The sequence below is a fragment of the Microbacterium sp. CFH 31415 genome (assembly GCF_022538185.1).
Lineage (GTDB): Bacteria > Actinomycetota > Actinomycetes > Actinomycetales > Microbacteriaceae > Microbacterium.
The window spans coordinates 1-55,933 of the sequence record NZ_JAKYXC010000007.1; the positions used below are offsets into that span (position 1 = coordinate 1).

Genomic DNA, 55,933 nt, shown 5'->3' on the forward strand with positions numbered 1-55,933 from the left:
CGCCCGCGCCACGCCCGGCGCCGCTCGCACCACGCCCGGCGCCGCTCGCCCGCTCCACGCCCAGCGCCGCTCGCACCACGCCCGGCGCCGCTCGCCTGCCGGCCCGGAGCGGCGTTCCGCGCGCCGTGTCCCCGCTTCCGCGACCCTCGGCTAGCACTTCGACGAGGCCTGCGCCAGGTCATTGGCTGCACCCCTGTCGCGAGGCATCCTGCCGTCGATGAGATGACTCTCATCCGCCAATACCTTTCATGTGTCAGGTTTTTGGCGTACAGTCGGGGACCGCGACGCCCCCGCGTCGCGAACACAGCCGAGGCAGGGCCGCCACGGAGGCGGCGACGACCGATGGAGGCGTCAGACCGATGACCAGAACATTCACACGCAGAACCTCCCGATGGGCTGCGGCCGGAGCGCTGACACTCGTCGGTGCGCTCGTGCTCGCCGGCTGCGGGCGCAGCGACGCGCCCACGGGCGGCGGCGGCGACGGCGGAGGCGGCGACGCCATCGACGACTCGCCCGCCAGCGGCACGGTCGAGGTATGGGCGATGGGCAACGAGGGCGAAGTCCTCGACGAGCTCGCCGCCCAGTTCGAGGAGGAGAACCCCGACGTCTCGATCGAGGTGACCGCCGTGCCATGGGAGAGCGCCCACGACCGCATCGCCACGGCGATCGCCGGCGGCCAGACGCCGGATGTGACGATGCTCGGCACGACGTGGGTCGGCGAGTTCGCCGCGACCGGCGCGTTCGAGCCCACCCCCGACGGCCTCGTCGACGAGTCGTCGTTCTTCGAGGGCTCGTGGGAGACGGCCGTCGTCGACGGAGTCGCCTACGGCGTGCCGTGGTACGTCGACACCCGCGTTCTCTACTACCGCACCGACCTCGCGGAGCAGGCCGGCCTCGAGCCGCCCGCGACGTGGGAGGAGTACACCGCATTCACGAAGGGCCTTCAGGGGGCCGGCGCCGAGTGGGGCGTCTCGCTCCCGCCGGGAGGCTTCGACTCGTGGCAGTACGTCACCCCGCTCGCGTGGCAGCAGGGCGGCGACATCCTCAACGAGGACGGCACCGAGTTCACCTTCGACACCCCGGAGTGGGAGGAGGCGTTCTCCTTCTACACCAGCTTCTTCGAAGACGGCATCGCCGAGCCCCGGCGCCTGGAGGGCGGCGAGATCGAGCAGGCCTTCATCACGGGTGAGGTCGGCGCGTTCTACAGCGGTCCGTTCCACGTCGGACTGCTTCTGGACCAGGGCGGCGAGGAATTCGCCGACAAGTTCGGAGTCGCGATGGTGCCGGGTGCCGACAGCCGCACCAGCTTCACCGGCGGCGGCAACCTCGCCGTGTTCGACGACGCCGAGAACCGAGACGCCTCGTGGAAGTTCGTGCGCTGGCTGAGCCAGCCCGAGACGCAGCTCGCCTGGTACGAGATCTCGACCGACCTGCCGAGCGTGCAGGAGGCCTGGGATGACCCCACCTTCAGCGACGACCCGTACCTGAGCGTGTTCGGCGAGCAGCTGCAGGACTCGAAGGCGCCGCCCGCGATCCCCACGTGGGCGCAGGTGTCCGCCGTGATCGACCAGGAGCTGGAGAAGGCCACGCGCGGCGACACGACGCCGGCAGACGCGATCGCCACGATCCAGCAGCAGGCCGCGTCGATCGGCACGGGTCAGTAAGCGACCTTCCACATGACCGCCATCGCTCCCGCGGCCCCGCCGCGTCGCCCCGCACCCCGTGTGAAGGCGACGCGGCGGGAGCGCCGCATGACACGCAACGCCTGGCTCTTCGCCGCGCCGTTCGTGATCCTGTGGGTGATCTTCATGGCCGGCCCGATCATCGGGTCACTGCTCATGAGCTTCACCGACATGACGACCCGCGACCTGCAGACGCCGTTCCAGGTGAACGTCGTCGGGTTCGACAACTACCTCCGGCTGTTCCAGGACCCCCGCTTCCTGCGATCACTCCTGAACACCTTCACCTTCGTGATCGTTGCAGTGCCGCTGACGATCGCGCTCGCCCTGGCGGTCGCGCTGGCACTGGACAAGGGCATCCGTCGCTTCCGCACGGTGTACCGCGTCGGGTACTACGCTCCGGTCGTGACGAGCATCGTCGCGATCGCGCTCGTGTGGAGGTTCATCCTGCAGCCGGACGGCCTGCTCAACGGGTTCCTCGCGATCTTCGGCATCCAGGGTCCGGACTGGCTGCAGTCCACGACCTGGGCGCTGCCGTCCCTCATCGTCATGGCGGTCTGGCGCAACATCGGGACCATCATGGTGATCTTCCTCGCCGCACTCCAGGGCGTGCCCCGCGAGCACCACGAGGCCGCGATGGTGGACGGCGCCAACGCCTGGCAGCGCTTCTGGAACATCACCGTGCCGGCGATGCGCCCCGCGATCCTGTTCGCCGCGGTCATCACGGGCATCGGGTTCCTGCAGTTCTTCGAGGAGCCGTACGTCATGACCCAGGGCGGACCGCTCGACGCCACCCTGTCGACGGCGATGTACACCTACGACCAGTTCGGCTTCGGCAACTACGCCTACGCATCGGCGGCGAGCTACGTGCTGTTCCTCGCGATCGTCGTGCTGTCGCTGATCCAGTTCCGGTTCCTCGGAAGGAGGGACTGACATGACCGTCACTCCCCCGCGCACCGCAGACGCACCCGGCGAACCGCCGCGGCGCCTCGGGCCCGTCCTCGCTTCGGCGTCGGTCACCGACACCGACGTGATCGAGCGGGAGCCGCATCCCGCCGGTCGCCGAGGTCGCGGCGAGCGCCCCCGCTGGTGGCTCTACATCGTGCTCACGGTGGGCCTGGTCGTCATGATCATGCCTTTCGTGTGGATGATCCTCGGTGCGTTCAAGACCGACGCGGAGATCCGCCGCAACCCGACGGGCTTCCTGCCGGAGCAGCCGACGATCGAGAACTTCGAGACGCTGTTCGGCCGACTGGACTTCACCACCTTCTTCATCAACAGCATCGTGGTCGCGGTCTTCGTGACGCTCGGCAACATCGTGTTCTGCTCGATGATCGGGTACGCACTGGCGAAGCTGCAGTTCCGCGGCAAGAAGCTGCTCTTCGTGATCGTGATCGGCACGCTCATGGTGCCCGGCGTCGTGACGTTCGTGCCGCTGTTCGTGCTGACCGCCAACCTGGGCCTCGTCAACTCTTATCCGGGTCTCATCCTGCCGTTCCTCATCTCGCCCCTGGGCGTCTTCCTGATGCGGCAGTTCATGCTGAGCCTGCCCGACGAGCTGATCGAAGCGGCCCGCATCGACGGCGCGAGCGAGTGGCGCATCTTCCTGCGCGTCATCATGCCGCTGTGCGGTCCGGCGGTCGCGACGCTCACGATCCTCACGTTCCTCGCGAGCTGGAACAACTTCCTGTGGCCTCTCGTGGTCGCCACGACCGAGGACATGTACACCCTTCCGGTGGCGCTCGCCCTGTACTCGGTGGGCCAGAACGCGGCACGGTACGGCCTCATGATGGCCGGCGCCGTGGTCGTGGTGCTGCCAATGCTGCTGCTGTTCCTCTTCCTGCAGCGCTACTTCGTGCAGGGCATCGCGCTCACCGGCATCAAGTGACATGAGCGGATGCCGCGGCATCCGCTCCTCCGACAGAAAGGACCATCGAACGATGGACTTCCCCGAAGGCTTCCTGTGGGGTGCGTCGACGGCGGCGCACCAGATCGAGGGCGGCAACGTCAACTCGGACTGGTGGCAGCGCGAGTGGGGGCACCTGCCCGGTGCTCCCGTCGAGACGCCGTCCGGCGATGCCGCCGACAGCTATCACCGCTACGGCGAGGACATGGCGCTCCTGGCCGACGCGGGACTGGACACCTACCGCTTCAGCATCGAGTGGGCGCGCATCGAACCGGAGGACGGCTTCGTCTCGCGCGCGGCGATCGACCACTACCGCCGGATGGTGTCGACGGCCCGCGAACTCGGGCTGCAGCCGATGATCACCCTGCACCACTTCACGAATCCGGTGTGGTTCGCCCGTGCGGGAGGATGGCACTCGGATGCTGCGGCCGACCGGTTCGCCCGATACGTCGAGGCCGCCCTTCCGGTTCTCGAGGGGGTCGACCTCGTGTGCACGATCAACGAGCCGAACATGGTGTCGGTACTCGCCGACCCCGAGGTCGGGTTCCCGTCGGTCGGGCTGCCTCCGGGGGTCCCGGCGGTCACCGACCGGCTGGTCGACGCGCACAAGCGCGCGGTCGAGCTCGTGCGCGGCGCAGGCGGGCGCGCCGGGTGGTCGGTGGCGACCCAGGCGTATCAGCCGGTCGACGGCGGCGAGACCGTCGCGGCCGAGTACGGCGCCTCGCGCGAGGACGTGTTCCTCGACGCCGCGACCGGCGACGACTGGGTGGGAGTGCAGGCGTACACGCGCACGAGGATCGGCCCCGACGGCCCGCTGCCCATTCCGGACGACGCCGAGCGCACGCTGACCGGGTGGGAGTACTACCCGCCCGCGGTGGGCGACGGCATCCGCAACGCGTGGGCCCGGGCCGGTGTGCCGGTCTACATCACCGAGAACGGCATGGCGACGGCCGACGACGCCCGGCGCATCGACTACACGCGCGGGGCGCTCGAGGCGGTCCACGCGTGCATCGCCGAGGGCGTGGACGTGCGGGGGTACCTGCACTGGAGCCTGCTGGACAACTACGAGTGGGGCAGCTACCGGCCGACCTTCGGACTCATCGCGTGGGACCGTGAGACGTTCGAACGCCGCCCGAAGCCCAGCCTTTCCTGGCTCGGCGACGTGGCCCGCGCGAACGCCCTCTGACGCAGGGCGCGAGGCAGTAGGGAGTCGACTCTACGCGTCGTCGCGGGGCAGCAGGTACCCGCGCACGAACTCGGCGAACAGCGCGTTCATGTCGACGGTGTCGTCGAGCAGCCACTGCTGCTGGATCCCGTCCATCACCGCGCTGATGAGACGTGCGGCGAGCGCGGGGTCGATGTCGGTCCGCACCTCGCCGTCGGCTTGTGCGGCGACGAGGATCGGCGTCGCGCTCGCGGCGCCGTCGCGGTACCGCCGCGCGAACTCCGCATGCGCGGGGTGCTCCGAATCGGTCGCCTCGGCCGACACCGTGGCGTACAGCGACGTGAGGCCGCGCGACTCCTGGTTGTAGGCGACGACCTTGGTCGCCTGCTCGATCAGCGTGTGCTCGGCAGGGTCGCCTGCGGCCGCGCGGATCGCCTCGTCGCGCTGGCGGAGCACCTCGGTGAAGAGCTCCTCCTTGTTGGCGAAGTGGTGCATCAGTCCCGTGGGGGTGAGCCCGACGCGCTTCGCGATCTCGCGCAGCGACCCGCTGTGGTAGCCGCTGCGGCCGAAGACGATGAGCGCCTCATCGACGATCGCCTGGCGGCGCGCCTGGCCCTTGGCGTAGCTGCCGCGCCGCGCGCGCGCACCGCGAGCCGGGGCACCCGACGTGGGTGCCGCGGCTGCGGTCTCGGCGGCTTCGCTGCTCACTCGCGCGCTTTCTCCTCGGAGCTGAACACCTGCGCCCTCATGGCCGGCCGCAGGAGCTTCTCCATCTCCTTGTCGACGAAGTACCGCTTCAGCGTATCGCCGGTCAGCTCATTGCCGATGGCCGCCATGATCATCGACTGGTCCAGCGAGAGGTAGCGCTCGGCGACGGTGCCGCTGCCGACCGCCACCGAGTCGTAGAACCCACCGGGTCCGTACGCGCCGAGATCGTCCTCGAGGTGGGCGAGGTTCTCGAGCACGCCGCGGCGGTCGTACGGAAGGGCGAGGAAGCTCGCGTGCGGCGTCACGACCCCGTCGCCGAACTCGGGATCCGGGTTCGTGCCCTCGGTGCATCCGGGCCGGTCGATGTCGACATCCGTGTTCTCGACGTCCGACGTGTACCCGTCGGAGCGCATACCCGCGAGGTCGACGCCGTACTCGGCGTAGCCGCCGAACGGGTTGCTCGCCGGTGAGAAGCCCCAGGCTCCGTAGCCGGCGTCCTCGAGCCCGTGGTGCTTCTGCACCGCGACGGTGATCGGATGGTTCAGCCGCCACGACCGCGGCCCCCACGTCGTCTCAGGCACCAGGAGGTCGGGCATGAGTGCCTCGAACATGCTGCCGCCCCAGCTCGGCACGAAGCTCATGCCGGCATAGGTGTAGACACCTTCCCAGACCTTGAAGCCCTGGTACGTGCGGTAGGTGCCGGTCGGCAGCTGCTCCTGCCATGCCCAGTCGCAGCCGGGCGGCATGGTGCGGTGGGTGCCGTAGAGCGCGGTCGCCGGGATCTCGCCGTTGGCGATGCCCAGGTACGTCGCGATCCGACTCTCGCTCACGGTCGTGTCGTAGTGGTGACAGGTGTAGAACGCCGTCTCACCCGATCCGTTGTACATCGGCGCCTCGACGCTGCAGTCCGGCGGCGGCGCCTCCCAGAACCCGCCGCGGTTCGTTCCCGCCGGCAGACCGGGTGCGCCCTCCGGGTTGAAGAACGCCGAGAACTCCATCGAGTCGTACAGCGCGTCCGCCTGCTCGGCGAGGCTCGGCTCCGCCTCGCGGACGATGCGGAGGGATGCTGCGAGCCAGCCGTTGTCGACCGTGCTGAGGAACGGGTGCACCGTGTCGCCGGAGTCCGGCCAGGTCGTCAGCTTCGCCCCCGTGGCCGGGTCGTACCAGTTGTAGTACATGCCGCTCGCATCGTTGCGCTCGAGACCCTCGAGGGTGTCGAGCGTCGTCGCCATGCGATCGCGGGCTTCGCCCTTCGAGATGATGCCCAGATCGCGCGCCGTGACCGCCGACCAGAGGTAGCCGCCGATGTTCGTGGGGGACGTGTACGCGCCCGCGGTGGCAAGGTCGCCGGTGATGTTGTCGGACGGCAGGCCCGTCGCTTCATCGGTCATCGCGTCCAGCGACGCCCAGGTGTCTTCGGCGTAGCGCTGGAGGGCCTCGTTGCCGGGCTTGCCGTGACCCGGACCGGCGGTCGCCGCCGACGGTGGCGCCAGCGCCACTCCTGCCGCTATCAGTCCCGCCACGGTCGCCGTGCTCAGCCATCGTCTCATCGCGCTCTCCTCGTCGAAAGCGGCTCCGCGGGCGGAGCCGTCGGTCCGGAAAACCTAACACCTGCCAGGTATTGGCGGAACCCCGGCATCCGCTCTCTCACGCGTCTCTCACACACTCACGCTCACCTGTCACGACACGCCCCTCGCCCCAGCACTTCGTGACAGGCGAGCAGGAGGGCCGGCAAGCCGGAGGCATCCGGCCGGCGAGCCGGAGGCACCCGGCCGGCGAGCCGGAGACGGCTGGCGGCCACGGGACGGCTGGCGACGAGCGGGCGGCTCAGCCGTCAGCGCGGGGCGTGCGCGGCGAGGAACTCGTACACGTCGGTCGTGTCGACGCCGGGGAAGGCACCGGTCGGCAGGGTCGCGAGCAGCGTGCGCGGCGTGCGGACGTTCGGCCAGGAGTTCTCGCGCCAGGCGGCCTCGAGGTCGGCCGGCGCGCGCCGGCAGCACGCTTCCACGGAGTGCGTCGAGACGCCGCGGTGCGGGGTGTCGCGCCCGAGGAACCACTTGGTGTCGTCGAAGCGAACGCCCACGCTCACCGAATGCGCGCCCTCGCTCGACTGCTCGACGCGGGCCGTGCACCAGTAGGTGCCGTTGCCCGTGTCGGTGTACTGGTAGTAGGGGTTGAAGTGGTCGTCGACGTCGAAGACCGCGCGCGAGGTCCACTTGCGGCAGCACATCTGGCCCTCGATCGAGCCGAGGCGATCGGTCGGGAAGTTGACGTCGTCGTTCTCGTACGCCTTCGTGATGGTGCCCGACTCGTGCACCTTGAGGAAGTGGACCGGGATGCCCAGGTGCACGGTCGCCAGGTTGGTGAACCGGTGCGCGGCCGTCTCGTACGAGACCGAGTACGCGTCGCGGAGGTCTTCGATCGAGATCGCACGGTCTTTCTTGGCCTCCTGCAGGAATGGCACGGCGTGCTGCTCGGGGATGAGCAGGGCACCGGTGAGGTAGTTGGTCTCGACGCGCTGGCGCAGGAACTCCGCGTACGACGTGGGCTCCCGGTGCCCGAGGATGCGGCTCGACAGCGCCTGCAGCACCGCCGTGCGCGGGTCGCCCTTGGCCGTGACCCGGCTCGACAGATAGAGGCGCCCGTTCTTGAGGTCGGCGACGCTGCGGGTGGTCTGGGGCAGGTCGGGCACGTAGTGAAGCGTGAATCCGAGATGCGCGGCGATGTCGGATGCGGTGCGCTGCGTGAGCGGGCCACCTGGGTGGTCGACCGCGTCGAGAACCGCACGCGCGTGCACCTCGAGCTCGGCGAAGTAGTTGTTCTGCGTGCGCATGAGGCGGCGCAGCGCGACGTTGGCGCGACGCGCCTCTTCAGGCGTGGCCGCCCGCTCGTCGCGCAGCCGCTCGATCTCGGACTGCAGCGCCAGCATCGTCTTCAGCGCCTCATCGGGGATGGTCTTGCCGATGCGGAACGGCGGGATGCCGAGCGCCTGGAACGTCTGCCCGCGCATCGCCCGCTCGAGCGAGATCTCGAGGGTCGCACGCTCGTCGAGCGGCTCGGACTCGAGGATCGAGTCGAGGGAGGAGCCCAGCGCCCGGGCGATCGCCTGCAGCAGCGTGAGCTTCGGTTCGCGCCGGCCGTTCTCGATCATCGACAGCTGGCTGGGTGCCCGATCGACCGCCGCCGCGAGCTCCTCCAGCGTCATGCCGCGCTCTGCGCGCAGCTGCCGGATGCGACGGCCGATGGTCAGGGAGTCCACGTCGTCATGGTCGGAGACTTCTGCGACCGAATCGTAGGTGAAGGACGTCGTCATGGTGCGATTCTGTCACGAGAGCAGAAATAAGCGAAAACTTCACAAGTGAATTGGTCAGGCGAAGGGGTGATCTTCACCGCAGAGTGGACACACGACCACCACCGGTTGATCCAGAACGCGGATCTCGGGATGCCGGAACCGACGCACACGTCGGGTCGGAGCATCCCCCAGAGGCACTTGACATTCGTTCACAGGAAGACAGGGATATGACACCTGCAACCGCCACCCCGATGCGCACGCGCACCGGCCCCATCCCCACGCAGATCCACGAGCCGGCGATCGAGGTCGCCGCACGCCTCGCCCCTCGTTACGACGAGATCCTCACCCCGGAGGCGCTCGCCTTCCTCACCGAGCTGCACCACCGGTTCGGCGCCCGCCGTCACGACCGCCTGGCCGACCGCATGCGGCGGCGCTTCCAGGTCGGCAACGGGCACGACCCGCAGTTCCGCGACGACACGCGCCACATCCGGGAGGACGCGGAGTGGCGCGTCGCCGGTGCGGGCCCGGGCCTCGAGGACCGCCGTGTCGAGATCACCGGTCCGACCGACCCGAAGATGACCATCAACGCGCTGAACTCCGGCGCGAAGGTGTGGCTGGCCGACCAGGAGGACGCCACCAGCCCCACCTGGAAGAACGTCATCGAGGGCCAGCTGTCGCTGCGCGACGCGATCCGCGGCGAGCTCTCGTTCACGAGCCCCGAGGGCAAGCGGTACGAGGTGACGGCGACCGAGACACCCACGATCGTGATGCGACCCCGCGGCTGGCACCTCACCGAGCACCACATCCGCTTCACCGACCGCACCGGCCGCACGATGGCCGCCTCCGGCTCGCTCGTCGACTTCGGCCTGTACTTCTTCCACAACGCCCAGCAGCTCATCGCGAACGGGCGCGGACCGTACTTCTACATCGCCAAGCTCGAGTCGAGCGAAGAGGCGAAGCTGTGGGACGACGTCTTCTCGTTCAGCGAGCGGTACGCGGGCATCCCCCACGGCACGATCCGCGCGACCGTGCTCATCGAGACGCTGCCTGCGGCGTTCGAGATGGAGGAGATCCTCTTCGAACTGCGCGACCACTGCGCCGGCCTCAACGCCGGCCGCTGGGACTACATCTTCTCCATCATCAAGAACTACCGCGGCCGCGGGGCTCGCTTCGTGCTCCCCGACCGCAGCGAGGTCACGATGACCGTACCGTTCATGCGGGCGTACACCGAGCTGCTCGTGCAGACGTGTCACAAGCGCGGCGCCTTCGCGATCGGCGGCATGAGCGCCTTCATCCCGAACCGGCGGGACCCCGAGGTGACCCAGCGCGCGTTCGAGAAGGTCGCCGCCGACAAGAAGCGCGAGGCCGGCGACGGCTTCGACGGCACGTGGGTGGCCCACCCCGACCTGATCCCCGTCGCCCGCGCCGAGTTCGACGCAGTGCTCGGCGACCGGCCGAACCAGCTGGACCGCCAGCGACCCGAGGTCGACGTGAAGGCGGCCGACCTGATCGACGTGCACATCGGCCGTCCGATCACGGCAGCAGGCGTCCACGGCAACGTGTCGGTGGCGATCCGCTACATCGAGGCGTGGCTGCGGGGCCTCGGCGCCGTGGCGATCGACAACCTCATGGAGGATGCCGCGACCGCCGAGATCTCGCGCTCGCAGGTGTGGCAGTGGATCCACCAGGACCGCTCCACCGAGGACGGCACGCCCATCACGCGCGACTACGTCGAGCGGCTGATCGCGCAGGTGCTCGGCGAGGTCGAGCGGCGCGACGGCGATCGATTCGACGACGCGGCCGAGGTGTTCCGCGAGGTCGCCCTCGGCACCGAGTTCCCGGCCTTTCTCACCCTGCCCGCCTACGCGCGCTTCCTCGTCGAAACCGACTGACGCATCTTCCCGAAGGACAACGACATGACCACCTACACCGATGACATCGAGGCCGTCGAGGCCCTGAAGAAGCAGTACGGATCTCCCTGGGATGCCGTCAACCCCGAGTACGTCGCCCGGATGCGCGCGCAGAACCGGTTCAGGACCGGACTCGAGATCGCGCAGTACACGGCCGACATCATGCGTCGCGACATGGCGGAGTACGACGGCGACTCGTCGCTGTACACCCAGTCGCTCGGCGTCTGGCACGGCTTCATCGGGCAGCAGAAGCTGATCTCGATCAAGAAGCACCTCAAGAGCACGAACAAGCGGTACCTGTACCTCTCGGGCTGGATGGTCGCGGCGCTCCGCTCGGAGTTCGGCCCGCTGCCCGACCAGTCGATGCACGAGAAGACGGCGGTCCCGGCCCTCATCGAGGAGCTGTACACGTTCCTCCGCCAGGCCGACGCCCGCGAGCTCGACCTGCTCTTCACGCAGCTCGACGACGCGCGCCGCGCGGGCGACGAGACCGCCGTCGAGTTCATCCAGTCGCAGATCGACAACCACGAGACCCACGTGGTGCCGATCATCGCCGACATCGACGCCGGCTTCGGCAACCCCGAGGCGACGTATCTCCTGGCGAAGAAGATGATCGAAGCGGGCGCCTGCGCGATCCAGATCGAGAACCAGGTCTCCGACGAGAAGCAGTGCGGTCACCAGGACGGCAAGGTCACGGTGCCGCACGAGGACTTCCTCGCGAAGATCAACGCGGTGCGCTACGCCTTCCTCGAGCTCGGCATCGACAACGGCGTCATCGTCGCCCGGACCGACTCGCTCGGCGCCGGACTGACGCAGAAGCTGGCCGTCTCGAGCGAGCCGGGCGACCTGGGCGACCAGTACAACGCGTTCCTCGACGTCGAGACGATCTCCGAGTCCGAGCTCAGCGACGGCGACGTCGTCATCCGTCGTGAGGGCCGGCTGCTGCGCCCGAAGCGTCTCGCCAGCAACCTGTACCAGTTCCGTCCCGGCACCGGCGAGGATCGGGTCGTGCTCGACTGCGTCACGTCGCTGCAGAACGGCGCCGACCTGCTGTGGATCGAGACCGAGAAGCCGCACGTCGAGCAGATCGCCGGCATGGTCGACCGCATCCGCGAGGCCGTCCCGAACGCGAAGCTGGTCTACAACAACAGCCCGTCGTTCAACTGGACGCTCAACTTCCGCCAGCAGGCCTACGACCAGCTCGCGGCCGAGGGTGCGGATGTCTCGGCCTACGACCGCAGCAGCCTGATGAGCGTGGAGTACGACGACACCGAGCTGGCGCAGCTGGCCGACGAGAAGATCCGCACGTTCCAGGCCGACGGCTCGGCGCGCGCCGGCATCTTCCACCACCTGATCACCCTGCCGACGTACCACACGGCGGCACTGTCGACCGACACCCTCGCCAAGGGCTACTTCGGCGACGAGGGGATGCTCGCCTACGTGAAGGGCGTCCAGCGCCGCGAGATCCGCGAGGGCATCGCGACGGTGAAGCACCAGAACATGGCCGGCAGCGACATCGGCGACAACCACAAGGAGTATTTCGCCGGCGACGCGGCCCTGAAGGCCGGCGGCAAGGACAACACGATGAACCAGTTCGGCTGATCTCGAAGACGACGGATGCGCGGGCCGCAGGGTCCGCGCATCCGTCGTCTTCGGCATCCCGCGTCAGGGCAGCAGGCCGCGCTCCATGGCAAGGGTGACCGCCCTGGTGCGGTCGGCGACGCCGAGCTTGTCGAAGACCTTGAGCAGGTGCGTCTTGACCGTCGACTCGCCGATGCCGAGCGTCACCGCGATCTGCTTGTTGCTGTGTCCGGCGGCGACCAGCCGCAGCACGTCGAGCTCGCGTCCCGTGAGCGCGATCGCGTCGGGTCCGGGCCGACGCATCCGCTCGACGAGGCGCACGGCGACCTGCGGCGAGAGCGCCGACTGACCGGCGGCGACCGAGCGGATGCCCGCCACGATCTCCGCCTGCGGCGCCGCCTTGAGCAGGTAGCCCGAGGCTCCCGCCTCGATCGCGGCGAGGATCTGGTCGTCCGACTCGTAGGTCGTGAGGATCAGCACCCGCGGCGGCGGGGTGCCCGCCTCTCCCCCGGCGATCCGCGCGGTCGCCGAGACGCCGTCGACGCGGGGCATGCGCAGATCCATGAGCACGACGTCGGGCGAGGTCGCACGCGCCAGTGTGACCGCTTCGTCGCCGTCGGATGCCTCCGCCACGACCTCGAAGCCGGGTTCGTCCGACAGCAGCCCGGCGAGGCCCGCGCGCACGACGGGATGGTCGTCGGCGATCAGCAGCCGGATCATGGCGTGACCTCCGTGCGCGTCTCGTCCGCCGGCGCACCGCCGCCGACCGCTCGCGCGCCCGCACCCGCGCCCGCGCCCAGCGGAAGCCGCACCCGCACGGTCGTGCCGGCGCCCGGCGCCGAGTCGACCTCGAACGTGCCGCCGGCGAGCGCGACGCGGTCTCCCATGCCGTCGATGCCGAACCCGGTGCCGCTGGCTGCGGGGTCGAACCCGCGCCCATCGTCGGTGATCTCCAGCGTCGCGGCCCCATCGGCCACGCGCACCGCCACCGTGGCGAGCGTCGCCTGCGCGTGCCGGGCGACGTTGGACAGCCCCTCCTGCGCGCAGCGCAGCAGCACGACCTGACGGTCGCGGTCCAGCGCCTCGGCGGTCGCATCGACGGAAACGTCGATGGCGGCTCCCGACTGGGCGCGGAAGCGCTCGGCCAACCGCTCGATCGCCGCGCCGAGCGCCGCCTCGTCGGGCACGGCCGCCGTGCGCGCGACGAGGGCGCGGGCTTCGTCCAGCGCGTCGCGCGCGACCTGCTCGACGGTCGCGAGGGTCGCGGTCGCGGCGTCCGCTGCCCCCTCCCGCGACTGCCGCCCGGCACGCTCCGCGAGGATCACGAGGCCGGCGAGACTCTGGGCCAGGGTGTCATGGATGTCGCGCGCCAGGCGCTCCCGCTCCTCGGAGGCGCCGCGCTCATGGCTCAGCGCGCGCACCTCGGCCTGCGCCGCCGTCAGTTCGTCGAGCAGACGCGCCCGTTCCTCCCCGTATTCTGCGATGCCCGAGATCCAGAGCCCGAACGCGGTGGCGAACGCGAACGAGAACCCGGCGGTCGTCACCCCGGCCACGAACGCACCGATGCTGAAGCCCCCGCCGAAGGTGTAGCCGACCATCACCGCGAGGGCGATGACGGCCGATCCGATGACCCCACGACGGCGCGTGTCGCCGAGGACCCAGGCCAGCGGGTACGCGAGCACCTGCAGGGTGGCGAGGAACTCGGTCGACGCGGTCCCGATCGCCAGGATGACGGCGGTGGTCGTCAGGAACGTCGCGAACCGCAGAGTCGACGCGGTCCCGATCGCCGGTCGCGCGATCAGGAAGTACGCCAGAGCGAACGCCGCGATCGCGGCATAGGCGACCACGCGCTCGGCTGCGCCTCCTGGCCCGAGGCCGAACGCGATGGCCATCGCGATCGACGCCGATCCGGCGACGACCGCGATGTCCCACCAGCGCTTGTCGAGCATGGTCCCCCTGATCCTCCTCGTGAGGCTACGCGTTGCGGCGGATCCACCGGAAGGTGACGAGCGACATGATCAGCCCGACGACGAGCCAGATGCCGAGGGCGGCCGCCACGCCCACCAGGTTCCACTCGCCGCCCGGCTCGAGCGCAGCGTACTCCTCGGGGAGGAACACGGCGCGCATCCCCTGCGCCATCCACTTGAGCGGGAAGAGCGAGGCGACGTTCTGCAGCCACTCCGGGAGCTGCCAGAACATCAGGTACACCCCCGAGATGAACTGCAGCACGAGCCCGATCGGGATCACGACCGCCGTCGCGCTCTTCGCGCTGCGGGGCAGCGCCGACAGGGCGATGCCGAGCAGCGCCGAGGTCGCGATGCCGAACACGAAGACCCACGCGAAGGTGAACCACTGCGACGGCTCGGTGGGCAGCGGCACGCCCAGGGCGAGCCCGGCCACGGCGAGCAGCAGCGCCGCCTGCAGCACGCCGGTGACCAGCACCTGCGCGATCTTGCCGAGGAAGTAGCTGACGGGCGAGAGCGGCGACCCGCCGAGTCGCTTGAGGGTGCCGTCCGCCCGCTCCAGCGCGATGTCGATCGCGAGGTTCTGGAAGCCCGACAGCAGGAGTCCGGCGGCCATCATGCCCGGCAGATAGAGCTGCGCCATCGGCAGCGCCGGCAGGCCGGGCGCCATCTGCACATCACCGTCCGCGCCGAACGCGACGCTGAACAGGCCCAGCATGAAGACCGGGAACAGGAAGGTGAAGAACAGCGTGTCGCCCGAGCGGAAGTACTGCGTCAGCTCGAAACGCGCCCGCCACAGCCCGGTCGGGACGATGCCGGGCACCCTGATCGCTGTCATGCTCATCGCACAGTCTCCTTCGCCAGCTCGGCCGCGGCGCCCGATGCGCGCGCGACCAGTTCCAGATAGATGTCTTCGAGGCTGGGCCGGACGATCTCGAGCCGCTCCGGCTCACCGCCCAGTCGAGCGCTCAGCTCGCCCACGAGAGCGAGGGGTGCTGTGGAGCGCTCCTCGCGCTGCACACCGTCCTCGTGCCAGCGCACGACAGGCACGCGGGCGTCCGGCCCGCCGAAGGTGTCGACCGGGCCGAGCGCCTGCAGCCGGCCGTCGGCGATGACCGCCACCCGGTCGGCGAGCTGCGCCGCCTCGTCGAGGTAGTGGGTCGTGAGGAGGATCGTCGTGCCGTCGGCCTTGAGCCCCCAGATCAGCTCCCAGAACTCGCGCCGCGCCTCGGGGTCGAAGCCGGTCGTGGGCTCGTCGAGAAAGAGCAGCTCGGGTCGCCCGATGATGCCCATTGCCACGTCGACCCGCCGCTGCTGCCCGCCCGACAGCTTCGAGGTGCGCATCTTCGCCTGCGCGGTCAGGCCCACGGCGGCGATCACCTCGTCCACATCGCGCGCGTCGGGGTAGAACCCGGCGAACTGCTTCAGCTGCTCGCGCACGGTGAGCAGGCCGCTCTGACCGCACGTCTGCAGCACGATGCCCAGGCGCGCCTTCCACTCGAGGCCGCCGTGCTCCGGGTCGACCCCGAGCACGCTCACCTCGCCGCCGCCGCGACGGCGGTAGCCCTCGAGGATCTCGACGGTCGTGGACTTGCCGGCGCCGTTGGGGCCGAGCAGGGCGAAGGTCTCGCCGCGCTCGATGTCGAAGCTCACGCCGTCGACGACGGCGCGGCCGTCGTACGTCTTCCGCAGGTTGCGCACCTGCACTGCTGGAGTTCTCATGCCTCCAGCCTCGCGCCGGCGAGCCGGCTCCCCCAGCCGTCATCCGCAGGAGGAGGCATCCCCCATTCGGTGGAGGCCGGCGTCGACCGGCAGACCGGCGTCCACGCACCGCAATACGGTCCACGGACTGTCGTGCGGCCCACCGATTCCGGACAGTGCGGAACGCCGGCTCGCACTACGCTCGTAGGCGTGACAGACCGCGCCCCGCTCTCCCGCAAGCTCTCCGCCATCGCCGAGTCCGCGACCCTCAAGGTCGACGCGAAGGCGAAAGCACTGCAGGCCGCCGGCCGGCCCGTGATCTCGTACGCCGCGGGCGAACCGGACTTCGCCACCCCGCAGTTCATCGTCGACGCCGCCGCCGCGGCGCTGCACGACCCCGCGAACTACCGCTACACGCCCGCCGTCGGCCTTCCCGTGCTGCGTGAGGCGATCGCGGCCAAGACGCTGCGCGACTCGGCTCTCGACGTCGACCCGTCGCAGATCATCGTCACCAACGGCGGCAAGCAGGCCGTGTATCAGGCCTTCCAGGCCGTGGTGAACCCGGGTGACGAGGTGCTGCTGCCCGCTCCCTACTGGACGACCTATCCCGAGGCGATCGCCCTCGCCGACGGCGTTCCCGTCGAGGTCTTCGCGCCCGCCGAGCAGGACTACAAGGTCACGGTCGACCAGCTCGAGGCTGCCCGTACCGACAGGACGACGGCGCTCGTCTTCGTGTCGCCCTCGAACCCGACCGGCTCGGTCTACACGCCCGAAGAGACCCGGGCGATCGGCGAGTGGGCCGTCGAGAACGGCATCTGGATCATCACCGACGAGATCTACCAGAACCTCGTTTACGAAGGCGTGCGCGCCGTCTCGATCGTCGAGGCGGTTCCGGATGCCGCGGCCCAGACGATCCTCGTGAACGGCGTGGCCAAGACCTACGCGATGACCGGCTGGCGTCTCGGCTGGATGGTCGGGCCGAAGGACGCCATCAAGGTCGCGGCGAACCTCCAGTCGCACCTGTGCAGCAACGTCAACAACATCGCGCAGCGCGCGGCGCTCGCGGCGCTGTCGGGGCCGCAGGACGAGGCGGAGCAGATGCGCCTCGCGTTCGACCGCCGCCGCCGCCTGATCGTCGCCGAGCTGTCGAAGATCGAGGGCGTCACCGTGCCGAACCCGCTCGGGGCGTTCTACGTCTACCCTGACGTGCGCGGACTGCTCGGCCGCGAGTGGCGGGGCAAGACCCCGACCACGACGCTCGAGCTCGCCGATCTCATCCTCGAAGAGGCCGAAGTGGCCGTCGTTCCGGGTGAGGCGTTCGGCCCGAGCGGCTACCTCCGGCTGTCGTACGCGCTCGGCGACGATGCCCTGCTCGAGGGCGTCCAGCGCCTGCAGCAGCTCTTCGCCTCGTAGGCCGAGTCACCGCACCCCGCTGCCCGGGAGGTCCTCAGACCTCGAACCGCCCGCCGCATCGGGGGGCGGCAGGCGATTCTGGGGGATTCTCTGGGGAGAGTCAGTCGACCTTCACGACGGCGAAGTCCGCGTCGAGCTCGACGTCGGCGTCCTCGCCGTTGCCGAGGTCGATCTCGACTTCGTAGACGTGGTCGGCGTCGTCGGCGTCGTCGCTGAATTCGACGCTGGTGACGGTTCCGGTGCCGACCTCGGCGAGTGCCGCGTCGGCCGCCTTCGTGCGGACCGCCTCGTCCGTGACCGGAAGGTCGTCGCCCGTCGACTCGCCCGACGCGTCGTCCGATGAGCCGTCGTCGGAGGAGCCGTCGCCGGAGGAGCCGTCGTCGGAGGAGCCGTCATCGGACATGACGGAGACGATGCCGAACTCGGCGTCGAGCATGACCTCGACGAAACCGCCGGCGTCGAGGAGGATGTCGATCTCGTAAGCGTGGGTCGGGTCGTCGTCGATGTCGGCGTCGACGACCGTTCCGGGGCCGGTCTCTTCGAGAGCGGCCGCGATGGCGGCGTCGAGATCGGCCGGGTCGCCCGATGTCACGCCGACGGATCCGCTGCCCGGGGTCGCGCCCCGGAGGGAGTCGGTGTCGGGGGTCGCGCTGGGCGTCGCCGCGCTGGTGGTGGCGAGTGTCGCCCGCGGCGCGGCGTTCGCGGCGAACGCCGCTGCGCCGCCGGCCAGCGAGGCGACGACCGCCGCGGACGTGATGATGATGGCGCTCTTTCGCATGGTGTCCTCCTGGGTAGGACTTCACCTTCGCGAATGGATGCTGAAGCCAGCCTGAAGCCGGCGAAGATCACACCGGCAGGCTCAGCGTGAACCGCGCGCCGCCGAGCGCGGCGTCGTCGAGCCGCACACTCCCGCCGTGCGCCCGCGCGATCTCCGCCACGATCGCCAGCCCGAGGCCGCTGCCGCCGGCATCCCGCGACCTCGCTTCGTCGAGCCGCACGAACCGCTCCCACACGCGCTCCCGCTCGGCGGGCGGTACGCCAGGGCCGTCGTCCTCGACCGAGACCGCAGCCATCCCGTCGGCCAGCTCGGTCGACAGCGTGATGCGGCCCGAGGCGTGCCGGACGGCGTTGTCGACGAGGTTGCGGACCGCCTGCGCGACGAGCCCGGCGTCGGCGCGCGCACGGACCGGACGGATGCCCGACCCGTCGACCTCGACGGCGGTGGTGGCGCGCACGCGCTGCGCCTCCGCGACGAGCACGTCGTCGAGGTCGACCTCGACCGCGTCGAGGACGAGCGCATTCTCGTCGGCCTTCGCGAGCACCAGCATCCCCTGCACCAGCCGCTCCAGCCGCGCGCCTTCGCCGAGCACCGTGTCGGCGAGCAGTCGCGGCGAGACGCGTTCGGGGTGGGCGAGCGCGACCTCGGCATACTGCCGCAGCACCGCGAGGGGCGACTTGAGCTCGTGCGAGGCATCCGAGATGAAACGCCGCTGACTGTGCTGAGCGGTCTCGAGCCGAGCGAGCATGCCGTTCATGGTCCGTGCGAGACGGCCGACCTCGTCGGTGGTGTGCGGGTCGTCGACCCGGCGCGAGAGGTCGCTGGCCGTCACGGCGTCCACCTGGCGGCGGAGGCGATCGACGGGCGCCAGCGCACGCCCCACCGCGATCCAGGTGGTGACTCCGACGACCAGCACGATGATCGGCACCGACACTGCCAGGAGCCCCGCCACCGACGCCAGCGTCGCATCGGACTCCGCGGTGCTGCGACCGGCGACGACGACCCAGTCGCCGCCATCGCGGTCGGCGGCGACGACGAACACGCCCGCGCCGGGGATGTCGATCGCACCCGCGAGCGCCCCGTTCCGATCGGCGAGCGGTCCGAGGTCCTCGACGACATCGCCGGCCGCCACGACGGCTCCGCTGTCGCGGTCCAGCACCTGCCAGAACCGGTCGTCGTCGACGTCGGGGAGGGAGCCGACCCCGGCGTCGTCGACCTGCTCGGCCCACGCCGTGGCATCCTGCACCGCGGCGACCTCGAGCTGACGAAGCAGCGAGGTGCGCAGCGTCAGCCAGAAGCCGACCGCGCCGGCGATGAGCGCGACGGCGACCACCGCGACGGCGACCGACGTGATCCGCGCCCGGATGCCGAGCCGGCGTCGCGGCTCAGCCATCGGCGTCGATCCTGTAGCCCGCCCCGCGGACGGTGCGGATGGATGCGCGGCCGAAAGGGCGGTCGACCTTGGCCCGCAGATGCCCGATGTAGACCTCGACGATGTTCGGGTCGCCGTCGAACGAGAAGTCCCACACCGCCTCGATGATCTGCGCCTTCGAGACGACCTCGCCGGCGCGGCGCATGAGGAACGACAGCACGGCGAACTCCCGGCTGGTCAGTTCGACGCGCGTGCCGCCGCGCGACACGTCGCGTGTTACGGGGTCGAGCGCGAGATCGCCGACGGTGAGGACGACGGGCCGGGGCGTCGATCCGCGGCGAGTGAGAGCGCGCAGCCGGGCCAGCAGCACCGCGAACGAGAAGGGCTTCGTCAGATAGTCGTCGGCGCCGGTGTCGAGGCCCTCGACCTGATCCCACACCCCGTCCTTGGCTGTGAGCATGATCACCGGCGTCCAGTTCTCCTCGTCACGCAGCGCACGGCACACGGAGTAGCCGCTCATGCCCGGCAGCATGACGTCGAGCAGGATCACCGCGTACTCGTTCTCGCGCGCGAGCCACAGGCCGTCCACGCCGTTGTGCGCGACGTCCACGGAGAAGCCCTCCGCCTCGAGACCACGACGCAGACCGTCGGCCAGACGCACTTCGTCGTCGACCACCAGCACGCGCATGGATCCATCGTGTCCCATCCGACCTGAATCGCGCCTGAAGCGCCGCCTGAGCCCGACGGGTTGCCACCCATGGTGCGTATGCGGCCGTCGAGCCCACCCGAACCGGCAACTAGCCCCCCGCGCTGCGCCGGCGGAGCACGTCGAGCGACTCGCCGCTGAGCCGCGCTAGAGCTCGACGCCGACGAGGACGGGCTCTGGCTGGAGCAGCAGCCCGAACTCGGCCTGGACCCGCCCCTGGATGTAGCGGGCGAGCTCGGCGAGCTCCGCCGCCCGCGCGCCTCCGCGATTGGTCAGGGCGAGGGCGTGCTTGCTCGACAGCGCCGCGCGCGAGCGCGGCAGCTTGAACCCCTTGCGCAGACCGCTGTGCTCGATGAGCCAGGCCGCGCTCACCTTGACGTCGGACTCCACGGTCTCCGTCGGCGGCACATACCCGTCGTACGTCGCGAGCGGGATGACGACAACGGCGTCGATGTCGGGCGCGACCGGCCAGCGCGGGCACTCCGGCGGAAGGGTGCGGGCGAACGAGGGAGACACGATCGCGTTCTGGAAGAACGACCCGGCGCTGTACGTGTCGGGGTCGTCGGCGTCGAGCACCATGCCCTTGCGCGCGCGCGTGGTGAGGACGTGATCGCGCACCCACGCGACCGACACCGCGTCGGCGGGCCCGAGTCCGAGGGCGGTGCGGAGCTGCTCACCGGGGATGGGCCGCTCGTCGTGGCCGACCTCCACCAGCTCGAGCGTCACCGACAGGATCACGGCGCGCCGCTCCGGCACGGAACCGTAGTGGTGCTTGAGCACCGACGTGCGGAAGCCGAGACCGAGATCCGACGCCGGCACGGTCGACACGTCGCCGGTGGCCTCGTCGATCAGGTCGACCTCGACGAGCGTCTGCACGATCTCCTGGCCGTACGCGCCGATGTTCTGAACCGGCGCCGCGCCGACCGAGCCGGGGATGCCCGACATCGCTTCGATGCCGGCAAGGCCCTCGGCCACCGCGTGTCCGACCAGGGCGTCCCAGTCGTGCCCGGCCTGCACGCGCAGCCGCGTGAAGCCCGGCCGGGGCGAGGGGAGTCGCTCGATGCCCCGCGTGAGGATGCGCACGACGGTGCCGTCGTAGGGCTCGTCGCCGACGAACAGGTTCGATCCGCCGCCCAGCACGAACCACGGCTTGCCGTCGGCCCACACGTCGCGGAGCACGGCGACGAGCTCGTCGGGCGTGGACGCCTCGAACATCCGCGCCGGCGCGCCGCCGGTGCGCAGCGTCGTCAGCTCGGAGAGCGGTACGGGAGTGACCTCGGTCATGCGGTGCGGACGCGCACCTGCGCCTTGCCCAGCACGGTCGTCCCGTCGAACGTCACCGTCAGGTCGATGCGCGCGGTGTCGTCGTCGACGGCACCGGCCTTCGCGACGATCGTGACCTCGGCACCGGCGTCACGGTCGACCACGACGGGGCGTGTGAAGCGGACGCCGTACTCGAGGATGCGACCGGCGTCGCCGAGCCACGGCACGATCGTCTCGACGGCGAGGCCCATCGTCAGCATGCCATGGGCCAGCACGCCGGGAAGCCCGACCGAGGCGGCGATGTCGTCGCGGTAGTGGATCGGGTTGAAATCACCGGATGCCCCGGCATAGCGCACGAGGGAATCCCGGGTCAGGTGGACGGTGCGCTCGGCGACGATGTCGCCCACGGCGACCTGCAGGGCGGCGCTCACTGGTCTCCCTCCCCCACGAGCAGGACCGAGGTCGCGGTGACGACGTGACCCCCCTCGGCGTCGGTGATCTCGGCGTCGCTCGTGACCATGGCGTTGCCGCCGAGCGCGCGGATGCCGGTGACCGTCAGGCGCGCCGTCAGCTCGTCGCCGGCGACGATGTGCCGCGAGTAGCGGAAGCGCTGCTCGGCGTGCAGCACGTTCTGCAGCACGATGCCCGAGTCGGGCTCGGCGAGCAGCTGCTGCAGCGTGAGATCCTGCACGACCATCGCGAAGGTCGGCGGCGCCACCACGTCGGGATACCCCAGCGCCTGCGCGGCCGCCGGGTCGGTGTGCTGCGGGTCGGTGGCGAAGACGGCGCGGGCGAACTCGCGCACCTTCTCGCGACCGACGAGGTAGGGGGCCGTCGGGGGGAATTCCCGGCCGACGATCTCGGGGTTCACTGGCACCAGGCCATCCTACCGAGCAGCCCCTCCGCACTCGCCGGGCTCTATGTCCGCCGGCCCCGGATGGCCCGCAGCGCCATCTGCACGGCGATCACGACCAGGAAGGCGGCGAAGAGGATGTTGCCCGTGAACGGGTCGAGCACCGTGGCGATCCACGCGCCGAGCGCGGTCGTCGTGCATGCGGCGACGCCGATGATCGTGGCGGCGACAAGATCGACGTAGCGGCGTCGCACGTTCCCGATCGTGCCCGAGACGGCCGTCGGGATCATCATGAGCAGCGACGTGCCCTTCGCCACGAGGTCGCTCGTGCCGAAGAGCATCATGAGCGCGGGCACGACGATGATGCCGCCGCCCACGCCGATCAGGCCCGCCGTGATGCCGGTCACGACGCCCAGCGCGACGAGCCCGGCGCCCGACGGCAGGGTCAGCGCGAGCTCCGCCTCGCGGGAGGGCACGACGAGGAAGAGGCTCACGATCACGAGCACGAGGAAACCGACGAACGCCCAGCGCAGGATGGTCTGCGACAGCCGCGGCAGCAGCCAGGTGCCGATCTGCGCGCCGACGACGGCACCGGCGGCGAGCAGAAGCGCCGGGATCCAGGCGACCGAATCGTGGATGGCGTAGGAGATCACGCCCACGGTGGCCGTGGGCACGATCGCGGCGAGCGACGTTCCAGCGGCGAGGCGCTGGTCGAAGCCGAGGGTGAGCACCAGCAGCGGGACGATGACCGTACCGCCGCCGACGCCGAACAGCCCCGACAGCAGGCCCGCGAGCAGCCCGATGCCGATGCACGTGAGGATGGAGCGCGCACTTCTCGGGCGCGCGGTGGAGCTCTCGGCCACGCTCAGTCGGCGAGATCGTCGAGGTCGTCGATGGCCCAGCCTCCGTCGACCGGCACGACCGTGTACTCGTACTGGGCCCGCTGGGCCTGCGGCTCGGCGAGGGGCTCGCCGGCCTCGTCGAGCAGGGCGTCGAACGTCTCCGTCGTCGAGATCAGGATCGCGTCGGCGCCGGTCGCGATGCCCGTCACCGTCAGCTCGTAGTCTTCAAGAGAGGCCGCGAATCCGGCCGCGCGCTCGGTGAACGCGGCGCAGTCCGCGAAGGACGTGGCCGCACGGAACTCCTCGGTGGTCGCCTCGGTGTAGGCGTCGCAATCCCCGGTCTGCCAGGCCTCGTCGTAGAGCTCGACCGCGGCGACGGCGGCCTCTTCGTCGGATCCCGACGGTGCGACGGACTGCTGCGAACTCGTGGTGAGGCTGAGGAAGATGAGCGGGATCACGACGGCCGCGGCGATGACGATCCCGAGCATCACGACGCCCAGCACGACCCACAGGATCCACAGGTTCGACTTGCGCGGCTCGGTCGCCGCGGTGAACGCGCCGCCGTTGGCCTCGGCCCCCGGATGCGCGCCGGGGTACGGGGTCTGCTGCGTGGCGGCTGCCGGGTACTCGGGCGAGGCTCCGACGGGCGGGATGCCGAAGCCCAGCGCCGTCGCGGCATCGACCTCCGCCGCCTCCCGCTCGGACTCGGCTTCGGCTGCGGCGACGATCTCGGCCTCGGTCGGCGCGACGTTGCCGTCGGCCGTCTCGGGGTCCGGCTCCGCGACGTGCTCGGTCCACTGCGCACCGTCCCACCAGCGCAGCGCACCATGTCCGTCGTCGTACCAGCCGGGAGGTGTCGTCGCCATGCTGAAACCCTATCCCGGCGCCGTCGGCGCCGCCCGATCCGGACAGCGGGGGGGGGGGGGGGGGGGGGGCGGCCCCCCCCCCCCCCCCCCCGATGACGGGTGTCAGCGGCTGCTGAAAGCCGCGTCGAACGCCGCCTCGGGAGCGGCGAACGCGTTGCGCGTGACGAACTCGAGCGCCTCCGGGGCGCCGATGAGCCGGTCCATGCCGGCGTCCTCCCACTCGACCGAGATCGGACCGTCATACCCGATCTGGTTCAGGGCGCGGAAGGCCGCTTCCCAGGGCACGTCGCCCCGGCCGGTCGACACGAAGTCCCAGCCACGGCGCAGGTCTGCCCACGCGAGGTGGGATCCGAGCCTCCCGTTGCGGCCGTTGCCGAGGTTGAGCTTCACGTCCTTGCAGTCGACGTGGTAGATCCGGTCGGCGAATTCGAGGATGAAGTCGACCGGGTTGAGCTGCTGCCAGATGAAATGCGACGGGTCCCAGTTGAGCCCGAACGCCTCACGATGGCCGATCGCCTCGAGCGTGCGCACCGTCGTCCAGTAGTCGTAGGCGATCTCGGACGGATGCACCTCGTGAGCGAAACGCACGCCGACCTCGTCGAACACGTCGAGGATGGGGTTCCAGCGGTCGGCGAAGTCCTGGTAGCCCGCATCGACGGCCTCCTGCGAGACCGGCGGGAACATCGCCACGTACTTCCAGATCGACGACCCCGTGAACCCCACGACGGTCTTCACGCCCAGTTTCGCGGCGATGCGTGCGGTGTTCTTCATCTCCTCGGCCGCGCGCTGACGCACGCCCTCCGGATCGCCGTCGCCCCACACACGGTCGGACAGGATGTCGCGGTGGCGCTGGTCGATCGGGTCGTCGCACACCGCCTGACCCTTGAGGTGGTTCGAGATCGCCCAGACCTTGAGCCCGTTGCGCTCGAGGATGTCGAGGCGCGACTGCACGTAGGCGTCGTCATCCCATCGCCACGGGTCGAGGTGATCGCCCCAGCAGGCGATCTCGAGGCCGTCATAGCCCCACTCGCCGGCCAGCCGCGCGACCTCCTCGAAGGGAAGATCGGCCCACTGGCCTGTGAACAAGGTGATCGGTCGCGACATTGCGGTTCCTCCGGTTCTCGGTGTTGGGGTTCAGTCGTCGGCGCGAACCCAGGCGCTCCCGGCCGCCGAGCTGCGCTCGACCGCATCGAGCACGCGCTGGACGTGCAGTCCGTCGTCGAACGACGGCCGCGGCTGCGTTCCTTCGTCGATCGCGGTGACGAAGTCGTACACCTGGTGCGAGAAGCCGTGCTCGTAGCCGAGCATATGACCGGTCGGCCACCAGGGGGCGAGGTAGGGGTGATCGTGCTCGGTGACGAGGATGCGCTGGAATCCGAGACCGGTCTCGGGCAGCGTCGCGTCGTAGAACTCGAGCTCGTTGAGACGCTCGAGGTCGAACGCGATCGCCCCCTTCGAGCCCGAGATCTCGATGCGCAGGGCGTTCTTGCGCCCCGTGCGGAAGCGGGTCGCCTCGAACGAGGCGAGCGCACCGGACTCCAGGCGACCGGTGAACAGTGCGACGTCGTCGACGGTGACCGTGCCGCGCTCGGCCGAGGCCGTTCCCGACAGGCCGATCCCCTCGCCGAGCAGCGGACGCTCCGATACCAGCGTCTCGAGGATGCCCGACACCGAGGTCACCCGCTGTCCGGTGATGTACTCGGTGAGGTCGATGGCGTGGGCGCCGATGTCGCCCAGCGCACCCGAACCGGCGAGGTCCTTGTCGAGGCGCCACGTCATCGGCCCCTCGGGATCCATGAGCCAGTCCTGCAGGTACTCCGCGCGCACCTGGCGGATCTCGCCGATGCGTCCGGCGGCGACGAGGTCGCGGGCGAACGTGGTCGCCGGAACCCGCCGGTAGGTGAAGCCGACCATCGAGCGGATGCCGCGAGCCGCCGCCGCGGTGGCGGCTGCGGCCATCGCCTCGGCCTCGGCGACGGAATTGGCGAGCGGCTTCTCGCACAGGACGTGCTTGCCGGCTTCGAGCGCCGCGATGGCGATCTCGGCGTGCGTGTTGCCCGGGGTCACCACGTCGACGACGTCGATGTCGTCGCGGGCGATGACCTCGCGCCAGTCGGTGGCGGACTCGGCCCAGCCCCATTTGCGGGCGGATGCCTCGACCGTGGCCGCATTGCGGCCCACGACGACGGTCATCTCGGGCTCGAGCGGAAGATCGAAGAAACGGGGGGCGACGCGCCAGCCCTGTGAGTGTGCGGCGCCCATGAAGCCGTGGCCGATCATGGCGATGCGGAGCGTCTCAGTCAACGCGGTGTCCTCTCTCGGGAGGTGAGGCGCGGAGCGCCCGCCGGCAGGCGGGCGCCCCGCGGATCGGTCGTCTGGCTTACTCGAAGGAGAGGTCGATGAACTCGTCGACGTTGTCCTTCGTGACGACGGGCGCGTCGAGCACGATGCGGTTCGGCACGCTGGGGGTGATGATGTCGCCGAGCGTCTTCTGCTGGGCGACCAGGCGCGCGAGCGCGATGCCGTCGGCGGCCTGCGTCGACGGGTAGATGACCGTCGCCTTGAGCACCGTGTCGTCGGCTTCGATGGCCTCCATCGCCGAGCGGCTGCCGGCGCCGCCCATCATGAAGAACTCGTCGCGGCCCGCGGCGTCGATCGCGGCGAGCACGCCGATGCCCTGATCGTCATCGTGGTTCCAGATGGCGTCGATCTGCGGGTTGGCCGAGAGCAGCTGCGAGGCCGCGGCCTCACCGCCGGCCACCGTGAAGTCGGCCGCGACGCGGGCGTCGACCTGCAGACCGCAGTCCTCGAGGGCGTCGGCGAAGCCCTGCGAGCGGTCCTGGGTCAGCGGCAGCGAGTCGATGCCGGCGATCTCGGCGACGAAGCCTTCTCCGCCGAGCTGCTCGCAGATGTAGGTGCCGGCGCTGACGCCCATGCCGTAGTTGTCGCCGAGGATCGTGGTGCGTGCGGCGAACGGGCTCGAGAACTCGCGGTCGACGTTGATGACCGGGATGCCCGCCTCCATCGCTGCGATCGCCGCTTCGGTGAGCGCCGCACCGTCGGTGGGCAGCAGCACGATGGCGTCGACTCCGTCGTTGACGAAAGTCTCGACGGCGGCGATCTGCGCGATCGGGTCGTTGGTCCCCTCCGCCACACGCAGCTCGACGTCGTCGAAGCTGTCGGCCGCGGCCTGCGCGCCCGAGTTGATGGCGCCGAGCCAGCCGTGGTCGGCGGCGGGCCCCGAGAAGCCGATGACGACAGTGTCGCCCGACTCGGCGTTCTCCTCGGTCGTGGTGCCCTGGTCGACGACGTCGTCCTCGTCGGCTCCGCCGCCCGTGCAGCCCGCGAGAAGACCGATGGCTGCGACGACCGCGGTGCCGGTCAGCACCAGCCGGGTGCGCGCCTTCAGGTGTGAGCGCATTGTTTCCTCCTTGAAATGTGATGCAGCTTCACAGCGTGGGCCGAGGGGGAAGCTGCCCGCACTCGAGGAGTCCACGCTGACGAATCACACCGTAGCAGAAGTGCGAACTCGATTGGCATCTTTTGTTTTTCAACCGGCAGAAGTGCGTGAAGGTGCTGTGATCAGCAGAAGATCAGCCCATTCATCCACTCGTCGATCTCCGCTAGCGGTCAGACGCTTTCCCATTCAGGTCTCGGCAACGAGCCGGTCGACGTGTTATGTTCTGCGAGTGATCAAAGTTGACCATGAATCGGCATTACTCGACGTCCGAGGCGTGACGAAGTCCTTCGCCGGTGTCCGCGCGCTCCGCGGGGTCGACCTCAAGGTCCGTCCGGGAGAGGTCCACTGCATCCTCGGCCAGAACGGCGCCGGCAAGTCGACCCTCATCAAGGTCCTCGCGGGTGTGCACCGGCCCGACGACGGCGAGATCTCGTGGCTCGGCGCTTCCGTCGAGATCCCGAATCCGGAGTCCGCGATCGAACTGGGCATCGCGACGATGTACCAGGAGCTCGATGTCGTCGACGGGCTCACGATCGCCGAGAACATCTTCCTGGGGCACGAGCTCGCACGCGGGGGGTTCACGAAGCGCTCCGAGGCGGCGAAGCAGACCCGGGAGCTGCTGCGCCGACTCGGGCACCCGGGGCTCTCGCCGCACACTGAAGTGGGCAGCCTCAGTGCCGCCAACAAGCAGATCGTGAGCATGGCGCGCGCGCTGTCGCACGACATCAAGCTGATCATCATGGACGAGCCGTCCGCCGTGCTCGACACCGAAGAGGTCAAGAACCTCTTCCATGTCGTGAAGGAGCTGACGTCCGAGGGCATCGCCGTGGTCTACATCACGCACCGGCTCGAAGAGATCCGCCAGATCGGCGACCGCATCACGGTGCTGAAGGACGGTCGCACCACCGCGGTCGGGCTGCCGGTCTCCGAGACCCCCACCTCCGAGCTCATCCGCCTGATGACGGGGCGCGAGATCGCCAACGTCTTCCCGCCCGCCGTCCCCGTGCCCGACGACGCGCCGACGGTGCTCGACGTTCGCGGATTGGGGGTGACGGGCCTCTTCGACGACGTGTCCTTCACGGTGCGCGCCGGAGAGGTCGTCGGCCTGGCCGGGCTCGTCGGCTCGGGCCGGTCCGAGATCCTCGAGACGGTGTACGGCGCCCGCCGCGCCACGTCGGGCTCGGTCGCCGTGGGAGGCAAGACGCTCCGCCGCGGCTCGGTGGTGCACGCCGTCCGCGCCGGCGTCGGGCTCTCCCCCGAGGAGCGCAAGAGCCAGGGACTGGTGCTCGACGAGCCGATCTTCGTGAACGTCACGCTCTCGTCGATGTCGCGCTTCGCCAAGGCCGGCTTCCTCGATGAGCGCAGCGAGCGCAGGATCACGCGCGAGCAGATCGACGCGCTGGAGCTGCGGCCTGCCGACCCCGACCGCGCGGCGATGACTCTGTCGGGCGGCAATCAGCAGAAGATCCTGCTCGCCCGCTGGCTTGTGCACGGCACGCGCGTGCTGCTGCTCGATGAGCCCACCCGCGGCGTCGACGTCGGCGCCCGGGCCGAGATCTACACCCTGATCCGGCGCCTCGCCGCAGCCGGCAACGCCGTGGTGATCGTCTCGAGCGAGATCGAGGAGGTGCTCGGCCTCGCCGACACCGTCCTGGTGATCGCCGAGGGCCGCGTGCTCCAGACCCTTCCCGCCTCCCAGATCGACGAGCACGGTGTGCTCGATCTCGTCATGAAAGGAACCGCCGCGTGAGCGAGTCCGCAGAACTCAATGGGGCTCCGCCCCGCACCCCCGGCGCGCAAGCACGGCCGCTCGGCACCGACGCCGTGCCGACGTCGAGCGAGGCACCGCCTCCCGCCGGAGCACCCGAGAAGTCCGACAAGTCGGCCCTCCAGCGCATCCTGTCCGGCTCGGTGGGCCGCAACCTCGGCCTCGTCGCCGCCCTTCTGGTGCTCATCATCGTCGGCGCCGCCACCGCGCCCGACACCTTCCTGACGGTGAGCAACACGCTGACGATCCTGCGCCAGGCGTCGATCATCGGCGTGGTCAGCATCGGCATGACCTTGGTGATCATCTCGGGCGGCATCGACCTGTCGGTCGGGTCGGTGATCGGTCTCGCGTCCGTCGTGGCGACTCTCGCCGCCGTGCAGGACCTCGCCGATCAGATCCACTGGGTGCTGATGATCCTGCTCGCGCTGCTGGTCGGCCTGGGCGCGGGTCTCATCAACGGCATCATCATCGCCTACGGCAAGGTGGTCGCCTTCATGGCGACCCTCGCGATGCTGGTGGCGGCACGCGGTCTCGCCGAGATCCTCGCCGAGCGGCGCACGCTGCAGGTCGGCGACCGCGACCTCATCAACTTCCTCAACGCCGACCTCATCGGCGTCGACATGCTGATCTGGATCTTCGCGATCGTGGCCGCTCTCGGCTGGGTCATCCTCAACCGCACCACGTTCGGCCGTCGCACCGTCGCCATCGGCGGCAACCGCGAGGCCGCGCGCCTCGCGGGCATCAACGTCAAGCGGCACACCATGTGGCTGTACGCCATCGCGGGCCTGTGCGCCGGCATCGCCGCCGTGATGTACCTCGGGCGCACCACCGCCGGCACCTCGACGCACGGCACGCTCCTCGAGCTCGACGCCATCGCAGCCGTCGTCGTCGGCGGCACCCTCCTCGTGGGCGGACGAGGAACCATCACCGGCACCGTCTTCGGCGTGCTCATCTTCGCGACCCTGACGAACGTGTTCGTGCAGAACAACCTGAACTCGTCTGCGCAGGCCGTCGTGAAGGGCATCATCATCGTCGTCGCCGTGCTGCTGCAGCAGCGGTTCGCGAAGCCGACCGGACGAGCGACCTGAGCGGATGCCGCGGCCCGGCGCCGTCCACTTCGGACGATCGCGTCGCGCCGGGCCGCGGCATCCCGTTGAAAGTCATCGGACTTCGGCGCCTTCTCGGCCGCCGATAAACTGGAATGTGGCGAAAATGAGCATCGAAACGGCCCCGAACGTGTCGGGGGTCAGTCAGCTCTTCCAGCTTCTGCGCGATGGTGTCCCTCGCACGCGTGCCGAGCTGGCGAAGTCGACCGGTCTCGCGCGCTCGACCATCGCAGCGCGGGTCGACGAGCTCATGCGGATGGGCCTCATCACACCGATCGCCGAGTCGGTGTCGACCGGTGGTCGCCCACCCTCGCAGTTCGCTCTGAACCCCAGCGCCCGTCTCGTGCTCGCCGCCGACATCGGCGCCTCGCACGCCACGCTCGCGGTGACCGACCTCGCGGGCAGCATCGTCGCCGAGCACGGCGAGCCCCTCGACGTCTCGCTCGGCCCGGTGCCGGTGCTCACGTGGCTCGTCGACAACGCCGTGGCGCTGCTCGAGCGCATCGGCCGCTCGACCGACGACGTCGCCGCCATCGGCGTCGGCATCCCCGGGCCCGTCGAGCACTCGACCGGGCAGCCGGTGAACCCGCCCATCATGCCGGGCTGGGACCGCTTCGACGTGCCCGGCTGGGTTCAGCAGCACCTCGATGTGCCTGTCCTCGTCGACAACGACGTGAACATCATGGCGCTCGGCGAGCGCGCGGCCGCCTACCCCGGCGTCGAGCACCTCATGTTCGTGAAGGTCGCAACCGGCATCGGCGCGGGCGTCATCTCAGGCGGCGCGCTGCAGCGCGGTGCCCAGGGCATCGCGGGCGACATCGGGCATGTGCGCGTGGCCCGCGGGGCGGGCGTGCCGTGCCACTGCGGAAACCAGGGCTGCCTCGAGGCATTGGCGTCCGGCCCCGCGATCGCCCGCGCCCTGCGCGCCCAGGGCGTGCCGGCTGAGAACGGCAACGACGTCATCGACCTCGTCAAGCGCGGCAACATCGACGCCATCCAGGCCGTGCGCCAGGCCGGCCGCGACATCGGCGAGGTGCTGACGACCTGCGTGAGCCTCGTGAACCCGTCGGTGATCGCGATCGGCGGGTCGATGGCCCGCGTCGGCGAGCACCTCATCGCAGGTGTGCGCGAGGTCGTCTACACCCGGTCGATCCCCCTGGCGACCGAGCACCTGTCGATCGTGCAGTCTGCGGCCGCCCAGAACGCGGGCGTGCTCGGGGCGAGCGTGCTCGCGATCGAGCACGCGCTCTCGCCCGAGACCCTCAGCTCGCTGGTCTCCGCCTAGCAGGCGGAGACGTATCGGCGGCTGCCTCGTCGGCGTCGCCGCGCGACGCCTCGTCGGGCAACTCGGTCACGGGGATCACCACGACGTCCTGCATCTTCCAGTCGAGGTCGGCGAGAGCGCTGCGCGCCGCCTCGATGCGCGCGAGCGAGACCTTCGCCCGGTTCGGGACCACGAACGCCTCGACGTGGAACACCTGGCCCATGTCGCGGATGCGCACCGCCGCGTCGCGCACCCACGGCTGGGTCTCCAGCGCCGCCACGATACGTCCGTGGAGCGGATGCCGCCCCTCGTCGTCGTGCGTACGTGCGCGCTGGTCGATCAGATCGAGCACGGCGGACTTGGAGTTCCGCCAGCCGTCGTGAACGATGCCGACCGAGATGAACAGTGCGGCCACGCCGTCGAGCCACCAGAGGCCGATGCCGATGCCGAGCACACCGACGATCGCGGCGACCGTGGTCGTCCAGTCGGCCTTCGCCATGTCGGCATCGGTGTAGAGCACCTTGTTGTGGAGGACCGGAGCGAGCTTGGCCTTCGCCGGGCCGTAGATGAAGGGCCCGACGGTGATGAGCGCCATCGCGCCCACCATGAACCACCCGAGCCACACCGTCTGGCCGAACACCCGGACGGTGCCGATCGCGGGGTGCTCCTGCCGGACGAGGCCGAGGAGCGCCTCGACGGCGAGATTGCCGCCGACGGCCAGGAGGGCGACGCCGGCGACCAGGTGCCCGACGCCCATCGCGCGGTGCAGGCCGTACGGATACTTCCGCGTCGGTCGTCGGCGGATGACGAGGAGTGCGACGAGGAACGAGATCTGCGGGATGAGCGACAGCATGTCCTCGATCCAGGCGGTCTTCATCGCCTGAGATCCGCCGACGACGAGCGCGATGATCGCGATCGTGACGATCGTGTAGCCGATCGTGAACCACTCCCAGCGAATGGCCTTGCGCAGCGCCTCCTGCTGCTCGGCGGGAAGATCGGTGCGGCCCATCGACCTCATCGCGACACCTCCCGGTCGAGGTACGTCTCCAGGGCCGCCTGCAGACCGTTCTCGCCGAGCGGCAGCAGCACGGCCACGTCGGCGTCACCGGAACCGGGGATGCCCGGATACCCGCGGGTCACCGACACGCGATCCGCCCACGGCGTCGCGGCGGTGATGCCTCCGATCGCGAGATCGAGGGATCCTTCCTCCAGGTCGGCGACGAGGTCCTCCTCGCTGTCCACCGACCACTCCACGGTCGCATCGTGCTCGCGCGCGAAGCCCTCGATGAGGTCGGCGAGCGCCCCGTCGACGTCGGTGCCGTCCACGACGACGAGGTCTCCGCTCGGGGAGGCGCCGACTCGCAGTTGGCCGCCGGTGATGCGGTCGAGCGTGCCGTCGGGGTCGCTCGGGATCTCGAGTCCGCACCCCGTGAGCGTCGTGACACTCGCGGCGAGGGCGACCGCGAGTGCAGCTCGTGCCGCTCGCGAGAGGCTCGTCGCCGTGCGACGAGCCTCTCGAGAGCGGCGGCCGATCACAGCGGCTTGCCTCCGGTGACCGGGAGCACGGCTCCCGACACGTACGACGCGGCCTCGGAGGCGAGGTAGACGTAGGCGCCGGCGAGTTCGGCGGGCTGGCCCGGCCGGCCGAGCGGCGTATCGGTGCCGAAGGTGGCGATGCGCTCGGCGTCCCATCCCGTCGCGGGAATCAGGGGGGTCCAGATCGGACCGGGCGCCACCGCGTTCACACGGATGCCCTTCTCACCGAGCTCTTCGGCGAGCGCCTTGACGAACGCGACCTGAGCCGCTTTGGTCATCGCGTAGTCGATGAGCCCGGGCGAGGGATTGAACGCCTGCACCGACGACGTCACGATGATCGAGCTGCCCGCCGTCAGCTGCGGCACGGCCTGGCGTGCGGTGTAGAGCATGCCGTACAGGTTGGTGCGGAAGACGCGGTCGAACTCCGCGGTCTCGAGCGTCTCGAGGCTGTCACGATCCTTCTGGTATGCCGCGTTGAGCACCACGATGTCCAGCCCGCCGAGCGCCTTCACCGCATCATCGACGATCGACGTCGCGAAGCCCTCGTCGCGGATGTCGCCGGCGAAAGCGGCGCCGGTGCGCCCGGCATCCTTCACGAGCGCGATCGTCGTGTCGGCGTCCTTCTGCTCCTCCGGCATGTGGACGATGGCCACGTCAGCCCCTTCGCGCGCGAACGCGATCGCGACAGCCCGGCCGATGCCCGAATCACCGCCCGTGATGAGCGCCTTGCGACCCTTCAGACGATCGCCGCCGACATAGGAGTCCTCGCCGTGGTCGGGTTCGGGGCGCGTCTCGTCGGTGAGGCCCGGCTGCTCCTGCTCCTGGGCGGGGAAATCGCCCTCCGGGTGCTTGTCGCGCGGGTCGGTCTGGGTGTCGGTGTTCGTGTCGGTCATCGCTGCGCTCCTTTCCATGACATCGACGGTAGGAACCATCCGCCTGCGCGGGGAGGGGCTTGACGGACCACGAGGTATGACCGAGCGGATGGCGCGGCCGCAGCATCCGCTCGATTGCCGGGGCCGCGCCTCCACTCGGGGGTCACGTCACCGAAGGCGGGGGCTCCGTAGAGAAGCGCGTCAGCTTGTGGGTGCCGTCGCACCACGGCTTGATCGCCGAGGCTCCGCACCTGCACAGGGCGACCGTGCGCCGGGGATTGCGCAGCGGTTCGCCGTCGTCGCCGAGGATCTCGACGTCGCCGCGCACCAGCAGCGGCCCGTTCGCGCAGGCGGTGATGACTGGCGTCCGCCCGCTCACGACGCGAACCCCTCCTCGGCCCGCAGCGACGACCGGCCGGCTTCGAATGCCGTGCGCATGTGGTCGGCCCCGAGGTCGTCGAGCGCGAGACACGCGGCGGCACCGAACATGATGTCGGGCACCAGCTCTGGCCGCTGCTCGCCCAGTGCACCCGCGAGGTCGTGCGCAGCGATCTGCTCGTGCACAGCGTCCGCCTCGACGTGCTCGTCGAAGTAATCCGTCACCTCGGACTCGAAGCCCAGCCGCCGGAAGGCGTCGCCGTATGACCGGTTCGGAAGCGACGACGTCATCTCGAACGCCGCCAGGTGGCCCACGATCGCGCCGACCAGGCGGCGGTTGAGCCCGAACATCGACATGGCGTTCTGTGCCGCGAAGGTCACCGCCGGCACCACGTCGGCATAGGCACCGTACGTGGAGTCCAGCCTGGCCCCGCGCATCGTGCGGGCGAAGATCTCGGCGTGAACCCGCTCGGGGCGGCCACCGCCGTATTCGTCTGACTGGATCTCGACCAGCGCGGCCTTCGGGCGACCGGTCAGGCGCGGGATGGCCCACGAGTGCGGGTCGGCCTCGCGGAGCGTGTAGATGCTGCGGTGGATCAGGAACTCGCGCGCCTGCTCGAGCGTCGCCTCCTTGGCGAGGAAGCGGGAGAGAGAGGGTCCGGGCGAGGGGGCCGTCAGGTCGAAAAGCGCCTGCGCGATCGCGGACGCCTTCGGCTCAGGGCTGTCGGGGACCTCGACGCGACGGCGCAGCGCCGCCTCGAAAGCCGACTCGAGGATGCCGCGCGCCTCGATCAGCGCAGGATGCCACTCCCAGCCGGCGTCGATCCACTCGAGCGACCCGTACGAGCTCGCGTAGAGCAGGAACAGCGTGAACTGGATGTCCTCATCGGTCGTGACGTCGTCGCTGGAGAGCACCGCCGCGCGGCACGCACCCACCATCGCGTCGCGGCGGTGCGCGACGTCGTCGTGCATCAGGATCGCGAGCGTCGTGGCGCTGAGCGGACCGCGCGGGCCGAAGGCGTGAAGGGCAGTGGATTCGATGTCGGCGATCGTCATGGGTCCTCCTGATGGCACGACCGCGGGCTGCCGCGGCGATCGCTTCGACTCTCTCAGGCGCGACCCGCGAACCGGAGGGGTTGACGCCGCGCCGCGGTCAGGCTAGATCCGCTCGGCGGTGAGGTCGCGGCATCCGATCCGTCTGCGACCCCGTCGCTCGCCGCACGATCAGCCGCAGCCAGCGCAGCGGCGGGAAGTCGCGCGGCCAGTGCACGAGCACCGACCGGAACCCTCGCGTGAGGCGCACGCCGAACGAGCCGACGTCGTCGCCGAACGGACGCATCGACATGCGCATGCCCAAGCCCCGGCGGTAGCGGATGACGTGCCGCTCGCCGACGTGGAAGGCGAGGTCGAGGTCGTCGTGCACCTCGGGATCGTGCCGGTGCACGTCGGCCCGGACGTCGTGCCACACGCGACGGCGCAGCGCGAGGTTCGATCCGAACAGCGGCAGGTGCCCGAGCGCCGGCGCGGTGGCCGCGACGTACGCCGCGAGGTAGACGGCGGCCAGCGGTGTCCGCAGCCACCGTGGCCCGTCCGCGAACGTCGCGCCTCCGGTGATCGCCCCGACGTCGGGCGCGTCCGCGAAGGCGGCGACGACCCGCTCGACCCACTCTGGCTGCGGAAGGCAGTCGGCGTCGAGCCGCAGCACGAGGTCTCCCGTGGCAGCGTCGTACCCGGCTGAGGATGCCGCGGGAATGCCCGGCTCTGCGCACGGGACGATCCGCGCCCCGGCGGCGCGGGCCACGCGAGCGGTGCCGTCGGACGAGCCGTTGTCGACGACGATGACTTCGTCGGCCTGACGCCTCTGGGCGGCCAGTGCGGCCAGGCAGGAGGCGAGCCGCTCGGCGTCGTTCTTCGCGGGAATGACGACCGAGACTCTGATGGCTGTCCTGCCGGGAGCGCTCACTGCTGCTCCCGGGTCAGGCGAGCGCTCGCAGGCGCTCCAGCAGGGGCTCCGCGACCTCGGTCACGAAGCGCTCCTGCTGCTCGTCGCCGATCTGGACGACGGCGATGTCGGTGAACCCCGCGTCGATGAACGGCCGCACGCTCTCGGCGAGCTCATCGAGGTCGGGTCCGCACGCGATCGCCTCGGCGACGTCGTCGGTCCGCACGAACTGGCTCGCGGCAGCGAAGCCCGCGGGCGTCGGAAGGTCGGCGTTGACCTGCCACCCACCGCCGAACCAGCGGAACTGGTCGTGCGCCCGTTCGACCGCCGTCTCCAGGTCGGGGTCCCACGAGATGGGTACCTGGCCGATCTTGCGCGACGGGCCCGGATGCGCGGCATCCCACCCCGCCACCAGATCCTTTTCGGGCGTCACCGCGATCATGTGGTCGGCCAGAGGAGCGAAGCGCTCGATCGAGTCGCCGCCCGAGACCGCGATGCCGATCGGCACGCCGTCCTCGGGCGCGTCCCACACCCGGGCCGAATCGACCCGGAAGTATTCGCCGTCGAAGGTCACGAGCTCGCCCGAGTGCAGCTCGCGGATGATCTCCACCGCCTCCTCGAGCATGCTCTGGCGCGTGCCGACGCCCGGCCAGCCCTCGCCGACGACGTGCTCGTTGAGGCTCTCACCCGACCCCAGGCCGAGCACGAACCGCCCCTCCGAAAGCAGCTGCATCGTCGCGGACTTCTGCGCCACGACCGCCGGGTGATACCGCATCGTCGGGCACGTGACGTAGGTCATGAGCTCGACCCGCGAGGTGGCCTGCGCGACGGCGCCGAGCACGGTCCACGCGTACGGCGAGTGACCCTGCGTGGTGAGCCAGGGCGAGTAGTGGTCGCTCGACACCTCGAAGTCGAATCCGGCCTCCTCGGCCGCCTGGGCGTAGCGCACGAGCTCCCTCGGCCCGCTCTGCTCGGTCATCAGGGTGTAGCCGAATCGCACCATGCTCGTCGTCGCTCCTCACTCGTCCTCGGCCGCGACGTGACTGCGCGCGGCCACGTGACGAGCCTGCGCGACACCCGGTGACGGGCGCGACGGGGTTGACAGCGCGCGGCACCGGCGTCTATCCGGACCGTGCTCGCCTCGGCGGGGCGGATGCGGCGCGGGTCTCGATCGGCCGCGGGTCAGGCCACGAGGTCGTCGACGAGCGCGACCTTCGCGTAGCCCGCGGCGAGCGCCGCCATGAATGCCGCGTGCACGTCGGCACCGCCGATCCGGTTGCCGCCGAACTCGAGATCGGGCGCGGCGCACGCGTCCGCGGCGACGGTCACGGCAAAGCCGAAGTCGGACGCCGCGCGCACCGTCGCGTCGACGCACATGCTGCTCTGCATGCCGATGACGAGGACCTCGGATGCCGCGGCCCCGCGCAGCAGGTCGTTCAGGGGAGTCCCGAGGAAGGAATTCGGGTGCGTCTTCGGCACGACGGTCTCGCCGGCGAGCGGCGCGACGCGCGAGTCGATCTCGCCGCCGGGCGTACCCGGTGCGAGCATCCCGGCTCCGGGTTCGCGGCTTTCGTGCCGCACATGGATCACCGGCCGTCCGGACGCGCGCTGATCAGCCAGCAGCACCGCGGCGCGCTCGGCGGCGGCATCCGCTCCCACCAGCGGGTACGCGCCGCCCGGGAAGTAGTCCCGCTGGATATCCACGATCACGAGGACCCGAGTCATGTGGCGCCTTCCGGAGCGTGCGGTGCAGTGACGGTCGCGCCGGGCGAGGTGAGCACCCCGGACGGCAGGTCGAGCATCGCCTCGACCGAGCGCAGCAGCAGACGCACGCGCTCCGATGCATCCTGCCACGCCACGAGAGAATGCGCGTTGAGGCCGTCGACCATGCCGAGCGTCTGGGCAGCGATCGCGTCCGGGTCGTCGCAGCGGAACTCCTCCGCGGTCCGGCCACGTTCGAGGATGCCGCCGAGGAAGCGACGCCACGCGTCCATCTGCTCGCGCACGCGCTCGGCGAGCAGGTTGTTGCGCCGGCCGAGCGACCAGCTCTGCACCCAGATCAGCGTTACCTCGCCCCTGCCGTCGTCGAGCAGGCTCGCCAGCACCGCGGACAGCGCATCGGCCGCGGAGCGGTGGTTCCCGGCCAGCGCGATCACCTCGGCGAGTTCGTCGCCGACGACGCCCGAGAACGTGTCGGCGACGAGTTCGTCCATGCTCGGCACATAGTGCGCGACCAGTGCCGGTGCGACTCCGACCCCGGTCGCGACCGCCCGCAGCGTCACGGCGGCGAGGCCCGACTCGAGCGCGATGGCGCGGGCGGCGTCGGCGATCTGGGTGACGCGCTCGGCAGCGGATCTTCGCGTGGGTGTTGACTGCATCACGGACGATTCTGTACCGTGATCCCGAATTGATCAAGTGATCAACAGAACGGGAAGGACGACTCATGGCCTGGCGGATGCCCTCCGAGACGACGCCGCACGAGCGCACATGGATGGCCTTCCCCCGCGAGGGCCAGACACTGGGCGCCTCCCCTGCAGAGCGGGAGGAGTGCTACGCCGCGTGGACGGCGACCGCCCATGCCGTCGCCGAGTTCGAGCCGGTGACGATGGTCGTCGATCCGTCCGAGACCGACCGCGCCCGGCGCATGATGTCGAGTGACATCGAGATCGTCGAAGCGCCTCTGGACGAGTTCTGGATGCGCGACTTCGGCCCCACGTTCGTCGTGGACGACGAGCTTCCCGGCGTGCTCGGCGCAGTGGACTGGATCTTCAACGGCTGGGGAGCGCCCGAGTGGGCGGAGTGGGGACTGTCCGCCCGGATCGGGCGGTTCGTGACCGACCTCGTCGGGGCGGAGCACATCAGCTCGGCGCTCGTGAACGAGGGTGGCGGCATCCACGTCGACGGTGAGGGCACCGTGCTGCTGACCGAGACCGTGCAGCTCGATCCGCGCCGCAACCCCTACGCCGACCGCGCCCGGGTCGAGGCCGAGCTGGCCCGCACGATCGGCACCTCGCACGCCATCTGGCTGCCGCGCGGGCTCACGCGCGACTACGACGACTTCGGCACGAACGGCCACGTCGACATCGTCGCGACCATCCCGTCCCCCGGGCGTGTGCTGCTGCACCACCAGGGCGACCCCGGGCATCCCGACCACGCCGTCACCCGCGAGCTGCGCGCGGTCTTCGAGAACGAGACCGACGCGGCCGGCCGCCGATGGGACGTCGTCGACGTCCCCGCGCCGGCGACGCTCCGCGACCGCGAGGGCTTCGTCGACTGGAGCTACATCAACCACCTCGTCGTGAACGGCGGCGTCATCGCGTGCGGATTCGGCGAAGAGGAAGCGGATGCCGCGGCCCGCGGCATCCTGTCGGAGGCATACCCCGGACGCAGGGTCGTGAGCGTCGACGCGAGACCGATCTTCGCCCGCGGCGGAGGCATCCACTGCATCACCCAGCAGCAGCCGGCGGTGGCGTGATGGTCGACGTCGTCGAGGCCACCATCGCGGAGCTGCGGGCGGCGCTCGAGAGCGGCGAGGCGACGAGCGTCGAGCTCGTCCGCGCCTACCTCGCGCGCATCGACGCATATGACGGCCCCGAGACCGAGACCGCGCTCAACGCCGTGGTCGTGCGCAACCCCGACGCGCTCGCAGAGGCCGAGGCATCCGATGCTCGTCGCGCTGCCGGCGAGACCCTCGGCCCGCTTGACGGCATCCCGTACACCGCCAAAGACAGCTACCTCGTGGCCGGGCTCACCGCCGCGGCCGGCAGCCCCGCGTTCGCCGACCTCGTCGCGCAGCGCGACGCCTTCACGATCGAGCGCCTGCGCGCGGGCGGAGCCATCTGCCTCGGCCTGACGAACATGCCTCCGATGGCCAACGGCGGCATGCAGCGCGGACTCTACGGCCGCGCCGAGAGCCCCTACAACGGGGCCTACCTGACGGCGCCCTTCGCGTCGGGCTCCTCCAACGGCTCGGGCACCGCGACCGCGGCGAGCTTCGCGGCGTTCGGGCTGGGTGAGGAGACCTGGTCGAGCGGCCGCGGGCCCGCGTCCAACAACGCCCTGTGCGCCTACACCCCGTCGCGCGGCGTGATCTCGGTGCGCGGCAACTGGCCGCTGGTGCCCACGATGGACGTCGTCGTGCCGCACACGCGCACGATGGGCGACCTGCTCGACGTGCTCGACGTCGTCGTCGCCGACGACCCCGAGGCGCGCGGCGACTTCTGGCGCGCACAGCCGTGGATCCCGCTGCCGGCCGCGTCGGACGTCCGGCCGCACTCCTACGCCGCGCTCGGCCGCATCGCCGCCGAACCCCACGACGTGCTCGACGGATGTCGCATCGGCGTCCCGCGGATGTACATCAACGCCGACCACGACGCCGGAACCGCCGACTCTCCCGGCATCGGCGGCCCCACCGGCACCCGCATCGAGACGCGTCCGTCGGTCATCGACCTGTGGGAGGCCGCGCGCCGCGACCTCGAAGCGCATGGGGCGACCGTCGTCGAGGTGGACTTCCCGGTCGTGTCGAACTACGAGGGCGACCGCCCGGGCGCGCCCACCATCCGCACCCGCGGCTACGTCACTTCCTCCTATCTGCAGCGCGAGATCGTCGACCTGTCGGCGTGGGCGTGGGACGACTTTCTCGACGCGAACGGCGACCCCCGCCTCTCGTCGCTGACCGACGTCGACGGAGCACAGATCTTCCCCCACCCCGTCGGCGCCCTGCCCGACCGCTACACCGGCTTCGAGGACGACATCGCCGAGTACCCGGCGCAGGTGCGCGAGCACCCGGTGTCGTCGATGACCGACATCCCCGAGCTGGAGGCGGGCCTCCACGGCCTGGAGCGCACGCGCAAGGTCGACCTCGAGGACTGGATGGACACCCTCGCGCTCGATGCCGTCGTGTTCCCCGCGGTCGCCGACGTCGGCCCGGCCGACATGGACGTCAATCCGGCCTCGGCCGACCTCGGCTGGCGCAACGGCGTCTGGATCGCCAACGGCAACCTCGCGATGCGCCACCTCGGCATCCCTTCGGTCACGGTGCCGATGGGGCTCATGGACGACATCGGGATGCCGGTGGGCCTCACCTTCTGCGGGCGCGCATACTCCGACTCGGCGCTGCTGCAGCTGGCGGCCGCGTTCGAGGCCACGGGACACCGCCGCACCGAGCCCCCGCGCACGCCCCGCCTGACGTCGGACTGACGCTTCGCACCTCGGGAGACGCCCCACCCCGCCGTACCGTCTCACGACCGCGCGCCCCTGGGCGACCGCGCCCGGGTCGTTCGGCGGGCACTCCCCCGCGCCGACCCCGCCGGTCCTGGAGAACGGTACGCGAGAGCGTCGGATGACCTCCGGTATTCAGTGTTGCTATCTACCGGTACTTAGTGTTACCGTCTACTGGTACTCAGCATCGCTGAGTAGATGGAGGCGATGCGCGATGGGCAATCAGATGACGGAGATGCTCAAGGGCACGCTGGAGGGCATCGTGCTCGCCACGCTGTCAGTCCGGCCGGCGTACGGCTACGAGATCACGGCCAGCCTGCGCGACGAGGGGTTCTCGGATCTCGTCGAGGGAACCGTGTACGCCCTCCTCGTGCGCATCGAGCAGCGCGGTCTCGTCGATGTCGAGAAGGTGCCGTCCGAGAAGGGCCCGCCGCGCAAGGTGTACTCGCTCAACGCGCAGGGCCGCGAGCAGCTCGCCGAGTTCTGGAGGACCTGGAGCTTCCTCGCAGGGCGCATCGAACAGCTCCACCGAAGCACAGACCCAGACCAGGCAGTTCAGACCGAAGGAGACCGGTGACATGGCCGCGAAATGGATCGAATTCTTGACCGGCTCACTCGAGCAGAAGAAGCAGTACAAACAGGACAAGGCACGCATCGACGGGCTCCCCGAGCCCTATGCCACCGCGGCGAAGGCGATGCACCGGTACCTCATGTACTACGGCGGTGTCACCGACGGAGACACCATGACCCAGATGTTCACCGACCTGGCCGACCTGTGGGAGCGTGCTGCGGTGGACGGCACACCGGTGGGCGACATCGTCGGCGACGACCCCGTCGAGTTCGCCGAGACCTTCGCCCAGGCCTACGCCGGCACCCGGTGGATCGACAAGGAGCGCGCTCGCCTCACGAAGGCGATGGACGACGCTCGACGAGAGGACGGGGAGCAATGAAGACGTCTGCCGCGATCAGGGTCGAGGGACTCGAGAAGTCCTTCGCCGACCTCGACGTGCTCACCGGCGTCGACTTCGACGTCGCCGAGGGGAGCATCTTCGCCCTCCTGGGCTCGAACGGCGCGGGCAAGACCACGGTCGTCCGCATCCTGTCGACCCTGCTGAAGGGCGATGCGGGCACCGCCACCGTGCACGGTCACGACGTCGCCGCGGAGGCCGCGCGGGTGCGCGAGTCGATCAGCCTCACCGGGCAGTTCGCAGCCGTCGACGAAGTGCTCACCGGACGTGAGAACCTCGTGCTCGTGGCGCAGCTGCGGCACATCGCCGACGCCGGCGGGACCGCCGACGCGCTGCTCGCCCGGTTCTCGCTGACCGACGCCGGCGGGCGCCGGGCGGGCACGTACTCGGGCGGCATGCGGCGCCGCCTCGACATCGCCATGAGCCTCATCGGAGACCCGCCGATCGTGTTCCTCGACGAGCCCACGACGGGCCTCGATCCGCAGGCGCGCATCGAGGTGTGGGACGCCGTCAAGGAGCTCGCCGCGAACGGCACGACGGTTCTCCTCACGACGCAGTACCTCGACGAGGCCGAGCAGCTGGCGGATCGCATCGCGATCCTCCATCAGGGCCGCATCATCGCGAACGGCACACTCGCCGAGCTGAAGCAGCTGCTGCCTCCCACCACCGTGCAGTACGTCGAGAAGCAGCCGACGCTCGAGGAGGTCTTCCTCGCGATCATCGGCGAAGACGGACTCAACGCCGCCGGCGACGCCGCGGCAGCAGAGAAAGGAGAACCGCGATGACCTCGCACTTCGTCGGCGACACCGCCGTCCTCACCGGGCGGTCGCTGCGCCACATCCTCCGCAGTCCCGACACCATCATCACGACGGCGGTCACCCCGGTGGCCATCATGCTCCTGTTCGTGTTCGTCTTCGGCGGGGCGATCGACACCGGGTCGTACTCGTACATCGACTACATGCTCCCCGGCATCCTGCTGATCACGATCGCGTCGGGCATCGCCTATACGGCGTACCGGCTGTTCATGGACATGCAGGGCGGCATCTTCGAGCGATTCCAGTCGATGCCCATCGCACGCTCGAGCGCGCTGTGGGCGCACGTCCTGACGTCGCTGGTGGCGAACGTCATCTCGCTCGTCATCGTGGTGGGAGTGGCGTTCGCCATCGGGTTCCGCACCGGCGCCGGAGTGCTGGGGTGGCTCGCCGTGCTCGGAATCCTCGTGCTGTTCACGCTGGCCCTGACCTGGCTGGCCGTCGTGGCGGGGCTGTCGGCGAAGACGGTCGACGGGGCGAGCGCGTTCTCGTATCCGCTTATCTTCCTGCCGTTCCTGAGCTCGGCGTTCGTGCCCACCGACACCATGCCGGCACCGGTGGCGTGGTTCGCCGACAACCAGCCGGTGACGCCGATCGTCAACTCCATCCGCGACATCTTCACCCAGCAGCCCGTGGGTACGCAGATCTGGGTCGCGCTGGCCTGGTGCGTCGGCATCCTCGTCGTCGCCTACTTCTGGGCGATGGCTATCTACCGGCGCCGTACCCGCTGACCGCGCGCGCTGATCGGGCCGCACCCGATGGGGGTGCGGCCCGATGTCGTCACGTGCGTGGGCGAGGCATCCGCTCGCCGCATCTAGGCTGGGCAGGATGCGGGAGTTCGCGCGGGGCGTCGGGATGCTGGGTCGAGGATTCGGCTACTGGCGTCGCCGGCCGGGCCTGATGGCGCTCGGCCTCGTGCCCGCCGCCATCGTCGCGCTGGTGCTGCTCGGGGGGCTCATCGCCCTCGGCGTCTACCTTCCGGCGATCGCCGAGGCGGTCACGCCCTTCGCCGACGGCTGGCCGGGGCTGTGGGCGACCGTGATGCGCGTCGCCGTCGGCACCGCGGTGTTCGGTGCAGCGCTGGTGATCGTCGCCGTCTCGTTCACGGCGCTGACCCTGCTCGTCGGCGAGCCCTTCTACGAGCGGATCTGGATCGCCGTCGAGCGGGAGCTGGGCGGCTCACCGGCGGACTCCGCCTACGGCTTCTGGCGCGGCGCGCTCGACGGGCTGATCCTGGTCGCCCGCGGTGTCGGTGTCGCGATCGTCGCCGGCCTGCTGGGACTGATTCCGGTGGTCGGCGGCATCCTCGGCACGGTGTTCGGCATCCTGGCGACAGGATGGCTGGTCGCCGACGAGCTCGTCTCGCGCGCACTCACCGCGCGTGGGATGCTTCCCTCCCAACGCCACTCGCTCAGTCGCGCGCACCGTGCGCGCGTGCTCGGCTTCGGCGTCGCGACGCAGCTGTGCTTCATGGTCCCGCTCGGCGCCGTCGCCACGATGCCCGCCGCCGTCGCCGGCTCGACGGTCCTTGCCCGATCACTGCTCGCCGCTCCCGACCGCACGACGTAGCGCTCCGGCGGGGCCGTGGAACCGGCACTCCGCGGCGGGTGGCGAGGCGGTCGTGCGGGTGCGACACTCGGACCAACACGCCCCCGAAGGGAGTGGTCCCGTGACCGTCGTGCTCTTCTGCCCGGTGACGTTCAACCTGGCCGAGACGACCCGCATGATCCAGGTCGCCCGCGCACTCGACCGTCGCTTCGAGCCCGTCTTCATGGGATACGAGCACGACTACGTCGACCTCATCACCGCGGCGGGCTTCGACTACCGCGCGTGCGAACCGGCGTGGAGCACGGCGGAGAAAGACCAGGCGATCGCATTCGACCAGGGACGCAGCATGAAGAGCCCCTTCACCGAGGGCCTCGTGCGCACGCGCGTCGACGTGGAGCGCGAGCTCATCCGGCGCCTGAACGCGAGCGCCGTGGTCACGGGGTCGAACCTGACGTCGTTCATCTCGGCGCGCGCCGAGTCCGTCCCGCTGTTCTTCCCCGTGCCCTTCGCTCTCACGGGGCCGCAGGTGGCGCAGGCACCGCACCAGCAGCTCGTGCGCGGACGCGGGCGGTTCGCGCGCTCGGCGGACCGAGTGGCGACATGGGCGTTCCGGTGGGTGTACAACTCCCTTCCCCTCGCCCCGCGGGCATTCACCGTGGTCGCGAAGGCGAACGGCGTGCCCCCGCTGCGCACGGTCGCCTCGCTGATCACCGCCGACCACAACCTGCTGACCGAGATGCCGTGGGAGCTCAACGGGTTCGAGCTTCCCCCTAACTACCAGCGCATCGGGCCGATCTTCGCGCACATCGACGCGCCCATCCCGTCGCTCGCCACCGAGCTCGCGGCCGCGCCCGAGCCGCTCGTCTACCTCGGCCTCGGCTCCTCCGGAAACCGCGACCTCGCGCTCGCCGCAGCGCGTGCCCTCGGCCCGCTGCCGATCAACGTCATCGCCCCTATCAGCCACTACCTCGGCGCGGACGACCCCGTGCCCGCGAATGTGCACGTGACGGACCTGCTGCCGGTTCACCTGATGGGCGGGATGCTGGACGCCGCCGTCCTGCACGGCGGTCAGGGCACGGTGCAGACCGCGTGCGCCACCGGTGTGCCGTTCGTGGGCATGGGCCTTCAGCCGGAGCAGACCTGGCACGTGCGGCTCTGCGAGGAGCGGGGCAACGCCATCGCCGTTCCTCCCGCGCACGTGTCGCGGCCGGCTTTCGTGCAGGCGGTCGAACGCGTGCTGTCCGACCCCGCGATCCGCCGGGCCGCCGACGAGGTGAAGGTCGCGTACGAAAAGGAGGACGGCGCAGCCGCCGCGGCCCGCATCATCGCGGCGAACGTCGCGGTCTGACGCACCCGCAGCGCCGGCCCGCCGCCGAGCCGGTCTCAGCCGGGCAGGCCTTCCGTCAGCAGCCGGAAGACATCGTCGGCGACGACACGATGGTCCATCCCGTGCGAGACGAGCTGGACGCCGGCGCCCAGCACTCCCTGGACAAGCATCGCGGTGGAGTCCGGCCTCTCGATCCCCAGATCGGTCAGCACCGTCACGAGAGGCCGCAGAAGCACGGCGTGGAGCGTCATCAGGTCTTCGTAGCGACTCGGGCTGAGGTCCGCTTCACGGAGAGCGCCCGCGATCGCGTGCTTGCCGTCCGCGGTCATCGTCATCGTCGCGTCGACGAATGCCCGCAGCTGTGCCACGCCCGGCTCGACGTTCGACAGGGCCACCTCGATCTCGGCATCCCACTGCTCGATCGCCGCGATCGCGATCGCGACCAGCAGGTCGTCCTTCGTGGCGAAGTAGTCGTAGAAGCTCGACCGCGCGAGGCCGGCACGCTCACTGACCGTCCGCGGTGACACGCCGGCGAGTCCTGACTCGAGCAGCACGGCTTCGCCCGCGCGGAGGAGGCCCGCGCGCTGAGCAGCGCGGTGCTCGGCGACCGTCGGAGCGGAGATCTTCGGCATCCGGCAATTATCGTCGGGAACGCGAGACTGCCGCATCTCCACGGACGTGCCCGTGTGACTTTCGTCCCCTCGAGACGGCCTGATCCCCGCAACGCTGGCTCCATGGATGACACCCTTGACGTGGACCGCATCGTCGTAGGCGTCGACGGTTCGGACTCCTCCGTCGACGCGCTGCGATATGCCGCGCGGCTGGCGGAGGCTTTCGATGCCCCTGTCGAAGCGCTCATCACCTGGACGTTCCCCCTCGCCGGCGGAATGCCGCCCATGGAGGGTTGGTACCCCGAGCAGATCGCGGCCGATGATCTCGATGAGGCGATCAGACGCGCCTTCGGCCAGTCGCCGCCCGACGGGCTCACCCGCCGGGTGCTGGGCGGACCGGCCGCGCGGACGCTGATCGAAGTGAGCAAGAGCTGCGGGATGCTTGTTCTCGGCAGCCGCGGAAGGGGCGGTTTCCTCGGTCTTCTCCTCGGGTCGGTGAGCGCCGCCTGCGCGGAACACGCCCACTGCCCCGTGGTGATCGTGCACCCGCGGACCGTCGCAGAGGAGTCGTGAAGGGGCGTCATGATGCGCGCAATGGTGGTTTTCGAGTCGATGTTCGGCAACACGCATCGGATCGCGGATGCGATCGCAGACGGAATGGGAGACGGCGCAGAGGTGGTCGTGACGAATGTCGTCGATGCACCCACCGAGCTCCCCGACGACATCGAGCTGCTGGTCGTAGGAGGCCCCACGCATGCCTTCTCGATGTCGAGACACCGCACCCGAGAGGATGCGGTGCGCCAGGGCGGCGATCCGAAGGACGTGCCCAGAGGGATCCGCGAGTGGCTGCGCGCCCTGCCGACCCAGCCGGCGCACCGGGAGTTCGCGGCCTTCGACACGCGCGTGGACATGCCACTGCTCCCCGGCGCCGCATCGCGCAGCGCCACCCGTGCGGCGCGTGGCCTCGGCTTCCGCGTTCTCGAGCCCGCCAGCTTCCTCGTCGAGGGATATGAGGGGCCGCTGGTCGACGGCGAGCTCGCGCGGGCTCGCGACTGGGGGCACTCGCTCACCGAGCGTCTCGCCGGATGACGCCACGACGCGGCGCGGGCGTCGCGCTCGCTACGCGATCCGGACGGTCTCCAGGTGCTCCGGCACGCGCGCCGGCCACCCCAGCTCGTGGGTGATGCGGGCTCGAAGAGTGTCGGCGGCAGCCGGTTCCCCGTGCGTCACGTAGACGGCGGAGGGCGTGGCCGACGACGACCTCATCCACTCGATGAGATCGTCGGCATCGGCGTGCGCCGACATGGAGTCCGCGCTCACGACCTCGGCGCGAATGGGCACATCCCGTCCGAAGATGCGCAGCGTACGCGCGCCGGCGAGGAGCGCAGCGCCGCGCGTGCCGCCCGCCTGGTAGCCGGTGAGCACGATCGCATTGCGCCGATCCGGACCGTACGCAGCGAGGTGATGGAGCACCCGTCCGCCCGCGAGCATCCCGCTGGCGGAGATGATCACCATCGGGCCGCCGCGCAGATTGAGGAGCTTCGAGTCGTCGACGGTCGTCACCATGCTCGGCATCCGGTACATCCGCTGGAGTTCGTCGGTGTCCAGTCGATGCTCGTCGGGGTGACGACGGTAGACCTCCAGGGCGCTGACCGCCATCGGACTGTTGACGAAGATGGGGACGTCGGGAATCTCACCGCGGTCCCGCAGCCGCGAAAGGTGCAGCAGCACCGTCTCAGTCCGCCCGACCGCGAACGCAGGGATCAGCACGACACCGCCGCGCCCGGCGATCCTGCGCACGACGTCACCGAGCACGACCTCGGGGCTGTCGGGTGCATGCTCGCGGTCCCCGTAGGTGGATTCGGTGACGAGGACGTCGGCGGGCGCGAGTGCGGCGGGGGGCCGCATCAACGGATCGTCCGGACGGCCGAGATCGCCGGTGAAGTGGAGCGTGCGCCCGGCGACGCGCAGTCGCACCTGCGCGGCGCCGAGGATGTGACCGGCCGGCACGAGCTCCAGCTCGACGCCGTCCGTGATCGCCTCCACCTCGCCCGTGGGCAGCGGGCGGAACCGCTCGAGCGCGGCCTGGGCGTCGCGCAGGCGGTAGAGAGGCTCGGGATGCGGATGCTTCGACCATTTGCCCTTCGCCGCGTAGCGGGCCTCCTCCTCCAGCAGGTGCGCGCTGTCGGGGAGCATGATCCGGCTGAGCTCGGCGGTGCCCTCCGTCGAGTGGACCATTCCGCGGAACCCGTCGCGGACGAGCGCCGGCAGATAGCCGGAGTGGTCGAGATGCGCGTGTGAGACCACGACGGCGTCGATCGAGGACGGCGGGATCGGAAACGGCGCGCGGTTGCGCAGCCGGAGCACCTTGTATCCCTGGAAGAGACCGCAGTCCACGAGGACGCGTCGATCGCCGACGGTCACCAGATACCGAGAGCCGGTGACGGTGTCGGCCGCGCCGAGGAAGCGCAACGTCGCCGATCCGTGCGCGGCGGGGTTCGGGGTCATCATCGTCTCCTGCTCGTCGTCCGACCCAGTCGAGCGCTTCTCGCGGCGCCGCGCCGGGCCGAAGGTCCCGCCGACGCTCGTCTCAGGGGGACCTTCGGCCTGAGCAGGCCCGCCGATGCGGCATACCGTCAGCGAGACGGCCGGCGATCCGGCCGGTGTGAAGGAGTCGCCATGGAGCGCATTGTCCTCGGCTTCGACGGGAGCCCCGCCGCTGCGTCCGCCCTTTCGTGGGTGGCGACGCGCGCGGCGCGAGGCGCCACGACGGTCGACCTGGTCGAGATCGTCTCGGGGTTCGGTGGCGTCGGTGCCGACGCAGCCGATACGTTCGACGACGCGGAAGCGCTCCTCCGAGACCGCGCGCCCGGTGCTGTCGTGCGGCGCCATCGCGCCGTGGCCGGACCGCCACCGCACGGCGACGATGCCGGCGTCGACACCGAGCTCTACGTTGCGGGCATCGATCCCGGGCATCCGATCCGCACCGCCGTGGCCGCCACATCCTCGTTGCGCGTCAGGACGATCGCGCAGGTGCCGGTGGTCCTGGTGCCCGCGGGATGGATCGACGTCGGCGACCCGATCACCGTCGGGATCGCCGACGACGACTCGTCCGCCGCCGCTCTGGCATTCGCCGCGCGCGAGGCCGCAGCCTCGTCGGTCTCCCTTCGCCTCGTGCACTCCTGGCTCATGCCGACGCCCTCGTTCGAGGGGACGGCCGTCCTCGTCGCTGCCCAGGCCGACGTGATGGCGCAGCACGGCGAGGTCCTCGACACCGCCGCAACGTGGGTCGCCGCGCAGCATCCGACGGTCCGCATCGAACGCGAGCTGGTCCGCGACAGCCGAGCAGCCGCTCTTCTCCGGTTCGCGCCGCGCAGCTCGATGGTCGTCATCGGCGGCCGGCGGAGCGGTCCCGTCGCGCCCGGTCTGCGGGATTCCGTCGCCGCCGGCGTGCTCTGGGACGCCGAGTGTCCCGTCGTCATCGTGCCGCACGGCGCGGCGCTCGCTCAACCGAAGGAGGTCTGATCATGAGTCGTCCGACCCGAGTGGGTCTGCTGATCACACAGGCGTTCGTCGCCCTCACGGGACTGGCCGGCGGAATCGCGCTCATCGCAGGGAGTGTGGATCCCGCGTGGGCATCCGTGCTGACCCCGCCGATGAGCTACCTGGACGGATCACCCTTCAGGTCGTACCTGATCCCGGGCCTGCTGCTCATCGTCGTCGTCGCAGGAGTCCACGCCGCGGGCTTCTTCGCGACGATCGCCGACTCACCCTGGCAGCTGCTCGCAGCAGCGGCAGGAGGCTTCGTCTGCATCATCTGGATCTTCGTTCAGATGGTCTACATCCCGTTCAGCCTTCTGCAGGCGGTCTACGTCGCGGTGGGATGCCTCGAACTCGGCCTCACGCTGCTGGCTCTGGGGATCCTGCATCCCCTCCTCCATCACCACCGGTCCACGTTCGTGCCCGCCCGCCCCGCGCATCCGGGGACGCGCCAGGGGTGAGCGGGGTATCGACCGCTACCCCGGCCCGTCGGTCTGGTGCTCGACCTGGAAGACCGCGGCCTGAGTGCGGCGTTCGAGCCCGAGCTTGCTCAGCAGGGACGACACGTAGTTCTTCACCGTCTTCTCCGCGAGCCCGAGATGCTCGCCGATCTGGCGGTTGGTCAGTCCGTCGGCGATCAGGCGGAGGATCTGGCGCTCGCGGAGTCCGAGGGAGCCGAGGCGCGGGTCGGTATCGTCCGCCCGCCGCCGGATCTGCTCGGTCGCACGGCGGACGACGGCCTCATCCACGAGCCGTCGCCCGGCGGCGACGGACCGGATGACGTCCACGAGGCGCGGGCCGCCGACGTCCTTGAGGATGTAGCCGGCCGCTCCCGCCAGGACCGCGGCGCTCACCGCCGAATCGTCGTCGTACGCGGTGAGGATGAGACACGCCACGGAAGGCAGCCGCGAGCGGATCTCGCGGCAGAGGTCGACACCGCTGCCGTCCGGGAGCCGGACGTCGAGCACCGCCACGTCCGGCATCGTGGCGGCGATCCGTCCGAAGGCCTGCCGGACCGTCCCAGCTTCACCGACGACCTGCAGGTCGTCCTGCGTTCCGATCAGGTCCGCGATCCCCCGGCGGACGATCTCGTGATCATCGACGAGGAACACCGTGATCATCGCCTCACCCCCCTCCGTCGCGCGGGACCGGTACGCTCCACCGTGCAGCGGTGGCCCCGGGCTTCGACTCCACGACGAAGGTGCCCCCGCGCGTGCTCGCCTTCTCATCGAGGTTGCGCAGGCCGCTGCGGTGGCCCGGTTCGCCCATTCCGATCCCGTCATCGGTCACCACGACCGTGAGGGAGTTCTCGCCGACGGACACTTCGACGCTCATCCGGTCGGCCTTCGCATGGCGGATCGCGTTGCTCAGGAGCTCACGGGTGACCCCGACGACCTCCTCGGCGAGGGGTCCGGTGATGGCGTGGTCGACGGGTCCGCTGAAGCGGATCGCCGGAGGATGCGTCAGCGTCCCGCACAGCTCGGCGACGACGTCGATGATCCGGTGACGCAGAGATCCCTCCCGCCGAGACAGCGCGAAGACGACGGTGCGGATCTGGGAGATGGCGTCGTCGAGGTGATCGATCGACTCGCGAAGCCGCTGGGCTTCGGATTCGCCGGGCACGCTGCTCGCCACGGCCTGAAGCGTGAGGCCGGTGCCGAAGAGCTGCTGGATGACGTGGTCGTGCAGATCGCGGGCGATCCGGCGGCGATCGTCGGCGAGAAGTGCCTGCTGGCTCTCTTCGCGCGCGTGCGCGAGCTCGAGCGCGATCGCCGCGCGGGAGGCGAGATCGGAGAAGCTCTCGGCCTCCGTCGCGGTGAAGCGGGCCCGGTCCGGGTTGCGCGCCGCGCACAGCAGCCCGAAGAGCCGTCCACGCGTCTGGAGCGGCGCAGCGATCACCGCGCCGGCGACACCGTCGGCCATGATGCGCGCGGGGTCGCGCGACTCCGTCTCGCGAGGGCGAGCCGCGACGCGGCCGGTGTCCAGCGCATCGCCCGCGCACGTGCCGGCGGCGGGGAACAGGCTGCCGCGAAGCTCGGCTTCGTCCGGCCCGCGCGCCGCGGCGACCCGCATCGCTCCCGCCGGTTCGTCGGGGAGCAGCACCGTGACCTTGTCGATGTCCGGGAGGTCCAGGATCCGTCCGGCGATCAGGTCGAACGCCGTGCCGGTCGACGACGACAGGAGCGCCGCGGAGAGTTCGGCCGCGGTCGTCACGAAGCGCTCGCGCGTGCGCGCCTGCTCGAGGAGGCGCGCGTTCTCGACGGCGAACCCCGCGGTGGTGGCAAGTGCCTCGACGAGTCGCTCGTCCTCCTCCGAGAACGCGCCCTCGCGGCTGTTCGTGAGATAGAGGTTTCCGAACACTTCGCCCCGGACTCGAACGGGCACGCCCAGGAAGGAGTCCATCCGGGGATGGTGGGCGGGAAACCCCGAAGCACGCGGATCGTCCGACATGCGCGGAATCCGGATGGGCCGCGGGTCGTCGATCAGCGCGCCGAGCAACCCGTGGCCGGTCGGGAGGTGTCCGATCTTCGCGGCCTCCTGGTCGGTCAACCCGACGTAGATGAACTCCTCGAGCGCGTCCCGCTCGGGAGAGACCACCCCCAGCGCACCGAACTCCGCGTTGGCGAGGGTGGTGGCCGCCTGTGCGATGCGCCGGAGCACCGTGGATAGGTCGCTCTCCTCCACGACCACCAGGGTCGCGCTGATGAGGGCGCGAAGTCGCCCCTGCGTGGAGCGCACCCGCTCGGCTTGCTCCACCAGTGCGGAGAGCGCCTCATCGAGCTCGAGGCGGGGGCCGTCCGCGAAGGACAGCTGCTCCGGACCGGTCATGGTCGCCTCCCGCGTGTGGAGCGCACAGGACGACGCATCCTGGCGTCGCCAGATCCTACCGCGCGCGCGTCGGGACGACGAAAACACCGGCTGCGGCTGCGACTGCGGGACCAACGTCCCGGTGTGCGCTCGCAGGACCACCGACACTGGGGGGGGTGGGCCAGGCACGCGAAAGGAGCATTCGGTGGGCGACGCCATCGCAGTCGGGGTATCGGACAGCAGCGCCTCTCGGAGGGCGGTCGAATGGGCGATCCATCGAGCCGTGCGCTCGAGCGCACAGCTGCTCCTGATCTCGGTCGTGGGCAGCGACTCCGGCGCCGCGGGCGAACGCGGGGTCGTGGAGCGTGCGCTCGCGGGAGCGGAGCTCCTCCTGGATCAGCTCACTCGCCGCGCATCCGAGCATGGGCTGACCGCCGAAGCGGTGGTCGACCGGGGCGATCCGCTCGCGCGACTCGTAGCCGCGTCGGAACGCGCGGCGCTGCTGGTGGTCGGCAGCGACCGGTTCACCGGAAGCCGCCGGCGACGCGGTCCACTCGCGATGCGGGTCAGCGGTGAAGCGCACTGCCCTGTCGTGGTGGTGCCCGATCGTGATGTGGAGGGGAACGCCGGCGTCGTGGTGGGCGTGGACGGATCCGAGATCAGCGAGCGCGCGATCCGGTTCGCCGCGGAGGAGGCGGAGCGCCATGACGAAGAGCTCATCGCCGTGAAGAGCTGGTCGCCGATGCCGATGCCGATGCAGATCGGCACCCTCCCCAGCGAGTATCTCGCCGCCGCCCAGCAGCTCGCCGAGGAGGAGCTGGCGATCTCCCTGGCAGGCCTCCGGCAGGATCTGCCCGACCTGAGGGTGCGCACGGTGGTCGAACCCGAGTATCCGGCGGCTCTCCTGCGCCGCATCGGGGCGGGTGCACGGATGGTCGTCGCCGGCAGCCACGGACGAGGCGCGCTCCGCCGCTTCCTGCTTGGGTCGACGACGCAGCTGCTCCTCGAAGAGCCGCCGACGGTCGTGGCCGTCGTGCGCTGACCGCGGACGACGGTGTCCGCTCACCGCCGCATGGCGTCGTGCTTCCGACTCGCCGCTGCGCGTTCGCCCAACCCGAGGGGCGGGCCGCCGAGCGCTCTCAGTGCGTACAGGATCGTCGCGAGGTCGACGAGCTCCTGCGTCAGCGCTCCCGCCACGGCCGGGATGACCCCGGTCATCGCCACGAGCATCAGCCCGATGCTCAGCGCGATGCCGATCCAGATCGCGGTGAGCGCGACGCGCAGGGTATGGCGGCCGATAGCGACCGCGTCGACGATTCCAGCCAGCGAGTCCACCAGGATCACCACGTCGGCGGCGTCTCCGGCCGCGGTCGCGCCCTTGGCTCCCATGGCGACCCCGACGTCGGAGGCCGCGAGGACGGGCGCGTCGTTGACGCCGTCGCCGACCATCATCACGGGGCGGGGCGTCATTCCATGCGCCAGCTCGACCTTCGCGCCGGGAAGGATCTCGGCGTGCACCTCCTCGATTCCCACGTCCCGGGCGATCGAGGTCGCGGTCGGCAGCGTGTCGCCCGTGAGCATCGCAATGCGCTCGACACCGTTCTCGCCGAGCCACGTCACGACGTCGGCGGACTCGGGTCTCGGATCGTCGGCGAGCACGAGAGTGCCGGCGAAGCGCCCGTCGATGGCGACGTACGCTGCGGCCTCCCCCGGGCCGAGCGCCGCCCGTGTCGTGTCGGGGGCGAGGGTGGCGACGTACGCCGGCTTGCCGACCACGACCCGGCGGTCGCCGAAGGTCGCCTCGACGCCGTTGGTGGCGACTTCGCTGGCGTCGTCCGTCGTCAGCAGCGCGAGGCCCTGCTCCACGGCGGCGCGGCGGATGCCGGCGGCGAGCACGTGAGAGGAGTACTGCTCAGCGGATGCTGCGAGCTGCAGCACCTCGTCGGCACTGAATCCCTCGGCAGGGCGGACCGCGACGAGGTCGGGCCGTCCCTCGGTGAGCGTGCCCGTCTTGTCGAACGCGACCGAGCGCACGCGCGCCAGCTGTTCGATGACCGCTCCGCTCTTCATGATCACACCGGCCTTCGCGGCGCGCGACAGCCCGCCCAGGAACGCCACCGGCGCCGCGATCAGGAGCGGGCACGGCGTGGCGAGCACGAGAACTTCGGCGAACCGCGTGGGATCTCCCGACAGCGCCCACGCGGTGCCCGCCAGGACGAGGGACACCGCGGTGAACGGGATCGCGAATCGATCCGCCAGCCGGACGACAGGTGCCCGTGAGTCCTGCGCCCCCTGGACGAGTGCGACGATCTGCTGGTACTGGCTGTCTGCGCTCAGGCGCGTGGCACGAATGCGCACCGCGCGCGGCCCGTTGATCGATCCCGACATCACCTCGCTTCCTGCGTCGCGGGTCACCGGCATGCTCTCGCCGGTGAGCGAGGACGCGTCGAACGAGCCTGTGGCAGTGATCAGGATGCCGTCGACGGGCACGATCTCGGAGGGGCGCACGAGGAGGACGTCGCCGATGGCGACCTCCTCCACGGCGCGATCCTCCACCTCGTCACGCTCTCCGGCGCCCGGATGGATGACGTGGGCGGTGCGCGGCGACCGGTCCAGCAACGCGGTCAGATCTCGCCTGGCGCGCCGACCCGCGAACTCTTCGAGTGCTTCGCCGCCCGACAGCATCAGCACGACGATCAGCGAAGCGAGATACTCGCCGACGGCGAGCGTGGCGATCATCGCCACGACGGCGAGGATGTCGAGACCGATGTGCC

Annotated in this window: 55 protein-coding genes (1 of these 55 cut by a window edge); 23 read left to right on the top strand and 32 right to left on the bottom strand. The window is 70.3% G+C overall.

Translation table 11 applies throughout. The annotated features are described in order from the left end of the window. The first annotated feature begins 359 nt into the window (after positions 1 to 359). Genes MK786_RS09370 through MK786_RS09385 form a run of 4 tightly spaced genes read left to right on the top strand, consistent with a single transcriptional unit; the run spans position 360 to position 4,771 of the window. Entirely contained in the window at positions 360 to 1,664 is a 1,305-nt protein-coding gene (locus tag MK786_RS09370) for a sugar ABC transporter substrate-binding protein (RefSeq protein WP_241111970.1), read from the top strand. Between the two features lie 12 nt (positions 1,665 to 1,676). Next, the gene (locus MK786_RS09375) at positions 1,677 to 2,612 is read left to right on the top strand and encodes a carbohydrate ABC transporter permease (protein ID WP_374200459.1); all 936 of its coding nucleotides are present in this window, start codon (positions 1,677 to 1,679) and stop codon (positions 2,610 to 2,612) included. Between the two features lies 1 nt (position 2,613). Next, a complete protein-coding gene (locus MK786_RS09380) occupies positions 2,614 to 3,567 on the top strand; it encodes a carbohydrate ABC transporter permease (RefSeq protein ID WP_241111972.1) in 954 nt (317 codons plus the stop codon). Between the two features lie 52 nt (positions 3,568 to 3,619). Beyond that, positions 3,620 to 4,771 carry a glycoside hydrolase family 1 protein gene (locus MK786_RS09385; RefSeq protein ID WP_241111973.1) on the top strand — a complete coding sequence of 384 codons (1,152 nt, stop codon included), beginning with the start codon at positions 3,620 to 3,622 and terminating at the stop codon, positions 4,769 to 4,771. Positions 4,772 to 4,801: 30 nt separating this feature from the next. On the opposite strand, the gene MK786_RS16445 is transcribed toward MK786_RS09385, so the two are convergent. The 3 genes from MK786_RS16445 to MK786_RS09400 all read right to left on the bottom strand — a co-directional run bounded on the left by MK786_RS16445 (position 4,802) and on the right by MK786_RS09400 (position 8,771). Next, positions 4,802 to 5,458 carry a TetR/AcrR family transcriptional regulator gene (locus MK786_RS16445; RefSeq protein WP_241111974.1) on the bottom strand — a complete coding sequence of 219 codons (657 nt, stop codon included), beginning with the start codon at positions 5,456 to 5,458 and terminating at the stop codon, positions 4,802 to 4,804. Continuing rightward, on the bottom strand, positions 5,455 to 7,008 hold the full coding sequence (locus tag MK786_RS09395; RefSeq protein WP_241111975.1) for a glucoamylase family protein: 1,554 nt from the start codon (positions 7,006 to 7,008) through the stop codon (positions 5,455 to 5,457). Before MK786_RS09395 ends, MK786_RS16445 begins: the two co-directional genes overlap by 4 nt. 284 nt (positions 7,009 to 7,292) lie before the next feature. Then, entirely contained in the window at positions 7,293 to 8,771 is a 1,479-nt protein-coding gene (locus tag MK786_RS09400; protein ID WP_241111976.1) for an XRE family transcriptional regulator, read from the bottom strand. A gap of 206 nt (positions 8,772 to 8,977) precedes the next feature. Between MK786_RS09400 and aceB the strand changes: the two genes are divergently transcribed. Continuing rightward, the gene (aceB, locus tag MK786_RS09405) at positions 8,978 to 10,642 is read left to right on the top strand and encodes a malate synthase A (RefSeq protein WP_374200460.1); all 1,665 of its coding nucleotides are present in this window, start codon (positions 8,978 to 8,980) and stop codon (positions 10,640 to 10,642) included. Positions 10,643 to 10,666: 24 nt separating this feature from the next. Continuing rightward, positions 10,667 to 12,262 carry an isocitrate lyase gene (locus MK786_RS09410; RefSeq protein ID WP_241111977.1) on the top strand — a complete coding sequence of 532 codons (1,596 nt, stop codon included), beginning with the start codon at positions 10,667 to 10,669 and terminating at the stop codon, positions 12,260 to 12,262. Positions 12,263 to 12,325: 63 nt separating this feature from the next. Here MK786_RS09410 and MK786_RS09415 read toward each other — a convergent pair whose 3' ends face one another. From MK786_RS09415 to MK786_RS09430, 4 genes are read right to left on the bottom strand one after another with little or no spacing between them, the layout of a single operon-like run. Then, entirely contained in the window at positions 12,326 to 12,961 is a 636-nt protein-coding gene (locus MK786_RS09415; protein WP_241111978.1) for a response regulator transcription factor, read from the bottom strand. Then, positions 12,958 to 14,190: a sensor histidine kinase gene (locus tag MK786_RS09420; RefSeq protein ID WP_241111979.1), complete on the bottom strand. Its 1,233-nt coding sequence runs from the start codon at positions 14,188 to 14,190 to the stop codon at positions 12,958 to 12,960. The genes MK786_RS09415 and MK786_RS09420 overlap by 4 nt, the downstream gene beginning before the upstream one ends. A 25-nt stretch (positions 14,191 to 14,215) precedes the next feature. Continuing rightward, positions 14,216 to 15,049 carry an ABC transporter permease gene (locus tag MK786_RS09425; protein ID WP_374200461.1) on the bottom strand — a complete coding sequence of 278 codons (834 nt, stop codon included), beginning with the start codon at positions 15,047 to 15,049 and terminating at the stop codon, positions 14,216 to 14,218. Next, positions 15,046 to 15,927, bottom strand: a complete 882-nt coding sequence (locus MK786_RS09430) for an ABC transporter ATP-binding protein (protein ID WP_241111980.1) — start codon at positions 15,925 to 15,927, stop codon at positions 15,046 to 15,048. Before MK786_RS09430 ends, MK786_RS09425 begins: the two co-directional genes overlap by 4 nt. A gap of 189 nt (positions 15,928 to 16,116) precedes the next feature. Here MK786_RS09430 and MK786_RS09435 point away from each other — a divergent pair, with 189 nt between their 5' ends. Beyond that, positions 16,117 to 17,319 (top strand): pyridoxal phosphate-dependent aminotransferase, encoded by a 1,203-nt coding sequence (locus tag MK786_RS09435; RefSeq protein WP_241111981.1) that lies wholly within the window; start codon positions 16,117 to 16,119, stop codon positions 17,317 to 17,319. 100 nt (positions 17,320 to 17,419) lie between these two features. Here the strand turns inward: MK786_RS09435 and MK786_RS09440 are convergent, their stop codons facing one another. The 11 genes from MK786_RS09440 to MK786_RS09490 form a co-directional block, all read right to left on the bottom strand. Next, entirely contained in the window at positions 17,420 to 18,097 is a 678-nt protein-coding gene (locus tag MK786_RS09440; protein WP_241111982.1) for a PepSY domain-containing protein, read from the bottom strand. A gap of 67 nt (positions 18,098 to 18,164) precedes the next feature. Next, a complete protein-coding gene (locus MK786_RS09445) occupies positions 18,165 to 19,490 on the bottom strand; it encodes an ATP-binding protein (RefSeq protein ID WP_241111983.1) in 1,326 nt (441 codons plus the stop codon). Continuing rightward, positions 19,483 to 20,157 (bottom strand): response regulator transcription factor, encoded by a 675-nt coding sequence (locus MK786_RS09450; RefSeq protein WP_241111984.1) that lies wholly within the window; start codon positions 20,155 to 20,157, stop codon positions 19,483 to 19,485. The genes MK786_RS09445 and MK786_RS09450 overlap by 8 nt, the downstream gene beginning before the upstream one ends. Before the next feature lie 165 nt (positions 20,158 to 20,322). Then, positions 20,323 to 21,459, bottom strand: coding sequence for a UDP-N-acetylmuramate dehydrogenase (locus MK786_RS09455; protein WP_241111985.1), 1,137 nt, complete (start codon positions 21,457 to 21,459; stop codon positions 20,323 to 20,325). Then, positions 21,456 to 21,869, bottom strand: a complete 414-nt coding sequence (locus tag MK786_RS09460) for a MaoC/PaaZ C-terminal domain-containing protein (RefSeq protein ID WP_241111986.1) — start codon at positions 21,867 to 21,869, stop codon at positions 21,456 to 21,458. Before MK786_RS09460 ends, MK786_RS09455 begins: the two co-directional genes overlap by 4 nt. Continuing rightward, the gene (locus MK786_RS09465; RefSeq protein ID WP_374200463.1) at positions 21,866 to 22,309 is read right to left on the bottom strand and encodes a MaoC family dehydratase N-terminal domain-containing protein; all 444 of its coding nucleotides are present in this window, start codon (positions 22,307 to 22,309) and stop codon (positions 21,866 to 21,868) included. Before MK786_RS09465 ends, MK786_RS09460 begins: the two co-directional genes overlap by 4 nt. A gap of 47 nt (positions 22,310 to 22,356) precedes the next feature. Then, positions 22,357 to 23,160, bottom strand: a complete 804-nt coding sequence (locus tag MK786_RS09470) for a sulfite exporter TauE/SafE family protein (protein ID WP_241112063.1) — start codon at positions 23,158 to 23,160, stop codon at positions 22,357 to 22,359. Continuing rightward, the gene (locus MK786_RS09475; protein WP_241111988.1) at positions 23,157 to 23,999 is read right to left on the bottom strand and encodes a DUF2510 domain-containing protein; all 843 of its coding nucleotides are present in this window, start codon (positions 23,997 to 23,999) and stop codon (positions 23,157 to 23,159) included. The genes MK786_RS09470 and MK786_RS09475 overlap by 4 nt, the downstream gene beginning before the upstream one ends. A 102-nt stretch (positions 24,000 to 24,101) precedes the next feature. Further along, on the bottom strand, positions 24,102 to 25,103 hold the full coding sequence (locus MK786_RS09480; protein WP_241111989.1) for a sugar phosphate isomerase/epimerase: 1,002 nt from the start codon (positions 25,101 to 25,103) through the stop codon (positions 24,102 to 24,104). 30 nt (positions 25,104 to 25,133) lie between these two features. Then, positions 25,134 to 26,279: a Gfo/Idh/MocA family protein gene (locus MK786_RS09485; protein WP_241112064.1), complete on the bottom strand. Its 1,146-nt coding sequence runs from the start codon at positions 26,277 to 26,279 to the stop codon at positions 25,134 to 25,136. Positions 26,280 to 26,379: 100 nt separating this feature from the next. Continuing rightward, positions 26,380 to 27,420, bottom strand: a complete 1,041-nt coding sequence (locus tag MK786_RS09490; protein ID WP_241111990.1) for a substrate-binding domain-containing protein — start codon at positions 27,418 to 27,420, stop codon at positions 26,380 to 26,382. Positions 27,421 to 27,733: 313 nt separating this feature from the next. Here MK786_RS09490 and MK786_RS09495 point away from each other — a divergent pair, with 313 nt between their 5' ends. The 3 genes from MK786_RS09495 to MK786_RS09505 all read left to right on the top strand — a co-directional run bounded on the left by MK786_RS09495 (position 27,734) and on the right by MK786_RS09505 (position 31,618). Then, on the top strand, positions 27,734 to 29,209 hold the full coding sequence (locus tag MK786_RS09495) for a sugar ABC transporter ATP-binding protein (RefSeq protein WP_241111991.1): 1,476 nt from the start codon (positions 27,734 to 27,736) through the stop codon (positions 29,207 to 29,209). Between the two features lie 74 nt (positions 29,210 to 29,283). Beyond that, complete coding sequence (locus MK786_RS09500) at positions 29,284 to 30,315, top strand: ABC transporter permease (RefSeq protein ID WP_374200464.1); 1,032 nt, start codon at positions 29,284 to 29,286, stop codon at positions 30,313 to 30,315. A gap of 124 nt (positions 30,316 to 30,439) precedes the next feature. Beyond that, a complete protein-coding gene (locus MK786_RS09505; protein ID WP_241111992.1) occupies positions 30,440 to 31,618 on the top strand; it encodes an ROK family transcriptional regulator in 1,179 nt (392 codons plus the stop codon). Here MK786_RS09505 and MK786_RS09510 read toward each other — a convergent pair. The 9 genes from MK786_RS09510 to MK786_RS09550 form a co-directional block, all read right to left on the bottom strand. After that, complete coding sequence (locus tag MK786_RS09510; protein ID WP_241111993.1) at positions 31,596 to 32,615, bottom strand: cation diffusion facilitator family transporter; 1,020 nt, start codon at positions 32,613 to 32,615, stop codon at positions 31,596 to 31,598. The two genes, MK786_RS09505 and MK786_RS09510, sit on opposite strands and share 23 nt — an antisense overlap. After that, on the bottom strand, positions 32,612 to 33,133 hold the full coding sequence (locus MK786_RS09515) for a hypothetical protein (protein ID WP_241111994.1): 522 nt from the start codon (positions 33,131 to 33,133) through the stop codon (positions 32,612 to 32,614). The genes MK786_RS09510 and MK786_RS09515 overlap by 4 nt, the downstream gene beginning before the upstream one ends. After that, entirely contained in the window at positions 33,130 to 34,026 is an 897-nt protein-coding gene (locus tag MK786_RS09520) for an SDR family oxidoreductase (RefSeq protein WP_241111995.1), read from the bottom strand. The genes MK786_RS09515 and MK786_RS09520 overlap by 4 nt, the downstream gene beginning before the upstream one ends. A 142-nt stretch (positions 34,027 to 34,168) precedes the next feature. Beyond that, entirely contained in the window at positions 34,169 to 34,384 is a 216-nt protein-coding gene (locus MK786_RS09525) for a CDGSH iron-sulfur domain-containing protein (RefSeq protein ID WP_241111996.1), read from the bottom strand. Next, complete coding sequence (locus MK786_RS09530) at positions 34,381 to 35,439, bottom strand: iron-containing redox enzyme family protein (protein WP_374200462.1); 1,059 nt, start codon at positions 35,437 to 35,439, stop codon at positions 34,381 to 34,383. Before MK786_RS09530 ends, MK786_RS09525 begins: the two co-directional genes overlap by 4 nt. 97 nt (positions 35,440 to 35,536) lie before the next feature. Beyond that, positions 35,537 to 36,346, bottom strand: a complete 810-nt coding sequence (locus MK786_RS09535) for a glycosyltransferase family 2 protein (RefSeq protein ID WP_241111997.1) — start codon at positions 36,344 to 36,346, stop codon at positions 35,537 to 35,539. 13 nt (positions 36,347 to 36,359) lie between these two features. After that, a complete protein-coding gene (locus MK786_RS09540) occupies positions 36,360 to 37,328 on the bottom strand; it encodes a TIGR03557 family F420-dependent LLM class oxidoreductase (protein WP_241111998.1) in 969 nt (322 codons plus the stop codon). 179 nt (positions 37,329 to 37,507) lie between these two features. Beyond that, positions 37,508 to 38,050 (bottom strand): cysteine hydrolase family protein, encoded by a 543-nt coding sequence (locus MK786_RS09545; RefSeq protein WP_241111999.1) that lies wholly within the window; start codon positions 38,048 to 38,050, stop codon positions 37,508 to 37,510. Further along, complete coding sequence (locus MK786_RS09550) at positions 38,047 to 38,703, bottom strand: TetR/AcrR family transcriptional regulator (RefSeq protein ID WP_241112000.1); 657 nt, start codon at positions 38,701 to 38,703, stop codon at positions 38,047 to 38,049. Before MK786_RS09550 ends, MK786_RS09545 begins: the two co-directional genes overlap by 4 nt. A 65-nt stretch (positions 38,704 to 38,768) precedes the next feature. Between MK786_RS09550 and MK786_RS09555 the strand changes: the two genes are divergently transcribed. From MK786_RS09555 to MK786_RS16450, 8 genes are all read left to right on the top strand, one after another. Further along, on the top strand, positions 38,769 to 39,800 hold the full coding sequence (locus MK786_RS09555; RefSeq protein ID WP_241112001.1) for an agmatine/peptidylarginine deiminase: 1,032 nt from the start codon (positions 38,769 to 38,771) through the stop codon (positions 39,798 to 39,800). Then, a complete protein-coding gene (locus MK786_RS09560; RefSeq protein WP_241112002.1) occupies positions 39,800 to 41,524 on the top strand; it encodes an amidase in 1,725 nt (574 codons plus the stop codon). Before MK786_RS09555 ends, MK786_RS09560 begins: the two co-directional genes overlap by 1 nt. A 235-nt stretch (positions 41,525 to 41,759) precedes the next feature. After that, complete coding sequence (locus MK786_RS09565; protein WP_241112003.1) at positions 41,760 to 42,122, top strand: PadR family transcriptional regulator; 363 nt, start codon at positions 41,760 to 41,762, stop codon at positions 42,120 to 42,122. A 1-nt stretch (position 42,123) separates the two neighbouring features. Continuing rightward, positions 42,124 to 42,495 (top strand): DUF1048 domain-containing protein, encoded by a 372-nt coding sequence (locus MK786_RS09570; RefSeq protein WP_241112004.1) that lies wholly within the window; start codon positions 42,124 to 42,126, stop codon positions 42,493 to 42,495. Next, complete coding sequence (locus MK786_RS09575) at positions 42,492 to 43,298, top strand: ABC transporter ATP-binding protein (RefSeq protein WP_241112005.1); 807 nt, start codon at positions 42,492 to 42,494, stop codon at positions 43,296 to 43,298. Before MK786_RS09570 ends, MK786_RS09575 begins: the two co-directional genes overlap by 4 nt. Continuing rightward, complete coding sequence (locus tag MK786_RS09580; RefSeq protein ID WP_241112006.1) at positions 43,295 to 44,056, top strand: ABC transporter permease; 762 nt, start codon at positions 43,295 to 43,297, stop codon at positions 44,054 to 44,056. The genes MK786_RS09575 and MK786_RS09580 overlap by 4 nt, the downstream gene beginning before the upstream one ends. Before the next feature lie 97 nt (positions 44,057 to 44,153). Then, entirely contained in the window at positions 44,154 to 44,894 is a 741-nt protein-coding gene (locus MK786_RS09585) for an EI24 domain-containing protein (protein WP_241112007.1), read from the top strand. Between the two features lie 100 nt (positions 44,895 to 44,994). Continuing rightward, positions 44,995 to 46,221 carry a nucleotide disphospho-sugar-binding domain-containing protein gene (locus MK786_RS16450; protein WP_241112008.1) on the top strand — a complete coding sequence of 409 codons (1,227 nt, stop codon included), beginning with the start codon at positions 44,995 to 44,997 and terminating at the stop codon, positions 46,219 to 46,221. 35 nt (positions 46,222 to 46,256) lie between these two features. On the opposite strand, the gene MK786_RS09595 is transcribed toward MK786_RS16450, so the two are convergent. Further along, positions 46,257 to 46,832, bottom strand: a complete 576-nt coding sequence (locus MK786_RS09595) for a TetR/AcrR family transcriptional regulator (RefSeq protein ID WP_241112009.1) — start codon at positions 46,830 to 46,832, stop codon at positions 46,257 to 46,259. 102 nt (positions 46,833 to 46,934) lie between these two features. Between MK786_RS09595 and MK786_RS09600 the strand changes: the two genes are divergently transcribed. Next, complete coding sequence (locus MK786_RS09600; RefSeq protein WP_241112010.1) at positions 46,935 to 47,384, top strand: universal stress protein; 450 nt, start codon at positions 46,935 to 46,937, stop codon at positions 47,382 to 47,384. A gap of 21 nt (positions 47,385 to 47,405) precedes the next feature. Further along, positions 47,406 to 47,900 carry a hypothetical protein gene (locus MK786_RS09605; RefSeq protein ID WP_241112011.1) on the top strand — a complete coding sequence of 165 codons (495 nt, stop codon included), beginning with the start codon at positions 47,406 to 47,408 and terminating at the stop codon, positions 47,898 to 47,900. 30 nt (positions 47,901 to 47,930) lie between these two features. On the opposite strand, the gene MK786_RS09610 is transcribed toward MK786_RS09605, so the two are convergent. Next, positions 47,931 to 49,319: an MBL fold metallo-hydrolase RNA specificity domain-containing protein gene (locus MK786_RS09610; protein WP_241112012.1), complete on the bottom strand. Its 1,389-nt coding sequence runs from the start codon at positions 49,317 to 49,319 to the stop codon at positions 47,931 to 47,933. Positions 49,320 to 49,490: 171 nt separating this feature from the next. Here MK786_RS09610 and MK786_RS09615 point away from each other — a divergent pair, with 171 nt between their 5' ends. Both MK786_RS09615 and MK786_RS09620 read left to right on the top strand, forming a co-directional pair. Continuing rightward, the gene (locus MK786_RS09615) at positions 49,491 to 50,336 is read left to right on the top strand and encodes a universal stress protein (RefSeq protein WP_241112013.1); all 846 of its coding nucleotides are present in this window, start codon (positions 49,491 to 49,493) and stop codon (positions 50,334 to 50,336) included. Positions 50,337 to 50,338: 2 nt separating this feature from the next. Then, positions 50,339 to 50,812, top strand: coding sequence for a hypothetical protein (locus MK786_RS09620; RefSeq protein WP_241112014.1), 474 nt, complete (start codon positions 50,339 to 50,341; stop codon positions 50,810 to 50,812). A gap of 15 nt (positions 50,813 to 50,827) precedes the next feature. On the opposite strand, the gene MK786_RS09625 is transcribed toward MK786_RS09620, so the two are convergent. Both MK786_RS09625 and MK786_RS09630 read right to left on the bottom strand, forming a co-directional pair. After that, complete coding sequence (locus tag MK786_RS09625; protein WP_241112015.1) at positions 50,828 to 51,472, bottom strand: response regulator transcription factor; 645 nt, start codon at positions 51,470 to 51,472, stop codon at positions 50,828 to 50,830. 4 nt (positions 51,473 to 51,476) lie between these two features. Further along, positions 51,477 to 53,180, bottom strand: a complete 1,704-nt coding sequence (locus MK786_RS09630) for a GAF domain-containing protein (RefSeq protein WP_241112016.1) — start codon at positions 53,178 to 53,180, stop codon at positions 51,477 to 51,479. 184 nt (positions 53,181 to 53,364) lie between these two features. Here MK786_RS09630 and MK786_RS09635 point away from each other — a divergent pair, with 184 nt between their 5' ends. Beyond that, positions 53,365 to 54,201 carry a universal stress protein gene (locus tag MK786_RS09635; protein ID WP_241112017.1) on the top strand — a complete coding sequence of 279 codons (837 nt, stop codon included), beginning with the start codon at positions 53,365 to 53,367 and terminating at the stop codon, positions 54,199 to 54,201. A 20-nt stretch (positions 54,202 to 54,221) separates the two neighbouring features. Here the strand turns inward: MK786_RS09635 and MK786_RS09640 are convergent, their stop codons facing one another. After that, positions 54,222 to 55,933, bottom strand: the 3' portion of a protein-coding gene (locus MK786_RS09640) for a heavy metal translocating P-type ATPase (RefSeq protein WP_241112018.1). It continues 181 nt past the right edge of the window; the window shows 1,712 of its 1,893 coding nt (coding positions 182-1,893); the start codon falls outside the window, past its right edge; the stop codon is at positions 54,222 to 54,224.

What these genes read in the sequence shown, in the direction of transcription:
- MK786_RS09455 (WP_241111985.1), bottom strand. Translation starts at nt 21,459, where the DNA reads ATGACCGAGGTCACTCCCGTACCGCTCTCCGAGCTGACGACGCTGCGC.
- MK786_RS09545 (WP_241111999.1), bottom strand. Translation starts at nt 38,050, where the DNA reads ATGACTCGGGTCCTCGTGATCGTGGATATCCAGCGGGACTACTTCCCG.
- MK786_RS09480 (WP_241111989.1), bottom strand. Translation starts at nt 25,103, where the DNA reads ATGTCGCGACCGATCACCTTGTTCACAGGCCAGTGGGCCGATCTTCCC.
- MK786_RS09485 (WP_241112064.1), bottom strand. Translation starts at nt 26,279, where the DNA reads ATGATCGGCCACGGCTTCATGGGCGCCGCACACTCACAGGGCTGGCGC.
- MK786_RS09445 (WP_241111983.1), bottom strand. Translation starts at nt 19,490, where the DNA reads ATGGCTGAGCCGCGACGCCGGCTCGGCATCCGGGCGCGGATCACGTCG.
- MK786_RS09415 (WP_241111978.1), bottom strand. Translation starts at nt 12,961, where the DNA reads ATGATCCGGCTGCTGATCGCCGACGACCATCCCGTCGTGCGCGCGGGC.
- MK786_RS09420 (WP_241111979.1), bottom strand. Translation starts at nt 14,190, where the DNA reads ATGCTCGACAAGCGCTGGTGGGACATCGCGGTCGTCGCCGGATCGGCG.
- MK786_RS09505 (WP_241111992.1), top strand. Translation starts at nt 30,440, where the DNA reads ATGAGCATCGAAACGGCCCCGAACGTGTCGGGGGTCAGTCAGCTCTTC.
- MK786_RS09430 (WP_241111980.1), bottom strand. Translation starts at nt 15,927, where the DNA reads ATGAGAACTCCAGCAGTGCAGGTGCGCAACCTGCGGAAGACGTACGAC.
- MK786_RS09370 (WP_241111970.1), top strand. Translation starts at nt 360, where the DNA reads ATGACCAGAACATTCACACGCAGAACCTCCCGATGGGCTGCGGCCGGA.
- MK786_RS09395 (WP_241111975.1), bottom strand. Translation starts at nt 7,008, where the DNA reads ATGAGACGATGGCTGAGCACGGCGACCGTGGCGGGACTGATAGCGGCA.
- MK786_RS09550 (WP_241112000.1), bottom strand. Translation starts at nt 38,703, where the DNA reads ATGCAGTCAACACCCACGCGAAGATCCGCTGCCGAGCGCGTCACCCAG.
- MK786_RS09555 (WP_241112001.1), top strand. Translation starts at nt 38,769, where the DNA reads ATGGCCTGGCGGATGCCCTCCGAGACGACGCCGCACGAGCGCACATGG.
- MK786_RS09425 (WP_374200461.1), bottom strand. Translation starts at nt 15,049, where the DNA reads ATGAGCATGACAGCGATCAGGGTGCCCGGCATCGTCCCGACCGGGCTG.
- MK786_RS09540 (WP_241111998.1), bottom strand. Translation starts at nt 37,328, where the DNA reads ATGGTGCGATTCGGCTACACCCTGATGACCGAGCAGAGCGGGCCGAGG.
- MK786_RS09530 (WP_374200462.1), bottom strand. Translation starts at nt 35,439, where the DNA reads ATGACGATCGCCGACATCGAATCCACTGCCCTTCACGCCTTCGGCCCG.
- MK786_RS09400 (WP_241111976.1), bottom strand. Translation starts at nt 8,771, where the DNA reads ATGACGACGTCCTTCACCTACGATTCGGTCGCAGAAGTCTCCGACCAT.
- MK786_RS09410 (WP_241111977.1), top strand. Translation starts at nt 10,667, where the DNA reads ATGACCACCTACACCGATGACATCGAGGCCGTCGAGGCCCTGAAGAAG.
- MK786_RS09600 (WP_241112010.1), top strand. Translation starts at nt 46,935, where the DNA reads ATGGATGACACCCTTGACGTGGACCGCATCGTCGTAGGCGTCGACGGT.
- MK786_RS09520 (WP_241111995.1), bottom strand. Translation starts at nt 34,026, where the DNA reads ATGACCGACACGAACACCGACACCCAGACCGACCCGCGCGACAAGCAC.
- MK786_RS09630 (WP_241112016.1), bottom strand. Translation starts at nt 53,180, where the DNA reads ATGACCGGTCCGGAGCAGCTGTCCTTCGCGGACGGCCCCCGCCTCGAG.
- MK786_RS09610 (WP_241112012.1), bottom strand. Translation starts at nt 49,319, where the DNA reads ATGACCCCGAACCCCGCCGCGCACGGATCGGCGACGTTGCGCTTCCTC.
- MK786_RS09440 (WP_241111982.1), bottom strand. Translation starts at nt 18,097, where the DNA reads ATGCGAAAGAGCGCCATCATCATCACGTCCGCGGCGGTCGTCGCCTCG.
- MK786_RS09580 (WP_241112006.1), top strand. Translation starts at nt 43,295, where the DNA reads ATGACCTCGCACTTCGTCGGCGACACCGCCGTCCTCACCGGGCGGTCG.
- MK786_RS09560 (WP_241112002.1), top strand. Translation starts at nt 39,800, where the DNA reads ATGGTCGACGTCGTCGAGGCCACCATCGCGGAGCTGCGGGCGGCGCTC.
- MK786_RS09585 (WP_241112007.1), top strand. Translation starts at nt 44,154, where the DNA reads ATGCGGGAGTTCGCGCGGGGCGTCGGGATGCTGGGTCGAGGATTCGGC.
- MK786_RS09510 (WP_241111993.1), bottom strand. Translation starts at nt 32,615, where the DNA reads ATGAGGTCGATGGGCCGCACCGATCTTCCCGCCGAGCAGCAGGAGGCG.
- aceB (WP_374200460.1), top strand. Translation starts at nt 8,978, where the DNA reads ATGACACCTGCAACCGCCACCCCGATGCGCACGCGCACCGGCCCCATC.
- MK786_RS09575 (WP_241112005.1), top strand. Translation starts at nt 42,492, where the DNA reads ATGAAGACGTCTGCCGCGATCAGGGTCGAGGGACTCGAGAAGTCCTTC.
- MK786_RS09450 (WP_241111984.1), bottom strand. Translation starts at nt 20,157, where the DNA reads ATGCGCGTGCTGGTGGTCGACGACGAAGTGCGTCTGGCCGACGGTCTG.
- MK786_RS09490 (WP_241111990.1), bottom strand. Translation starts at nt 27,420, where the DNA reads ATGCGCTCACACCTGAAGGCGCGCACCCGGCTGGTGCTGACCGGCACC.
- MK786_RS09595 (WP_241112009.1), bottom strand. Translation starts at nt 46,832, where the DNA reads ATGCCGAAGATCTCCGCTCCGACGGTCGCCGAGCACCGCGCTGCTCAG.
- MK786_RS09570 (WP_241112004.1), top strand. Translation starts at nt 42,124, where the DNA reads ATGGCCGCGAAATGGATCGAATTCTTGACCGGCTCACTCGAGCAGAAG.
- MK786_RS09385 (WP_241111973.1), top strand. Translation starts at nt 3,620, where the DNA reads ATGGACTTCCCCGAAGGCTTCCTGTGGGGTGCGTCGACGGCGGCGCAC.
- MK786_RS09475 (WP_241111988.1), bottom strand. Translation starts at nt 23,999, where the DNA reads ATGGCGACGACACCTCCCGGCTGGTACGACGACGGACATGGTGCGCTG.
- MK786_RS09565 (WP_241112003.1), top strand. Translation starts at nt 41,760, where the DNA reads ATGGGCAATCAGATGACGGAGATGCTCAAGGGCACGCTGGAGGGCATC.
- MK786_RS09380 (WP_241111972.1), top strand. Translation starts at nt 2,614, where the DNA reads ATGACCGTCACTCCCCCGCGCACCGCAGACGCACCCGGCGAACCGCCG.
- MK786_RS09625 (WP_241112015.1), bottom strand. Translation starts at nt 51,472, where the DNA reads ATGATCACGGTGTTCCTCGTCGATGATCACGAGATCGTCCGCCGGGGG.
- MK786_RS09620 (WP_241112014.1), top strand. Translation starts at nt 50,339, where the DNA reads ATGAGTCGTCCGACCCGAGTGGGTCTGCTGATCACACAGGCGTTCGTC.
- MK786_RS09375 (WP_374200459.1), top strand. Translation starts at nt 1,677, where the DNA reads ATGACCGCCATCGCTCCCGCGGCCCCGCCGCGTCGCCCCGCACCCCGT.
- MK786_RS09615 (WP_241112013.1), top strand. Translation starts at nt 49,491, where the DNA reads ATGGAGCGCATTGTCCTCGGCTTCGACGGGAGCCCCGCCGCTGCGTCC.
- MK786_RS09605 (WP_241112011.1), top strand. Translation starts at nt 47,406, where the DNA reads ATGGTGGTTTTCGAGTCGATGTTCGGCAACACGCATCGGATCGCGGAT.